This window comes from Rhizomonospora bruguierae, assembly GCF_018397995.1.
GTDB classification, from domain to species: domain Bacteria; phylum Actinomycetota; class Actinomycetes; order Mycobacteriales; family Micromonosporaceae; genus Rhizomonospora; species Rhizomonospora bruguierae.
The window spans coordinates 1-57383 of record NZ_BBQH01000078.1; the positions used below are offsets into that span (position 1 = coordinate 1).

Below are 57383 nucleotides of genomic sequence, written 5' to 3' on the forward strand. Positions count from 1 at the left end.
GCATTCGGTTGGTGAGATCGCCGCCGCGCATGTTGCTGGTGTTCTATCGCTGCCGGACGCGGTCCGGTTGGTGGCTGCGCGGGGCAGGTTGATGCAGGCGTTGCCGGCTGGCGGGGCGATGGTCGCCTTGCGCGCCCGGGAGGAAGAGATCCAGGGTGTCGACATCGCCGCGGTCAACGGCCCCGACTCGTTCGTGATTTCCGGGGCCGAGGCGGACGTGTTGGCGGTCGCGGCCCAATTCGAGCGGTCCACCCGGTTGCGGGTCTCGCATGCGTTCCATTCGGTGTTGATGGAGCCGATGCTCGACGACTTCGCCACCGTGGTCGAGGGATTGACGTTCAACCCACCAACCATTCCGATCGTGTCAACGGTCGGTACCGACACGGCGATGGACACCCCCGAGTACTGGGTGCGGCAAGTCCGGGCCACCGTCCGGTACGCCGACGCCATCGACACCGCCCGCAGCGAGGGTGTCACCCGCATCCTGGAGGTCGGTCCCGACGCGATCCTCACCCCACTGACCGAAGGGGCGGTGCCGGCCGCCCGCCGGGAGCAGAGCGAGACCGAGACGCTGATCGGTGCTGTCGCTCAGTTGCACACCACCGGCCAACGGGTCGACTGGGCGGCGGTGCTACCTAAGGCCAACGTGGTCGACCTGCCCACGTACCCGTTCCAGCACCAGCGGTATTGGCTCGACGCCTCGCCCTCCGGCGGCGACCCCAAGTCGGCCGGCCTCCTCGGCGCCGACCACCCGCTGCTGGCCGCCGCGATTCCCGCCCCGGACAGCGACGCGGTCACGTTCACCGGCCGGCTGACGGCGGCGGCCCACGGCTGGATCCTCGACCACGAGGTCCACGGCAGCGTGCTGCTGCCCGGCACCGGCTTCGTCGAGCTGGCCCTCTGGGCCGGCCGGCGGGCCGGCTGCCCGGCCGTGGCCGAGCTGACCCTGCGGGTGCCCCTGCTCCTGCCCGAGAACGGTGCCGTGGCCCTGCAGGTGGTCCTCGACGCCGCCGGCGGCGACGAGCGGCGCCGGCTGCGGATCTACTCCCGGCCCGAGGGCGGCGAGCACGAGGCGTGGACCCTGCACGCCGACGGTGTGCTGACCGCCGATGCGCCCGCCGCGGGCACGGCCGGCCCCGCGCAGTGGCCGCCGGCCGACGCGACGCCCGTGGCGGTCGACGGCGTCTACGACACGCTGGCCGACTACGGGTTCGGGTACGGGCCGGCGTTCCAGGGCCTGCGGGCCGCCTGGCGCCGGGGCGAGGAGTTGTTCGCCGAGGTCGAGCTGCCCCACGAAGCGGCCGCCGACGCCGCCCGCTACGGGCTGCACCCGGCGTTGCTGGACGCGGCGATGCACGCGCTGGGCCTGGGCGGCCCGGGCACCGCCGACGCGGATGGCACGCAGACCCGGGTGCCGTTCTCCTGGGGCGGGGTCGTCCTGCACGCCCCGGGTGCGCCAGCCGTGCGGGTCTGGCTGTCGCCGGCCGCGGGGCACCGGGACGCGATCCGCCTCGAGCTCACCGACGGCGCCGGCGCCCCGGTCGCCTCGGTCGCCGAACTGCTGCTGCGCCCGATCTCCGCCGCCCAGCTCAACGGGGCCGGCCAGGACGACCTGTTCCGCATCGAGTGGCGGCCGCTGCCGGCGGGATCGGCCAAGGCGGTCGACTGGGTCGCCTGGGCGGACCTGCCCGCCGACGGGCCGGTGCCGGCCGCGGTGGTGCTGCGCTGCGCCCCGGCCGGTGGGCAGGACCCGCTCGGCGCCGCCCACGCGGTGACCGGCGAGGTACTGGGCCGGCTGCAGGAGTGGCTGGCCGATGCGCGGTACGCGGGTTCCCGGCTGGTGCTCGCCGCGCGCGCCGTGCCCGCCGTGTGGGGCCTGGTCCGCGCGGCCGAGGCGGAGAACCCGGGCCGGTTCGTGCTGGTCGACATCGACGAGGAGGAGACGTCGTGGGCGGTCCTGGGGCGGGCCCTCGCCTCCGGTGAGCCCGAACTCGCGGTCCGCGACGGCGACGTCACCGTGCCGCGGCTGGTCCGGGCGCCCGCCCCGACCGGCGAGGAGGTCTCGCCGTGGGCCGGGGACGGCACGGTCCTGGTGACCGGCGGCACCGGTGGCCTGGGCGCCCTGCTGGCCCGGCACCTGGTGGCCGTACACGGCGTGCGGAGCCTGGTGCTGACCAGCCGGCGCGGCCTGTCCGCCCCCGGGGCGGCCGACCTGCGGGACGAGCTGACCGAGCTGGGCGCCGTGGTGCGGGTGGAGGCGTGCGACGTGTCGCGGCGACCCGCCGTGGCCGCGCTGCTCGCCGGCATCGCGGATCTGGTCGGCGTCGTGCACGCGGCCGGGGTCGGGGGCAGCGGGCTGATCGGTGCGCTGACGCCCGAGCGGCTGGCCGCCGCGTACGGACCGAAGGCCGACGGCGCGTGGCACCTGCACGAACTCACCAGGGACCGCGGGCTGCGGGCGTTCGTGCTGCTGTCCTCGGCCGGCGGCCTGGTGATGCCGGGCGGGCAGGGCGGTTACGCGGCGGCCAACGTGTTCCTCGACGGCCTGGCGGAGCTGCGCCGGGCGCAGGGCCTGCCGGCGGTGTCGCTCGCCTACGGGCTGTGGGGCGTGCCGACCGGCCTGTCGGGCATGCTCAGCGAGGCCGATATCCAGCGGATGGCCCACTCCGGGCTGCCCGTGCTCTCCGGCGCGGACGGGCTGCGACTGTTCGACGCGGGCGTGCTCGCCGGCGACGGCCTGCGGGTGCCGCTCAAGGTCGACGTGGCCGCGCTGCGGGCCGCCGGCGGCGACCTGCCGGCGCTCCTGCGGGGCCTGGTGCCGCGCATCCGCCGGCGCGCCGCCGCGGGTGGCGGTGCCGGGGCGTTGCGGCAGCGGCTCGCCGGGCTGAGCGACGACGAGCGCGCCGAGCTGATCCTCGGCACCGTGCTCACCTGCGCCGCCCAGGTCCTCGGCCACGAGGACGCCGCGGCCGTCAACGCCGACCACGGCTTCCTCGAGTCCGGCTTCGACTCCCTCACCGCCCTGGAGCTGCGCAACCTGTTGAACACCGCGACCGGCCTGAACCTCGGGGCGATGGTCGTGTTCGACAGCAAGAACCCGTCCGAGCTGGCCCGGCTGATCGCGGCCGAGTTGGCCGCGCGACCGGCCGGCGGCACGGTCGACGTGCTGTCGGCCGCGCCCGCCGCCCCGGTTGCCCCGGCGGCCGAGCGGCGCGAGGAGAGCCTCTATGAGCTGTTCATCGGGGCGATCAACGCCGGTACCACGATGAAGGGGATGGCGCTGCTGCAGGCCGTCGCCCAGCTACGGCCCACCTTCGCGTCCCCGGCCGACCTGCCGGCCCTGCCGGAGCCGGTGCGGTTCAAGACCCGCCCGGAGCGGCAGGACGGCGTGCGGCGGCCGCGGCTGATCTGCCTGAGCACCCCGACGGTCGCCGGCGGCGTGCACCAGCACGCCCGGCTCGCCGCGGTGCTGGCGGCGCCGGTCACCGCGCTGCCGACCCCCGGCTTCGCCCGCGGCGAGCAGCTGCCGGTGTCGTTCGACTCGGTTGTGCACGTGCTGGCCGACGCCGTGCTCGCGGCGGCGCAGGGCGAGCCATTCGTGCTCTACGGTTTCTCCTCCGGCGGGCTGCTCGCCCACGCCGTCACCACGTATCTCGGCCGCGAGCGCGGCGTCCGGCCGGCCGGGCTGATCATGGTGGACACCTACCGCATCGACAGCCCGATCAATCAGGCGATCTTCGACTCGATGGCGTTCGCGGTCGAGGAGAAGGCCGCGACGATGGGGGAGTTCAGCAACGCCGAGCTGTCGGCCATGGGCCGTTACGTCGATCTGCTGCCGACGTTCCAGGCCGCCGAGATCGACGTGCCGCTGCTGTTCGTGCAGGCGCGCGACCTTTTCACCATCGACGGCCGGCCCGCGATCGAGGGCGACGCGTGGCGGGCCACCTGGGCCGCCGCCGACGCCGTACGGGTCGTGCCGGGCACCCATTTCACGATTGCCGAGCAGGACGCCGCCACGACGGCGCGAGCCGTCGACGACTGGCTGGCGACCCTGCCCGCCTGAGGAGGGAGACTCCCGGTGATACCGAACGAGACGCCCGCCGCCGAGCGCGGCACCACCCAGTTCATGCACGAGTTCCTGCTCGGGGAGGGGAGGCGGACGCCGGACCGGCCGGCCGTCGTCCAGGCCGACGCGCACGGCGCGTTCCACACGCTGACCTACCGGCAGCTTGAGGACCGGATGCGGCGCTACGCCGCCACGGTGAACACGCTCGGCCTGAACATCGCCGACCGGGTGATCCTGGAGACCGACAACTCCGCGTCGGCGATCGCGATGCTGCTCGCCTGCTCCTCGCTCGGGCTGACGTTCATCCCGGTCAGCCCCGAGGTGCCGGATGCCCGGCTGGAGGCGGTCATCGCCGCCGCCGACCCGGCACTGCATCTGTGCACGGTGGACGGGCGCCGCCGTACCATCCCGGACCACGTCGGCACGGCGCGGTTCGGCCCGGACGGGGTGACGGTGGAGCGCGCGCCGCTGCCCCGGCCCGGTGGGCGCCGGGTGCCGGTGGGTACCGATGCGGCGTACATCATCTTCACGTCGGGGACCACCGGCCGGCCCAAGGGCGTCGTGATGAGCCACCGCGGGGTGCTGTCCTTCTACCGCGGGATGCTGGAGCGCGGCATCGTCGCGCGCACCGACCGGGTGGCCACCACCTCACCGCTGCAGTTCGACTTCGCGCTGCTGGACATCGGCCTGACCCTCGGCAGCGGGGCGACGCTGCTGCCGGTGCCGCGCGGCCTGCTGCACTTCCCGCGGCGGTTGCTGCGCTTCCTCGCCGAGTCCGGGGCGACCCAGGTCAACGGCGTGCCGTCGATCTGGCGGCCGGTACTCAAGCACGAGGCCGAGGGCCTGGCCCGGCTCGGCGGGCAGATTCGCGGGGTGCTCTACTCCGGGGAGGCGTTCCCCGTCCCGGAGCTGCGCCGGCTCCAGGCCCTGCTGCCGGACGCCCGGATGGTGAACTGTTTCGGGCCCACCGAGGTGATGGCCTTCTCGCTCACCGACGTGCCCAACCCGCTCCCGGCCGGGCAGGACCGGCTCTCCATCGCCGACGCGTACCCGGGCGCGGAGATCCTGCTGCTCGACGACGACGGCATCGCGATCGAGAAGACCGGCGTGACCGGCGAGATCTACCTGCGCGGCCCATCGCTGTTCACCGGCTACTGGGACGACCGGGAGGCCACCCGGGAGGCGCTCGTGCCCGACCCGCTCGACCAGCGCTCCGGCCAGGCCGTCTATCGCTCCCGGGACCTGGCCTACTACGGCGAGGACGGCGAGCTGTACTTCGTCGGCCGGGCCGATCTACAGGTCAAGATCCGCGGCAACCGGGTCGAGCTGGGCGAGATCGAGCGCCGGCTGCTCGAGTACCCGGGGGTCGCGGCGGCGGCGGTCGTCGTGCGGCCCCGGCCGGGCGAGGATCCGCAGCTGTGCGCGTTCGTCGTGCCCGTTCCGGGCGCGGGCCTGACCGAGGGGACCGCGCTCAGCGCGTTCTGCATGCGTACCCTGCCGGCCTACATGGTGCCCAGGAGCGTCGAACTGCTCGACGCCCTGCCGGTGACCGCGAACGGCAAGACGGACCGCCGTGCACTGCAACAGATGTCGGCGGCGGCGCGGTGACACCGACGAGCTGTGGGGTCACGGGACCCGGTTGTGCGAGCAACCGGGTCCCGTGGCCCCGGCTGGAATCCAGTGATCATCGCGCCGCACGCTGCTGCTCCCGCAGGTGCGGCTCCGCGATCAGCAGGACGGCCTCGGCAAGCTCGCGCCCGCTCGGCGCGCTCCGGGCATCCGTGAGCACCTGCGCCATCAGCCCGGTCATCACGACCAGGCAGAACCTGGCCAGCAGCGTTGACTCGTCCCGGTTGAGCGACGGATCGACCTGCTTCAGCAGGGTCGCGAGCCCGTCGCGGGCCACCGCCTGTGCCTGGGTGGCGAACGGGTACTTCTCCGGCGCCAGGTGAATCTGCGTGAGCATCTCGAACTGAGCCGCCCACAGCCCCTTGTGTGAATGGATGAGGGTGATGATCCGATCCCAGATCATGGCGAGCCGGTCCAGCCGCCCCGCGGCGGGATCGACGTCGGTCGTCAGCGCCTTTTCCAGCTCCCGGCTCCACTCGCCGGTCGCCTGCATCAGCGCCTCGTTCATGAGCGCGTCCTTGGAGCCGAAGTGGTAGCCGATCGACCCCAGGTTGGCCCCGGAGGCGGCGACGATGTCGCGGGCTGTGGTGCGGGCATAACCCTTGGTGGTGAGGCACTGCCTCGCCCCCGCGAGAAGGGCGTCACGATGTCCCATGCGAGCAAGCATAGCAAGGATCTAGACGATCGTTCTATACAACTGTCTAGAACTACCGTATAGTTCTCGCCATGAATCAGATCCGCGCAGCCGAACCCATGGCCAAGGCGCGCGGCAAGGAGTGGATCGCGCTCGGCGTGCTCCTCCTGCCCGTCCTCCTGGTCTCCATGGATCTGACGGTGCTCTACTTCGCGGTGCCGTCCATCAGCAAGGACCTCAAGCCCAGCGGGATCGAACAGTTGTGGATCCTCGACATCTACAGCTTCGTGCTGGCCGGGCTGTTGCTCACCATGGGCGCGCTGGCCGACCGGGCCGGGCGGCGCCTGATGCTCCTGCTCGGGGCGGCGGCCTTCGGCGTCGGGTCGGCGCTGGCGTCCTACGCCACCAGCCCGCAGATGCTGATCGCCGCCCGGGCCCTGCAGGGCATCGGGGGTGGCACGCTGATGCCCTCCACGCTCGGCCTGATCCGCAACATCTTCCACGACCAGAAGCAGCGGCGCACCGCCATGGCCCTCTGGTCGGCCGGCATGGCCGCCGGCGCCGCGCTCGGCCCGGTGGTCAGCGGCGCGCTGCTCAACCAGTTCTGGTGGGGCTCGGTCTTCCTCATCAACGTGCCGGTCATGGCGGTACTGCTGCTGCTTGGCCCGGTGCTGCTGCCCGAGTTCCGGGTGCCGCTCGCCGGTCGGTTCGACGTGCTGGGCGCCGTGCTGTCGCTCGCCGCCGTGCTGCCGGTCATCTACGGCTTCAAGAAGATGGCGATCGACGGCGTCGACGCCCGGCACCTGGGGTCCGTCGCGGTGGGCCTGGTCTTCCTGGTGCTCTTCGTGATCCGCCAGCGGGTCGCCACCGCGCCAATGGTCGACCTGCACCTGTTCCGGACCCGCGTGTTCGGGCCGGCCGTGTTCGCCAACCTGCTGGCCTCGTTCAGCCTGGTCGGCTTCTCCCTGTTCACCACGCAGTACCTCCAGTCGGTGCTCGGGATGCGCCCGCTGGAGGCCGCGCTCTGGACCCTGCCCGGCACCGTGGCCGTGGGCATGGTCGTGCCGGTCGCCACGGTGCTCGTGCGCAAGATCCGTCCGGCGTACCTCATCAGCGTCAGCTTCCTCATCTCCGCGGCGGCGATGGGGCTGCTCACCCAGGTACCGGTCCAGGGTGGCCTGGCGATGCTGCTCGTCGGCGTGATCGCGCTGGCGGTCGGGCTCACCCCCGTGCTGACCCTCATCACCGAGATGGTGGTCGGCGCGGCACCGCCCGACAGGGCGGGGTCGGCCTCCGCGGTACTACAGACGGGCCAGGAGTTCGGCGGCGCGTTCGGGGTCGCGGTGCTCGGCACCGTAGGGGCCGCGGTCTACCGCCACAGCCACGAACTGACCGCCCCGGCCGGCGTATCGGCCGAGGCGCTGGAGCCGGCCCGGGAGACCCTCGGCGGGGCACTCGCCGTCGCCGCCCAGCTGCCCGAGCAGGCCGCGAACGCGGTGATCACGGCCGCCCGCGCCGCCTTCACGAGCGAGCTGCACGCCGCCGCGCTGACCGGCGCCGTCGTCATGTTGTTCGGCGCGTTCCTTTCCATCGCGACGTTGCGCTCGGTCAAGAGTGACGAGCAGCGGGCCGCGGAGGCCGCCGAGGCGCCGGTCGCGATCCCGGTGGAGACCCCGGAGCTGATATCGACCACCGGGTGACCGGAAGTCTTCGTAATACGAACGGAGGAATAACCAGATTCCTTATCCGAATCGCCGCTCGGTCCGTTTATCCGTGGCGGACCGGGCGGCGCCGTGCGGCCCGAAACAGCCAAACTCACATTGGTCTGCGTAAGGGTTGGGCTGGGGTCACCTGGGGGCCTTCATCCACTGTCTCGTGATTATCCTCGATCCCGGAGTGCCCATTTATTCCGGCGTTAGTCGAGATGGCACGAGATGGAGGAAACCGCATGTCGCTGGTGGAAACCATGCCCGAGACCGCACGATTCCGTGCGCTCGGCCCGAAGCAGTTCGACGATATCGCTCAACGGTACGGGCTGACCGAAGAAATCCGCCGAGCCGTTCGCCTCACCTCGTTGGTCCTGCCATTCAGGGTCAATGAATACGTGCTTTCGCACCTCATCGACTGGGATCGGATCCCCGACGATCCGATGTTTCAGATGGTCTTTCCGCAGCGGGGCATGCTGGCCGCGGAGGACCTGCGCAGGCTCGAGGAACTGTCCGAATCCCCGGCGGACGGCCGGGCGCTGCGGACCGCGATCCAGGGCATCCGGGGGCGGCTCAACCCACACCCGTCGGGGCAGAAGAAGTTCAACGTGCCCACGCTGGGCGGCGCCGAGCTTCCCGGCATGCAGCACAAGTATCTCGAGACCACGCTCTACTTCCCGAGCCAGGGCCAGAGCTGCCACTCCTACTGCACCTACTGCTTCCGCTGGGCGCAGTTCGTCGGCGACGTCGACCTGCGTTTCGCGGCGCAGACGCCGGAGCTGCTGATCAACTACCTGGGGCGCCACCCGGAGGTCACCGACGTGCTGGTGACCGGCGGCGACCCGATGGTGATGTCCACCGAGCGGCTGCGCAGCCATATCGAGCCGCTGCTGAGCGTGCCGACCGTGCGCAACATCCGTATCGGCACCAAGTCGGTCGCGTACTGGCCCTACCGGTACGTCACCGACTCCGACTCCGACGACCTGCTGCGCCTGTTCCAGCGGGTGGTCGCCGCCGGGCGCAATCTCGCCTTCATGGCGCACTTCAGTCACCCGCGCGAGATCCAGACCGACATCGCCCGGCAGGCGCTGTCGCGGATCCGGTCCACCGGCGCGCTGGTCTACTGCCAGGCCCCGCTGATCGCCCGGGTCAACGACGACCCGGCCGTCTGGAGCGAACTCTGGCGGGCCGAACTCGCCGCCGGCGCGGTGCCGTACTTCATGTTCGTCGAGCGGGACACCGGCCCGTACGATTACTTCAAGGTGCCGCTGGCCCGAGCCGTGGAGATCTTCCAGGGCGCCTACCGCACGCTGCCCGGCCTGGCCCGCACGGTCCGCGGGCCGGTCATGTCGGCCACGCCCGGCAAGGTCATGGTCGACGGCGTGATGGAGACGCCGCAGGGCCGCTTCTTCCAGATGCGGCTGCTGCAGGCGCGCGACCCGCGGCTCGTCGGTCGCCCGTTCCGGGCCCAGTTCGACGAGGACGCCGCCTGGCTCGACGAGCTCAAGCTCGACGACTCCACCCCGCGCGACCTGATGGCCGCGATCACCGGCTCCGTCTGGCCGGACGGTGCCGAAGACGGCGAATCGATCCCCGACCCGAGCTGAGAGGAGCGGCACCATGGCCGTCGTGGCCGACTGGAAGGTCTCGCCCAACCTGGGGCTCAACCAACTCGTGGCCGAGCGCCGGGCGACCGGTGAGTCCATTGTGCACCTTGCCTTCGGCGAGGCCCGGCTGCCCCCGTTCGCGCCGCTCGCCGAGCAGCTCGCCGCGGGCGCCGGACGCAACGCCTACGGGCCGGTCGATGGCCGGCTCGCCGTGCGCACGGAGGTGGCGGACTACTTCCGCCGTCGCCGCCTGCCCACCGATCCCGACCAGATCGTCGTTGCGCCGGGCAGCAAGCCGCTGCTGCTGGCGGTGCAGTACGTCGTCCCTGGCGACGTGCTGCTGCCGTGCCCGGCGTGGAACACCTACGCGCCGCAGGCGCGCCTGGCCGGCAAGGAGGCGATCGACGTGCCGATCCCGGCCGAGTGCGGCGGCGTCCCCGAGCCCGCCGCGCTCCGGGCGGCCATCGTCGCCGCCCGGGCCCGCGGGCGCGACCCCCGGATCGTCGTGCTGACCTTGCCGGACAACCCGACCGGGACGCTGACCCCGCCGGAGCTGGTGCGCGAGATCTGCGCCGTTGCGCGGGAGCACGACCTGCTCATCGTCTCCGACGAGATCTACCGTGACGTCCTGCACGACCCGGCGACGCCGATGCTCAGCCCGGCCGAGGTGGCCCCGGAGCGCACGGTGGTGACCACCGGGCTGAGCAAGAGCCTGGCGTTGGGCGGCTGGCGGATCGGCGCGGCGCGCTTCCCGCAGGGGCAGTGGGGCGAGCGGATCCGGGCTGGCGTCGTCTCGGTCGCCAGCGAGGTGTGGTCGGTCCTCGCCGGGCCGATGCAGCAGGTCGCCGAGTACGCCTTCGCCGAGCCCGCGGAGCTGCGGGCGCGGCTGGCGGCGAGCAACCGGCTGCACGGCGCGGTGGCTCGTGCGGTGCACCGCATCATGGTCGGGGCCGGCGCCTCCTGCCGCCCGCCGACCGGAGCGTTCTACGTCTACCCGGACTTCGAGCCCGTCCGCGACGCGCTCGCCACGCGCGGGGCGACGGATTCGGCGTCGCTGGCCCGGTTTCTGTTCGACGCGTTCGGCATCGTCGTGCTCGCCGGCCACCACCTGGGTGACGACCCGGGGGCGCTGCGATTCAAGGCCGCCACGAGCATGCTCTACGGCGACACCGTTCAGGAGCAATCCATGGCGCTGGAAAGCGGCGACCCGACGGCGCTGCCGCACATCAGCCGCCTGCTGGAACGCATCGAGGACGGCTTCGCCAAGCTGTCCTCGTAGGCGCCGTTCCCACCCACCAGACGGAGAAATGCCCGGCTCGACGGCTTCACGCGTCGAGCCGGGCCGGAAGAATCGTTCATACGGACGGCAGAAGCATGCGGTTCAGGGTGCTCCACAGCACCCCGGGGCTCGCGAAGTTCTGCAGGTTCAGGGCGTCGTCCCGGAATCGCGTCTGATAGGTGCTCTCCAGGTTGGCCAGCAGCTCGACGGCGCCCATGGAATCCAGGCCCAGATCGCGCAGCTGAGTGTCCCCGGACAGCGCCTCTCCGGGCGACAGGAAGGGTAGGAACTGACGGAGGAGTGCCTCGAACTGGTCGTCCCAGACGGGCGCTTCGGCAATATTCTCAGGCATGACCCAATAATGTTCGCAAAGCCCGGCGACTGTCAATAGCAAGCCGATTGTGAATTCGGAAAAGGCGAATTCGCGACCGGTCATAAATGCGTGGAAACGTTCCATGTCAGTAACCGTGAGAGGGGTATGAAAATGAACCAAATGGCGGACGGTGTGCTGACCGCGCGATTCCTGCGCGGCCTGGCGACCTCCCCCGAGGGGGTCGCGATCCGGGTCGAGGACGAGACGGTGACCTACGCGCGGGCGCATGCCGTGGCGCTGGAGTGGGCGGGCGCGTTGCTGGCCCTGCCGGGCGGCCCGCCGCGCGCCGTCAGCGTGCTGGCGGGGCGGACCGTGGAGTCGTACCTGGGCATCCTCGCCTGCCTCTACGCGGGCGTGCCGGTCGTGCCGCTGCTGGCCGACTTCCCGCCCGAGCGCATCGGGCAGATGCTCGAGGCGGCCGACGTGTCCGCGCTGATCGTCGACGCGCAGGGCGCCGCGGTACTGCCGGAATTGTCCCCGCTCCCGGTCGGCGACGGCAAGGTGACCGTCCTCGCGCCGTGGGTCGGCAAGGCGGTCGAGGGCCCGTTCGACGTCGTCCCGGTCGACCCGCGCGACGCGCTGGCCGAGCCGCGGGCCACCGCCGAGCCGGGTGACGTGGCCTACGTGCTGTTCACCTCCGGTTCGACCGGCCGGCCGAAGGGCGTGCGCCTGACCCACGGCAACCTGCACCACTACTTCACGTTGATGGACGAGTGGTACGACTTCACCGCCGCGGACGTCTTCTCCCAGGCGGCGAACCTCAACTGGGACTCCGCGGTGTCGGACCTGTGGTGCGCGTGGGGCGCCGGGGCGACCCTCGTCTCGGTCCCGCCGCCCGCATACCGCGACATCCCCGGGTTCGTGGCCCGGCACGGCATCACCGTGTGGTTCTCGGCGCCCAGCGTGATCGCTCTGGTGCGCAAGACCGGCCGCCTGGTGCCGGACAGCATGCCCACGCTGCGCTGGACGTACTTCGGCGGCGAGGCCCTGCAATGCCGCGACACGGACGACTGGCAGCGCGCCGCCCCCGGCTCCGCTGTGATCAACGTCTACGGCCCGACCGAGATGACCATCACCACCCACCGGCACACCTGGTCGCCGGAGCTGTCGCCGCGCCGCGGCATCAACGGGGTGGTGCCGCTGGGCCGCCTGCACGACGGGCACGCCGAGTTGCTGCTCGACGAGCGGGGTGAGCCGGACGAGGTCGAGGGTGAGCTGTGGCTGGCCGGTCCGCAGCTGTCCGACGGGTACCTCGACCCCGCCGACGGCGCCGGCAAGTACCTGCGGCGCGACGGCCGCACCTGGTACCGCACCGGCGACCGCGTCCGCCGCATCGACGGCGGCGAGCTCATTTACCTGGGCAGGGTCGACTCCCAGGTGCAGGTGCAGGGGTACCGGGTGGAGTTGGCGGAGATCGAGCACGCGCTGCGATCCTGCGCCCCGGTGCAGGACGCGGTCGTGGTCGGCGTCCCGGTCGCCGGCACCACCGAGCTGTTCGCGTTCTACCTCGGCGAGGAGGTGGCGGCCCGCGAGCTGGCCGCGCAGCTCGCCCGGAAGCTGCCGCAGCAGATGATCCCGCGGCACTACCAGCCGCTGCGCCAGTTTCCGCTCAACGTCAACAAGAAGATCGACCGGCTGGCGCTCGCGGCGCGCGCAGCCGAGTCGCGGGCCGCCGCATGACCCACCGGTGGCGCTCGGGAAGCCGGCAACGGCCCTGGCGCTAGGGGCTCTTAGGGGCTGTAGAGACGGATTCCCCGCCGTTAGCTTCACGCCGGGCAATCAATCATCACGGATCGAAGGGACGATCGATATGTTAAATCGGATCCGCAACCACCCCGGTTGGGTCCGCGCCCTGGTGCTGCCGTGCGCGCTGGTACTTGCTGCCGCGCTGTCCGCGGAAGCGCCGGCGTCCGCCACCAGTAGCTCCAGCTGGCCGAGCCACGGCCACGACATCGCCAACACCCGCTCCAACCCGGCCGAGTCGAAGATCAACACGTCCACCGCGGGCCGCCTCAAGGTCAAGTGGACGTACCGCACCCACGGCGACGTCTCGGCAACCCCGGCCGTCGTCAACGGGGCCGTCTACTTCCCGGACTGGGGCGGCTACCTGAACAAGGTCAACGCCCAGAGCGGCGTCGGGATCTGGTCCCGTCCGATCTCGGACTACACCGGTCGATCGGACTCGGTCTCCCGCTCCAGCCCGGCCGTGGTCGGCAACACCGTCTACATCGCCGACTATGCGGGCGCCACGCTGATCGCGGTGAACGCGGCCAACGGTTCCCTGCTCTGGAAGACCGTCCTGGACACCCACCCGTTCGCCGTGCTGACCCAGTCCCCGCAGGTCTACGACGGCGTGGTCTACCAGGGCGTCTCCTCCCGCGAGTCGGAGCTGGCCGCGGCCGACCCGACCTACCCCTGCTGCTCGTTCCGGGGCAGCGCGAACGCCGTCGACGCCCACACCGGCCGCGTGCTGTGGAAGACCTACACGGTGCCGGACAACGGCGGCCAGGCCGGCGGGTACAGCGGCGCCGCGGTATGGGGCGCGCCGGCCATCGACCCGAGCGGCGGCATTGTGTACGTCACCACCGGTAACAACTACCACGTGCCGGCGAGCGTCAGCGACTGCCAGACCGCCGGCGGTACCCCGGCGCAGTGCATGTCCCCGGACAACCACGTCGACTCGGTGCTCGCGCTCAACATGCGCACCGGTCGGGTGATCTGGGCCTCCGGTGCGCGGCTCTTCGACGCCTGGAACCTCAGCTGTTTCCCCGGGTTCCCGCCGAACAACTGCCCGGTCCACGTGGGCCCGGACTACGACTTCGGTGACGGCGCGCACCTGCTGACCATCCGCGACTCGTCCGGGCGTTCCCGCAAGGTCGTCGGCGGCGGCCAGAAGAGCGGACAGTACTGGCTGCTCGACGCCGCCACCGGCGCGGTCCTGTGGAGCGCGGCGACCGGCCCCGGCGGCAAGGTCGGTGGCATCCTCTGGGGTACCGCGACCGACGGACACCGCATCTACCTGGCGCAGGCGAACTTCGACAAGCTGCCCTACCAGCTGCCCGACGGAACGATCACGACCGGCAGCTCGTTCGCCGCGCTCGACGCGCAGACCGGCGCGGTCGTCTGGCAGGTCGCCGACGTGGCCGACGGCTACGCCTGGGCGCCGGTGAGCGTCGCTAACGGCGTGGTGTTCGCCAGCTCCACCAACGGGCACATGTACGCCATCAACGCGGCGACCGGCCGGTACCTGTGGGACTTCAAGGCTCCGTACTCCTCCAACGCGGGCGCCGCGGTGGTCGACGGCATCGTCTACTGGGGCAACGGCTACGTGAAGTTCGAGTCCGCCGGAACCACGGGCAGCACGACGACGGGGACCTTCTACGCGTTCTCCGTCGACGGCCGCTGACCCGATCGACGGAACCGAAGCGGCCGTGCCACCGAAGGGTGGCACGGCCGCACCGCGCTGCAAGGCGCCTGCCCGACTGCCCTCGTGGCGGCGGGCCGCGGCCGCGCAGCACCAGATCGCCTCGCGGCAGACGAAAGGTCTCCGGTAGCCGGTTCGTCCTGGGTCGACAAACCAGCTACCGGAGACCTCGTCAGCTATCGAGCAACGACGCGCCGACACGCCGGAACCGAGGTGACCGTCGATACGGACACTAGGCGACGGCAGGCATCTTCCGGCGCACCGGCCGGGTGGCGCCCGCAGGGGTGAGGGGCACGACCTCGAAGTGGCGCGTCGCGGCGGGGACCCGGCCGAACATGCCGTCCTGGCCGGAGACGTACAACCGGCCGACGCCGAGGTCCTTGAAGGTGTTCAGTACGGCGGGCCAGCGCACCGTCCGCACGAAACCGTCCAGCAGCATGTCCCGCACGCCGGCGCCGGTCTCGCGCACCGTGCCGTCCTGGTCGGCGACGACCGGTATCGCGGGATCGGCGAACGTCAGGCCGTGGAACAGCTCCCGCTCGACCTGCGCGCGCAGCGGCGCGAACGGGCTGGCGTGCATCGGCGGCTTCATGGTGTACAGCGACATGCCGCCGAGCGCGGTGATGCGCGGCTTGAGCCGCTCCAGCGTGGCCTCATCCAGGGTGACCATGATGAAGTCGTGGTCCAGCTCGCACGAGATCTCGTACCAGTCGCCGCGCTCGTCCAGCTCGGCAAGCAGTTGCGCCCGCACCTCGGCGGGCACCCGGATGATGGAGTGGGTCACCAGGTCGGGGTGCTCGCGGGCGAAGTACTCGTCCATGCACCGCGCGAGGCGCGCGGTCAGCAGGATGGCGTCCGGGAGGCTCAGTACCCCGGAGAAGACCGCCGCCGCCCGGCCGCCAAAGCTGGGCCCGGCGACGTAGGACGGTTCGGTCTCCATGCGGTCCCGCGCCCAGTCGGCCAGCGCGAGGCAGTTGACCACGAAGGCGACCTGGGCGGCCTCGGAGTAGTCCCCCTCGGCCCGCTGGTACCGGTCGAACAACGGGTAGCCGAGGACCTCGTCGGTGGTGTCCAGCAGCCGGCGGGCGTACGGGTTCACCAGCATGAAGCGGGCCGTTTGGGCGAAGTCGGCGGGTCCCATGCCGGGGAACACGATCGCGCAGCCGGATCGCGGTGGGGTTTCCATGTTCGGCGCTCCTCCAGATCCGGGCGCCCGCCGGTCAGGCGGGCTCGTACAGGCTGACTACCAGGTCGTTGCGGTTGTTGACGCCGAGCTTGCGGAAGACGCGGGTGAGGTGCTGTTCCACCGTGCTCACCGTGATGTAGAGCCGGCGGCTGATCTCCTGGTTGGAGTGGCCGAGCGCGGCAAGTTCGGCGACCCGTCGCTGCGCGTGGCTGAGCACGGAGAGTTCCGCGGCACCGATGCGGCGTTGCGGGACGGGCGCGGTCGCGGCGGCGGCCGGCGCGGGCTCCGCCTCGTGGCCCGGGCCACCGGTCGGCGCCGGGCGGGCCGCGGTGGCGACGCCGCCGGCCCTGCTCTCCTGGGTCGCGCGCCGGGTGAGCTGCCGGGCCTGGTCGAACTCGCCCAGCTGCTGGTGTACCCGGCCGAGGTCCTCCAGGGTGCGCACCAGTTCGATGCGGTCGCCCGCGGTCTCCAGGGTCTTCACCGCCTGCGTCAGCAGCGTCCGCCGCTGGGTCAGGTCGCTGGTCGCGGCGAGGATGCGCAGCGCGGCGCCCCTGGTGCGGTCATCCATGACCTTGACCTGCTCGAGCTGGTGGCGCACCAGCTCGCGCGCCGCCCGGACGCGGCCGAGCCGCAGGTTGGCCTCCGCCAGGCTGCACCGCCACGGGGGCAGCGGGACGGCGAACGTGAACTGCTCGGCCATCCGGCCGCAGGACTGGAAGTCGCTGACCGCCGCGAGTACCCGGTCGCTGGCCAGCTGGTACTGGCCGCGGGCGTGCAGGTACCGCAGCCCGTGCGCGGTGCTGTACATCGCCTCGGGCACCTTGTGCCGCAGCGCCTCCGCGGCGTTGTCGAAGCGCCCGGCCGCGGTGCACGCCGACACCAGCGTCGAGAGTGGATAGCCGACCAAGACCCCCCAGCGCTCCGGGGGCAGCAGGGTCAACGCCTCCTGTGCCTGAGCGATGGCGCCCAGGACGTCGCCCGAGCGCAACGCGACAGCGGCCCGTACGGCGCGCAGCAGGGCTTGCCATACCACGGCCTTGCGCCGCTGGGCCTCCTCGATCAGCTGGTCGCACCACCACGCCGCGCGCTCGAGCCTGTTGCACGACGCGAGCGCCAGTACCGCCGACACGACCACCTCGACCGTCGAGTCCTGCAGCTGGCAGCTCTGCAGGATCCGGTTGGCGCAGTCGGTGGCGGTCGCGCTCTCCTTCGGGTTGCCGACGGTGGCCAACTGGTCGACGGCGTGGCTCCACGGCTCGGCCGGCGAGGAGTTCGGCTTCGAGGTCCGCAGGTGCTTGTGGTCGACGCCGACGTACCACCGGAAGGCCAGCCGCATCTCGACCAGCAACCGCGGGTCGTTCAGCGGCGCACCGGACGTCAGGCCCTCCAGCGCGGCGACGGCGCCGTCGGTGTAGCCGTTCCACAGTAGGTACCGCACCACGCTCATCGCGTCCCGGCTGCGCAGCGACCCGTCCAGGATCGCGGCGCGCAGCGCCGGAATGTAGGGTGCCGCGGCGGACGGGTTGACCATCCAGACCGTCCGGGCCAGTGCGGCGGTGATCGCCAGCTGGTCGCCCGGGTCCTCGGCCGCGCGCCGCGCCAGCTCCAGGCAACGCAGTGCGACCTGGACGTCGTCGGCGGCCTGCTCTGCCGCGGCGCGCAGGACCGGCACCATCCACGGCTGCGCCGGTGCGTCGGCGGTGAGCAACTGCCGCGCCACCTCGATAGCGGGGGCGCCACGGCGGTAGAGCAACTCGGCCGCGCGGATGTGGGCCGCGGCGCGCTCCTCCGCCGACAACGTGTCGAGCACCGCGGCGTCGGCCTTGGGGTGCCGGAAGTGGCCGCCCACCAGCAGGCCGGCGACGCTGAGCATGCGTAACAGCCGCTCGACCGCGTCGACCCGCAGGTCCATCAGCCGGCCGAGCAGCTCCGGGGTGCTCTGGCTACCCAGGACCGCCATGCCCTGCGCCACCCGCAGCAGCCGGTCCTCCCCGCGGAGCAGCACCTCCAGCACGGCGCGGCCGTAGGCGCGGCCGACGGCGGGGGAGTGGTCGACCCGGGTGCGGTCCGGGTCCGGATCGCCCTTGATGTGGTCCTCGATGAGGGCCCGCAGCAGGACCGGGTTGCCGCCGGTCAGGTCGTGGAAGGCTGCCACGAGCCGGGGGCCGACCTGTTCCCCGAGCGAGCGACCGACCAGTTCGGCGGTTGCCTCCCGGGACAGCGGGGCGAGCCGGATGAGGTGGCGTGGCCGGCGGGTCAGCTCGACGCGGAACAGCGGCATCGTCCGCTGTGGCCACTCCCACTCGGTGAGCACGATGAGGATGCGCGCGGAGCGCAGCCGGCGTACCAGGTGTAGCAGCAGCAGCAGCGAGGTGCGGTCGGCGAGCTGGACGTCCTCGATCGCGATGACGACCGGCCGGATCTGGGCGAACTCCAGCAGGACGCCACAGATCTCCTGAACGATTGTGGAAACCTCGTGGTGGTTGGCCGTCTTCGGGTGAACGCCGGCCCCGGTGAGCAGCTCCGACGTGACCAGCCGCTCCAGCCGTTCGACGATCTCCGCGGGAATCCCCGCGCAGCGGATCAACTGATCGATCAGGCCGGCCTGCAGATCGTTTTCTGTCCATGACCCGGTCGCGGTGAGCAGCAGGGCCCCCGAGGCCGCGGCGCACTGTGCGAACTCCTGGAGCAATTCGGTCTGGCCGCAGGCCAGTTCGCCTTGGATCAGCACAAGCTGACCGGAACTGCGGGAACTCTCGTCCAGCAGCCGGGTGAGAGCCTCAAGTTCCTGAGCGTGGTCAGTCGTCACCCTAAGCCTCCCGTCTCGAAGGATGACTTCCGGTATGGCGGTGCCGGCCAGGTCGAGGGCCGCGGATCTGCCTACGCAGGGGACGGCGGCGCTCATAGCAAGGCATGGCAGGCTACCGGTTTGTTACTTGGAGTAGCTAAATCTCGATGCGGGCGGGGACATTCACACCGGATACCGTTCAGGTGGGCGAAGGTCCATCTGCGTGCAGCAGCGTAGCGCTCGTCTGAGATTCGCTCCAGAATTGCCGATCGTGCAACTCGCCCGACGCCCTCCAAGGCGAAGATTCGCCCTGCGAGTGGGAGTCGCGTCGTTCCTATTCAGACGTATGTCTAACACGAGTTGCCGCGAAAAGCAGGGCCATTTGATCGAGCAATACGCGCCCTGAGTCCGCTTTACGGCATATGCTGTGACGAAAGAATGAAGCTCTCCCGAACGGTAATCGCCGGGGACGGGGCGAAGATCGGATGGTGGCTGCCCGCCGGTCTGAAAGCGGGCAGCCCGGCGGGCGTGCGGTGAACGGCGGCCGGCAGCGGCGCCGGCTCGACCTCGCGCGCGGAGGCCGCCAGGTTTCCCGGACAGCCCCGCGGTCAGGCCGACTTGGGATACCCGAACTGGAGGCGGGTCAGGTTGTCGAACGTGCGGTCGGGGAGCATCGTCGCCATCGCCACCGCGACGTTGGCGCCCTTGCCGACGCGGTAGCGAGTCTTCGGCTTGGCGTCCAGCGCGGCCTTCACCGTCACCTTCGCCACCTCGTCGACGGTGCACATCTGCTTGGCCGCCTTGCCGCCGGTGAAGAAGGCCCGCATGGCCTCGGCCATTTTCGCGTAGGGCCCCTGGCCGGACGTCTCGATCAGGCGGGTCATCGCCGTCTCGTGCCAGTCCGTGGCGACGTAGCTGGGCTGCACCAGCGCCACGTCGATGCCGAACTGGGCCACCTCGCCGCGCAGCGCGTCGGACAGGGCCTCGAGCGCGAACTTCGAGGCGTGGTACCACCCGCCCAGCGGCGCGGCGAACTCCCCCGCCAGGGACGACATGTTCACGATGCGCCCGGCGCGCTGTTCGCGCATGCCCGGCAGCACCGCCTGGATGAGCTGGACCGCGCCGAAGACGTTGATCTCCATCTCGGTGCGGGCGTCCTCGACCGACGTCTCCTCCACGGAGCCGAACTCGCCGTACCCGGCGCAGTTGATGAGGATGTCGACGGGGCCCGCGGCCTCGGCGACCGCCCGCACCGCCGCGGCCGGCCCCGCCTTGTCGTTGAGGTCCAGCGCGACCGCGGTGACGCCGGAGATGGCCTCGATGGCCGTGGTCCGGCGAGCGGCGCCGAAGACGCGCAGGTCACCCCTGGCGGCGAGGAGTTCGGCGGTGCGGGCCCCGATGCCGGAGGACGCACCGGTGATGAGGACTGTGCGACTGGTCATCTCAAATCCCAACTGTTACTGTGAATCACGTATACAGAGGTTAAGCTTGTCGGCGGAACTAAGTCAACCGGGAGGGGGCGACAGTCCGTGGGAGAGGATCCTGGAGCAGGCGGCTCGGCGGGGGAACCCGCGCACAGCCATCCGGGTGACCGGGCGTTACGCCTGCTGTGGGGGGTGGACCCGCCGCCGGCTCGCGGCCCCAAGGCGCGGTGGAGCCTGAACGATGTGGCGCTGCGGGCGTTGGCCCTGGCCGACAAGGGCGGCCTGGAGAACGTGTCCTTAGCCAAGGTGGCTGCGGAACTCGGCGTCACGACCACCGCCATCTATCGGTATGTGGACTCGAAGGACGTCCTGGTCGCGCTCATGGTCGACGCCGCGATCGGCGATCCGCCGACGCTGACCGAAGACAGCCTAGAGGATCGATGCCGCGCGTGGGTCCGGGCGCTCCGCGAGCGGTACCGCCTGCACCCGTGGCTCGCCGACGTCCAGCCGACCGGCATCCCCCGGCAGCCGCGGCCGTTCGGCTGGATCGAGGCGATGGTCACCGCCACCGCCGAGTACCGTGGCGTCGACGGCCTGCGCCTGTCGCTGCTCTTCGAGGGACTCGTGCGCGCCTACTCCACCATCGCCAGGGGAGTGGTGGCCGACACCGCGCCGGCGGCCTGGATGAGCACGGCGTTGGCCGAGCGCTTCCCGGCTCTGGCCCGGGTCGCCCAGCGCGACTGGTCCAATGTCGACGCGGAACTCGACTACTCCCTCGAGATCGTTCTGCGCGGCCTCGCCCGCCCCTGACGGGCACCCGCCGGGACGGTGCCCGCGCGGGCGGACCCGGCGACGACCGCCCGACCATCGGGGACTACTTGATCTCGACGATGACGGCGCCGGCCTGGACGACCTCGCCGACCTCGGCTCTCAGCCCGGTCACGACGCCGGCTTTGTGGGCGTTGAGCGGCTGCTCCATCTTCATCGCCTCCAGGACGACGATGAGGTCGCCCTCGGCCACGGTGTCGCCCTCGGCGACGGCAATCTTGACGATGGTGCCCTGCATCGGGCTGGTCAGTGCGCCGCCGCCGGCCGCGCTGGCTTGCTTCCTCGCGCTGGAACGCCTGGCCGGCGCGGACTGGGTCGGGCCGCCCGTGCCGTCGCTGATGCCGGCAAGCCCCGCGGGCAGGGACACCTCGAGGCGTTTGCCACCAACCTCGACGGCGATCGTGTCACGGGCGGGGAGTGCCGCGGCCGCGGTCGCGGGAGTGGGGAAGGCGGGCACGTCGTTGACCCACTCGGTTTCGATCCACCGGGTATGCACCCGGAACGGCTCGTCGGTGAACGCCGGGTCGCGCAGGACCCTGCGGTGGAACGGCAGCGCGGTGGCCATCCCGTCGACAACCATCTCGTCCAGCGCCCGGCGGGCCCGTTCGATGGCCTGCGCGCGGGTCTCACCCACGACGATGACCTTGGCCAGCAGCGAGTCGAAGTTGCCGCCGATGACACTGCCCGACTCGATGCCGGTATCCACCCGCACGCCGGGACCGGTGGGCAGGGTCAGCGTGCCGACCGTGCCCGGGGCGGGCAGGAAGCTGCGGCCCGGGTCCTCGCCGTTGATGCGGAACTCGATGGCGTGCCCGCGCGGGACCGGGTCGGCGTCGAAGCGCAGCTTCTCCCCGGCGGCGACGCGGAACTGCTCACGAACCAGGTCGATACCGGTGGTCTCCTCGCTGACCGGATGCTCGACCTGCAGCCGGGTGTTGACCTCCAGGAACGAGACGGTCCCATCGGCACCCACGAGATACTCCACGGTGCCGGCGCCGTGGTAGCCGGCCTCCCGGCAGATGGCCTTGGCCGACTCGTGGATCTGAGCCCGCTGAGCATCGGTGAGAAACGGCGCGGGCGCCTCCTCGACCAGCTTCTGATGCCGCCGCTGCAACGAACAGTCCCGGGTACCGACCACGATCACATTGCCGTGCTGGTCGGCCAGCACCTGCGCCTCCACGTGCCGAGGCCGGTCCAGATAGCGCTCCACAAAGCACTCTCCGCGGCCGAACGCGGCCACCGCCTCCCGGGTCGCCGAGTCGAACAGCGCCGGAATCTCGTCCAGGGTGCGGGCCACCTTCAGGCCCCGCCCACCACCACCAAACGCGGCCTTTATCGCCACCGGCAGCCCATACGTCCGGGCGAACGCTACGATCTGCCCCGCGTCGGCCACCGGCTCCGCCGTACCGGGCACCAGCGGCGCACCGGCCCGCCGGGCGATATGCCGAGCCGTGACCTTGTCGCCCAGATCCCGGATCGCCTGTGGACTCGGCCCGACCCAGATCAGACCCGCATCAATCACCGCTTGTGCGAACTCGGCATTCTCGGATAAGAACCCGTACCCGGGGTGCACCGCGTCGGCGCCGGACCTGCCCGCCACGTCGACCAGCTTGTCGATCCGCAGGTACGACTCCGCGGCCGTGTCGCCGCCCAGCGCGTACGCCTCATCGGCCAGCCGCGCGTGCAGCGCGTCACGGTCGGAATCCGCGTACACCGCCACACTGTCCAGCCCGGCATCGCGGCAGGCGCGGATGACGCGGACCGCGATCTCACCACGGTTGGCAACGAGTACCTTGCGCACTGAACGCTCCCTCGGGTCGATCCGCCGGCGTGGTCGCAGTCATTGTCGATGGACGAATGCCCCGGGTCAGCGCCCTGACGTGGACACGGTAATGCCCTCTGAACCGGCCGGAATGGGCACCGTCGAGTGAGGTTAGCGCATGGTGCCGGCGCGGCGCATGCATCGTTGTTGATCTCCATGAGCGGCCGTGGGTACCACCCTGAGGGCCGTGCGGCGGCGCCGAGAATGCGTCCGGAAAGCGGCCCGGCCGCTTCGATCGCCCTGTTCAACTGCTGACGATGCGCGGTTGAACGGGCGCCGGGCCGGCCGGTCTGCGGCCGATGCGAGGCCGTCCAGCGGGTTCGAGTACCAGGTGGCCGGCACACCGTGATATTCGAGAACTGGGTACGCTCCAGCCATGGCGCGCCACCCGGGCTTTCCCTTCGAGCCGAGGTCGACCGCCTACGTGTCACCCGGCGATTTCTGGGCCATCCCCACTCGCAGGGGCGGATGGTACTGCTGCGGGATCGTGCTCGCGATCAACGTTTCCGAGGTCGCGCCGTCGCGATCTCTGATTGTTGGCCTCCTTGACTGGTGCGGACCGCGGCCCCCAGCCGTCGACACCATGACCGGTGCCACAGTTCTGGCTCACGGCGAGGCGCATGTCAAGACCATCCGTGCGACCGGCGCCATCCTACTTGGACACATGTTGCTCGATGCCGGCGGTCTCGACGCGTTGCTCAACGGTCGTGTGGTGCGCGACTGCCCGGTATGGGGGTACAAGAGCATCGAAGATCTCGCGCACGAGCACTTCGGCCGGCATTTCCCGGAGCGCCCGACCAGGGCGACCCGGTTGCCTGCCCCGCTTCGGTACCTCGCGCGGGATGCCTGACCAGCGGTCGCCCGGCGTCCACCGCGACGCGGCGACCGGCTCCACCCGGCCCGCACTCAACGACCGGCACTGGCGCGCGATCACCACATCGGGGATCTGCGCGCCCGTGCGTTGGCGGCTCAGGAGCCGTCGCGGAGTTCGGCCAGGCGGTGCGAGGCGAACCGAATGTCGTCGAAGGTCACGGTGCAGCCCTCGCCGGTCGGCGACTGGACCTCGAAACCGATCCGGTGGTCGCCCAGCCGGTCGCCCAGGGTGAACACCCGGATCAGCTGCCATGTCGTGCCGTCGGTCGAGGCGTGGTACGCGTACACCCGGTCGATGCGGGAGACCCGCAGCCAGATGGACCGGTCGGGGACGGTGAAGGAGTTGGCGTCGTCGGAGACGCCGCGGGTGACGACGGAGACGACCATCGGCTCCGCGGCGGGGGAGAACTCGAAGCAGAACTTGCTCCAGTTCCGCTCGTCGATCCACAGCAGCAGCACCCCGGCGTCGTACTGGGACCGGAAATCGACCGTGAGCCGGGCGCTGAACTGGAAGTCACCCGCCGGCGGCAGGCCGAGCAGGGTCGCCGCGTTGAGCAGGCTCTCGGCGTCGGCGGAGTCCGTGCCGGCCGGATTCACGTAGAGGTCGGTGTGGGCGGGGGCCGTGCCGACCACCCCCGCGCCCCGGTCGTCGCGCCGAAAGACATCGACGTGTGATGCGCTGAGCGGAAACGGCAACTCGGGAAGTTCACACTTGTCGGCCATCAGGCGCCGTCCCTTCGAGACTGTCCGGTTCCGTCACGCCTGGCATCCTCCCACAGACCGTCACCGATGCTCACTTCCTGCCTGCCCGTCGCCGCCGGTCGCCGCGCTCGGCGCAAAATCGGCATCAGACCGTGGCGCGGCGGATGGTGGCGTGGCCGCCGACCAGCAGCAGGACCGCCAGCGCGGCGATGACGCCGGTCAGACCCAAGGCGGTCAGACCGGCGAAGGACCCGCCGGCAGCGGACCAGACGTGCCAGTGCTCGAAGTGGACGACGACGACCCCGGCGACCACCACGAGCGCCTGCACCGCGATGAATGCCAGCGTGCCGAGCAGGCCCCACCGGTTGTACCCGATTCCGTACCACATCCCGTATACGAACAGCGCAAACAGGCCCACCACCGAGGTCAGCCAGGTGGCGTACCACGGGCCGTTCAGCAGGTACGGCACCCGGAAGAACCGCATGGACAGTCCCCAGCCGTCGGTGGCCCGCTCGATCGCCTGCAGCGCGGTCAACACCAGGCCGGACACCAGGGCCAGCGCCATCCCGAGCAGCGCGGTGCCGAAGTAGAACGACCGGCGGCTGGCGCCGAGCGTGAGGCCGAACGGCAGTGACCGGCCGATAGTCTGCATACCCAGCATGGCGAAGTAGATGACGAAGCTGAGCAGGTATCCGGCCGCGTTATGGCCGCTGCGGCCGACGGTAACGGCGCCGACGGCGAAGGAGAACGGGAGGATCAACGGCAGCACGAGATAGTTGGCCGACATCATCAGGTTGTAACGGGCCACCTTGACCCAGGTATTCATGCGCTGGTCCGTTCGGTCTCGGAGCTGGCCTCGTCGGCGGGGGCGAGCACGCCAGTGGACGCCTGCACCACGATCTGCTGGAGGGACAGCGGGGTCAGGTCCAGTCCGGACGATCGGGCCTGCTCACGGTCGTCCGCAGACAGTGGCCCAACCATCACGATGGACGCCTGGGAGCCGAGCCGCCGACGTTCCCACACCGGCCGGCCGGCGGCGAGCGCCTCCACGGCGAGGCAGGGACCGCTCACCCGGGTGGCGGCGCCGCGCAGGTCGTCGGCCGCCGCGTCCAGGACGACCCGGCCTCGGTCAAGGACGATGACGCCCTCGAACATCGCGGCCGCCTCGTCGATGAGGTGCGTGGACAGCAGTACCGTGCGGGGGAACTCGGCGAAGTCCGCGAGCAGCCGGTCGTAGAACACCTGCCGCGCCACCGCGTCCAGGCCCGCGTAGGGCTCGTCGAACAGCGTCACCTCGGCGCGGGCGGCCAGCCCGATCGTGATCCCGAGCGCCGAGCGCTGCCCGCGCGACAGCTTCTTGACCGCCTTGTGCGCCCGCAGACCGAAGTCGTCCAGCAGCGCGGACGCCAGCGCGCGGTCCCAGTTCGGGTAGAACCAGGAGGCGGCGCGCAGCGCCTGGCCGACCTTGAGGTCCGGGTACGCCTGGTCCTCGCGGACGAACACCAGGCGGCGCAGCACGGCCTCGTTCTCGGCCGGCGGCGCGCCGAGGACCCGCACCGATCCGGCCGTCGGGAACTCCTGGCCGGCCATGATCCGCAGCAGCGTGGTCTTGCCGGCGCCGTTGCGGCCGAGCAGGCCGGTGATGGTCCCACCGCTGATCGCGACGTTGATGTCGTCGAGAGCTGTGTGATCGCGGTATCGCCGGGTCAAGCCGGCGCACGATATCGCCGGTGTCACAGCGAGGCGCCTTCCCGCTCGTGGCCGGCTTCCTTGATCAGGGTGAACAGCTCGTCGGTGTCGATCCCGAGGCGGGCCGCCTCGCTCAGCAGCGGATCGACGTACCGCTGGGTGAATTCCGCCCGGCGCCGGGCCAGCAGCCGCTGCCGCGCCCCGGTCGCGACGAACATCCCGATGCCCCGCCGCTTCTCCAGCAGCCCGTCATCGGCCAGCACGTTGACCCCCTTGGCCGCGGTCGCCGGGTTGATCCGGTAGAACGCGGCCAACTCGTTGGTGGACGGGACCCGCTCGCCCTCGGCCAGGCCGCCGTCCGCGATCTCCCTCGCGAGTCTGTCGGCGACCTGGACGAACAGGGGGGTTCCCTCGTCCAGTCCAGCCAGCTCCGGCATCGTCTCCACTCCCGCTTCGGCGGTTAACTACTCAAGTAACGTACTGCTCAACCAGGGCGCCCGTCAACCAAGCGACGAGAGGATCCGGCGGTGTGGGGTGAACAAGAGTAGGCATCGACGATGGTGCGCGAGTCGTGCTACCGAATGTTCGTGGACCAGGTGGATGGTCAGCGAATGGGTGCACCGTGGCTGTTGGCGGCGCGGTCTGCGCGGTCGTTGGTGTACCTGCCGATGCGGTGCTACCCCGTGCCCCCGGCCGGGCGGGAGACGGTTGACGACGGAACGAATCAAGGTCGACGGGTCTCGAAGAGCACTTCCGGATACTGATTGGCCGGACCGTCCAGCAGCGCCGCCGGTTGGCCCTTCAGCTCGCGGTCGAAGAATGCCCGTGAGTAGGCATTGATGATGTCGTGCCCCCGGCTTCCGTCGATCGGTCCGGTGATGCCCAGCGACGGCAGGAGCGGCGAAACCACCGGGTAATCGGTGAAGTTCACGTGGAACATGCCCGGCACCTGGACGAAGTACCCGTCACCCGGCAGGCTCTCGTACGTCGCCCGCATGCTGTCGTGGTGCTCGTCGATCTCGCTTTGCGGCCAGCCTTCCCGCCGCATCGTGTCGGCGTCCCGGGTGATCCACATCGATGGCTGCCGCAGCCCCTCCCGGACCACGTCGGTCGGCACGGGAGCGTCCAGCATCAGGCAGGCGCGCAGGCGTGGGTCCATCCGGCAGGCTTCGGGGCCGATGACGCCGCCCAGGGAGACGCCCAGCACGCCGGCGCGTTGCAGATCCAACCGCCCGGCCAGGATCGGGTCGGCCCGGTTCAGGGTGGTCAGCTGGTCCAGCGCGAAGCTGACGTCCTGGGCGAGATACCGCGCGATGCCGTCCTCGTATATCTGGCCGTTCAGTGTCGGGGCCGGGTCGACCCGGGCCCAGCTCGCCCGGATCAGGGGAAACATCTCGTCGCGCGACCGCCCGACCGCCTGGCGGCCATCCGGGAAGACCACCGACGCGGCGGCGTACGGCATGTCGAAGCCCACCACGATGTAGCCGTGCGACACGAGTTCCTCGACCTGGAAGGTGTTGTGGCTCCGGTAGCCGCCCAGCCCGTGCAGGAAGACGAGCACCGGGTAGCTGGGCGCGCCGTCCGCCACGGGCGCGGACGGGACCGCGTTCGTGGTGATGTACCTGAGGTGGTCAAAAATGAAACTGGGCTGTTGGAGCATCCGCGCCAGCGCCTTCCCCACCTTGTCGGCATCCTGCACGTAGGGGGCGTGCTTCGCTGATGGGACCTTCGTGGCCGGGTACCAGACCTGCGCCATCAACTCACGATGATCGGTCGAATCGGCGGTGAAGATCTCCGGACGGTTCCCGTCCACCCAGTGGTAGGTCACCGTGCCGATTCCATATGGCCCGCTCGGAGTCCGGAAGTGGAACACCGGGAAGAGGATCGGCAACGCGGCCGAGATCGCCAGGCCGAGTACCGCCAGGCTGACGCCCACGGTGGTGGCGAGCCGTCTGGTCCAGTGCCGTGCACCGGGCGTATCCGCCGGTTTCCCGGCCGGCACCAGCCAGCGCAGGAGAAACAGCCCGGCCAGCGCGTACGCCGGAACCATCTGCCAGCGCGAACCCTCGATGAGAAGCTGCGCGCCGGCCACCGGGATTGTGATGAGCGCCGAATGGCGCAGCCACCGCGCCCTGCCGGGCGCCGGGATCGCCAACAAGAGCAGTGCCACCACGTTGGCGACGATCAACGTAATTTCCAGGGGTCTCATCTTTCCCGCTCCTCCATCGGCCTCCGCGTACGTGCACCCAGGGCGTGGGCAACCCGCCGGGCTCGCTACCTACGCCGTAGGTAAAACCTACGGCGTAGAAGTTAGACCTACGATGTAGGTTCGACCAAGACGAGGAGGTGAGGAGTGACCAAGCGCACACGGGCAAGCGGCCGGGCTGATCCGCCCAGCACGCCTTACCGGTGGCCGGGCGCGGGATCGGACGCGGGCTTCAGGACGAGCGCGGCCGCGATCACGCACGCGATCGCCGGCAGCAGGAAGATCCCGATTGACAGGAGCCCGAGCAGCGCTGCCAGCCCGAGCAGGATGGCACTCGCGGCCAACGCCGGCCGGGACAACCGCCCGGCAAGGACCGCGACCAACGGGGCCAGGCCGATCACGATGAGCCCGGCGTACCACCAGGCGGGTGACCCCCCGTCCTGGCTCACCAGTACCAGGTACCCCACGAGGTAGGCACCCGCCCAGATCGTCGCCGTCAACGCCAGCAACCGCGTCCACATAGTGCCCATTGTCGAAGCCTAGGCCGCCGGGCGCGCTGTCGATCCATCGGTGAACCCCGGCGCACCCGAAACCGCAGGTGCGTCGCGGCCGGGGTCACCGGCTCACCTGGGGGAGCTTCTGTGCACTGGGCCAGCAGGCGGGGCGGTTGCTGAGCCGGCGCTCAGCACTCTGCCGGCGCGGTGACGGACGAAGGCGCGTCAGTGGTGGTGGCCGTGCCGGCCGAGGGTCGCCACGCGGGTCGCGCCGGGGCGGGTCCACTGCGGGACGGGGCGGCTGGTCGGGCCCCAGGTGGGGTTCCCGTCCGCGTCCGAGCGCCAATACCAGCACGGGCCGCGCCCCTCGGGCCAGCCCTCGGGGTTGTCCTCCCACGCCTCGCCGCGGCCGTAGGGCGTCATGTCGAGCAGGCCGAAGGACCCGTTGACCGGCCCGTGGTCAGGATGGCGAACGAGACGCCGCGGGCATTGAGGTAGACGGCGTCCCTCAGGTGCCAGGCCGTGGTGGTGCAGCCCTCGCACTGCCCCTGGTGCGGCGTGCCGTCGTGCCACATGTGCTTGTAGACCACGAGCTCGTCGCGGCCCTGGAACAGGTGCAGGAACGGGACCGGGCCGTCGGGTCCGACGACCTCGACCGTCCCGTCGAACTCCACCATCGGCAGCCGGCGGCGGGCCGCGGCGAGGGCGTCGCCCTCGCGGGTGTGGGCCTTCTCGCGGATCAGGAGCTCGTCGCGGGCGGCCTGCCAGGTGGCCAGGTCAACGACGGGCGGGCGGCCGGGCGGCGCGGTGGTCGGGTCACTCGGTGTGGTCGTCATGGTGTCCTCCGTGATGTCTCGTGCCGGGCATGCACCACCGGTACAGACTCGCGACCCGGCCGAAACTCATCGCGGCGAGGAGAAGATTTGTAGCCGTCGCGCTGTGACTCGCCGGCGCACCTGACATCGAGTGTCCCTGTAGGACATCATCGGAGCCGGGTGCCCGGCCCATCGGGGATGGGACGGGCACCCGGGTCAGCTACGGGCGAGCGGAGAACGAGATGGTGAAGCCCTCGCGAATCAGCCCGGGCGTGGGTACCCGAATCGGCGTGAGCTCGCCGATCCACGGTTGGGGGAACGGCCCCTTCGGCCATTCCCAGCGCCACCACCACCAGATTTCGTTGCCGCACCATCCCGTGTAGAGATCATTCCCCGAGACGGCGAGCGAGACGGGGGATCCGGCACGGGTGACACCGGTAGGGGTGATCGTGACCGGCGCCAGCCAGCTGCCGGTCAGGTCGGTTGTCGCAATCCGGACCGCGCCATCGTTCCCCGTGAAGGACACGGCCAGCGCACCGTTGGGAAGCTGCGCCGCGGTCAGGGACGCCCCGGACGGCACCACGCCGGCCGCCGTGACCGCGACCGGCGCCCACGGGTCCGGCAGTGGTCCTCCCGTGATATGAGTCGTCCACAGGCGCCCGTCGAGCCCGGTGAAGAACGCCTGCATGCCGACCGTGGTGGACACCAACGCCACGCCGCCACCCGGTTGCGCCGTACCGGGGGGACTGTGCAGGATCGTTGCCGACGAGCCGGAACCGGTCTCCCAGACCGAATACAGCCCGCCGTTGTTCCCCACGAACACCACTACCGGGGCGGACGTGGGCAACAGGGCCGCCGCGACGATCCCTCCGCGCGGTGCGCCCGCCCCGCCCCAGGGTTGCGGTCCAGGTCCCGGCCGTGCCGGCCAGCGATAGCTGGCGCGATAGACCGTGCCACTACCTCCCACGAAGAAGATATGGTCCCAGCCTTGCGCCCGCACCCCGCTCAACGGAGCACCCGGCGGTGCCAGACCGCTCGGTCCGTCCTGGATGATGGTGTTGCCGGGACGATTGACGGTGGGCGCCGTCATCACCAGCCCACCCTGCAAACCAATAGCATAGGCGGACACGCGGCCATCGTTTTCCATGAATGCCGCCAAACCGGCTCCCGGCGGGGCCATCGCGGCACTGTCGACCAGTACCGGCGGCCCGAGCGACGATCCGTAGAGGCGAGCGTCACTACCAATCGCGAACCCGATCGGCGGGCCCAGCGCCGCATGGGCCGCTGGCGACCCGAGTGGTGCGACCACAAGGGCAGCGGTGGCGCCCACCCCCACGATAAGGCGCCGGAATCTGCTACTGGCTCTGCTCATGGAGACTCCTCTCGATCACCGTACCGCTGACGATAGGACCCCCGCCCTCCGCATCCATCATCAACCATCGATATATGTTGCGATGTGAGAATTCGCGCGACGCCGCCTGACGGAAAGCCGACACGATTGCGGGACCCGCTCGGCCTGATCCGCCAGGATGCCGGTACCGCCGCGGATTCGCAGCCCGAGGATGGCCGGAACTTCCGTCGTGTCGCTCGGGCCGGGCCCACTCGTTCGTGGGCTCGCCGAGCAAGGACCATTGTGGACAGCATCGTGTCGTCGGGGTCCCGCGTCTCCTCGGACGGTGACGAGGTCGCTTTTGTCGCTTCGGCATTGATCGGCAGACGCCACGACACCGGAGTCAACATCCTATGTGGAGTCGACGCCCCGGCTCATCCCTTTCTTCGGTACCGGGGCAGGTAGACGAGTTTGTCCGAGGTTGTCCACCAGGGCCGGTTCGGAGGATGGTCAGGTGGTGCGGCGCAGCTCGGCGAGCAGCTTCTCGACCCGGGCGCGGATCTCGTCGCGGATCGGGCGGGCAGCCTCGACGCCCTTACCCGCGGGGTCTTCGAGCTGCCAGTCCTCGTAGCGCTTGCCCGGGAAGACGGGGCAGGCGTCGCCGCAGCCCATGGTGACGATGACGTCGGATGACTTTGCGGTGGCGTATTCGAGGAGCTTGGGGGTCTGGTCGGTGATGTCGATGCCGACCTCCCGCATGGCCTCGACGGCGGCGGGGTTGATCCGGTCGGCGGGGGCGGAGCCGGCGGAGCGGACCTCGACGGTGTCGCCGGCGAGGTGGCGCAGCCAGCCGGCGGCCATCTGGGAGCGGCCGGCGTTGTGGACGCAGACGAACAGGACGCTGGGTCTGTCGCTCATGGCTACCTTCCGTGCGATGGTTGACGAACCCGAGATCGGGCCGGGGTACGGCGTTGTCATGAGCGGTTACCGGCTGCGGCCTCGTCGGTGGGGATGACAACCTGGCCGGCGGCGGCTCCGGCGTCGGGGTAGAGCGCGGCGAGCAGGCCGATGCCGACGGCGAGGCCGACGACCTGGGCGAGGACGAACCCGGGTACCGAGCCGGGGGCGATGCCGGCGAAGGTGTCGGTGAACGCGCGGCCGACGGTGACCGCCGGGTTGGCGAACGAGGTCGACGAGGTGAACCAGTACGCCGCGCCGATGTATACGCCCACCGCGGCGGGGGTGACGGCGGCGCGGCCGGAGCGGGCGAGCGCGAAGATCAGCAGGATCAGCCCGGCCGTGGCGACGACCTCGCCCAGCCACCGGTGGCCCCCGGCGCGGTCCCTGCCGGAGAAGTCGACGGCGGCCAGGTCGAACATCAGGTTCGCCAGCACCGACCCGGCGATCGCGCCGAGAACCTGGGCCGCGAGGTAGCCGCCCAGGTCGCGGGCGGTCAGGCCGGTGCCGGTGCGACGGCCGAGGAACCAGTCCGCAGTGGACACCACCGGGTTGAGATGGGCTCCCGAGACCGGTCCGAACATGAGGATCAGCGCGGCGAGGGCGAACGCGGTGGCGGTGGAGTTCTCCAGCAGTTGCAGGCCCACGTCGCCGGGGGAGAGGGTGGCGGCCATGACGCCGGAGCCGACCACGGCGGTGACCAGCAGGGTGGTGCCGAGGAACTCGGCCAGCAGGCGCCGCCGAAGTGCGATGGTCATCAGTTCTTTCGCTCCACGATCTGAGGGGCCCCGGCTTGTCGGCGGCGGTGGTTACCGGCGCCGGTCATCGGACGCCGCTGGGCAGGACGGCGGGGGCGAGCCGGTCGACCCGGTCGGCGAGGTCGGCGTAGGCGGTTTCGAACGCCTCGTCGGTGTCCACCCGCACGGGGTCGGGCACGGACCAGTGCAGGCGGGGGTGCAGCGGGCCGGTCAGTTCCTCGTGGGCGTTGTCGCACACGGCGATGACCAGGTCGTCCCCGCGCACGATGTCTCTGATGTGGGCGGTGCCGGTCGGGTCGAGGTCGAGGCGGTGGCGGTGGGCCACGGCCACCGCGCGGGGATGGACCCGGGTGGCGGGTTTCGTGCCGGCGGAGGCGGCGGCGCTGCGGGTGCGCCGCTTCCACAGGGCGGCGGCGAGCTGGGAGCGGGCCGAGTTGTGGGTGCACACGAACACCACCCGGCCGACACCGGTCAGCCGTGGGGCGGCGAGGGCGGCCAGCGCCCGCGGGCGTAGCCGAAGGTAGGTGCGGCGGCGGTCGCCCTCGGAACGGCCCTTGGTGACCAGGCCGGCGTCGGTGAGGACCCTGACGTGGTGGGCGACGAGGTTGGTCGGCAGGCCGAGGGTGTGGGCGATCTCGCCGGGAGAGGCGTCGCCCAGGGTGAGCGCGTCCACGATTGCCAGCCGCGCCGGGTCGCCGAGGGCGGCGTGGATCCGGGCTCGCCCCGCGAGGAAAGAAGGCTCAACAGTCATTGACTCAACTATTGCTGACAGTTTCGGGTGGAGTCAAGCCGGCCGGCCAACCGCCCGACTTCGTGATCGGGCGGTCGCTCGCGTCGAACGGTGCTACTCGCAGAACACCTGGACCTTGGCGTCGGGCTGGTCGACGTCGACGGTGATGTCGTCGAGCTGCTCGATGAGTTCCTCGATGTGCTGCGGCTTGAGCTGGGTGAGGTCGATCGGTACCCCTGACTTGTTCAGCTCCGTGTTGACCTGGGTGAGTGCCTGCGGAGGGATCAGGCTGGCGAGTCGGACCCCGGCGCGCAGCAGTTGCAGCGGGACCCGGACGTTGACCCGGCCCGGCCCGTCGCCGCCGAAGTTGTCCGCCGAGCTCACCACCACCCGCAGGTACTTGGGTCGGGACTTCGGTCGGGGTGCGGCTCCCGGCGCCGGCTCGGGCAGCTCTCGGTCAAGGGCGTCGATCAGCCGCTCGGCCTCGTCTGCGGTGATCTTGCCCTCGGCCAGCATCTGCAGGATCTGGCGGCGCTGCTCGTTCATGTGGTGCTCCTCCCCCTCTGACTCATCTGACGCTCACCAACACGGCCATTCGGCCCTGCTCGATCTCGATCCGGGTGCCGGGCAGCGCCCCCAGCAACCGCCCGGTGCCACGCAGCGCGCCCACCGGGCTCACCCGGGTGGCGAGGCAGGCGATCAGTCCGACCACCATGGCGAGCAGCAGTACCGGTGACAGCACCAGCAGCACCGGCAGGACCGGGATGTACAGCCGCAGCCAGCGGCCGTTGGTGCGGCGATGACGGACCGTCACCAGCTGCGGGATCATCGGGTCTTCTCCAGCTCGGTCAGCGCCTCCTGGACGCTGATCTCCCCCCGCCGCAGGCGGTCGACGACATCGGCGCCGCTGGGCGCCGGATCGGTGTCGACGAAGTCGAGGCGCTCGGCGATCCGGTTCAGCCGGGACTTGATCGTCGGGTAGCTCACCCCGAAGATCCGCTCCATCTCCTTGATCGAACCGTGTGACCGGACGAACGCGGCAACGAACACCTGGTCGTCGACGCTGAGCTGAGCCAGCTGCGGCGGCTCGAACTGCCCCTCGATCACGACGCCGTTGCCGGCGAGGCGGACCCGCTCGACCACGAACGGCTGTCCGTGCGTCAGGTCCGTGAGTTCCTGCCAGTCCACCCTCGGCTCCCTTCCCTCGACGACGCGCTGATGACTCATTTCTATCTTGAGATTCTTAAGCTGTCAACGGAGAAACCTTGATTTTCTTGAACCTGACCTTCGAGGGCTTGCTCTCGCCCTGCCTCCCGCGAACCGCTGCTTCGTCCCGCGCACCGCGGCAACCCCGGTGCCGGGCTGGCCGGCGCCGGTCCAGGTCGGCGGCGGATACCCGTGGCCGGCGCCGTACCTGATCTGCCCCGACCCCTCGGCCCACTTCCCGGCCGCCGCCGTACCGCCAGCCACCACCCCACCGCCCTGCGCACCTCCGTCCGCGGTGGACGACGCGTAGGCACTCGGTGGCCCCGCATCGATCGCACAACTCGCGTCGACTTGAGGATGTCGGCTCAGGCTGATGGGATTCGTTCGATGAGAAGGGTGGCGGTTCGTCGCGACGGTGTCGTCCTGTCCTGCCTTGCGGGTGGGCTGGGCGACGAGGTGATCGTCCTGCTGCACGGCCTGGCCGGCAGCGGGCAGGAAATGCTGCCAACGGCGGAGGCGCTCCTGCCCGGTCGCCGCGTCGTCGCGGTAGATCAGCGCGGGCACGGTCATTCGACGCGCCGGCCACGGGACCTCTCTCGCCGGGCGTACGTCGAGGACGTGGTCGCCGTCGTCGAGGAACTCGCGGGCGGCGGGCCGGTGACGCTCGTGGGTCAGTCGATGGGCGGGCACACGGCGATGCTGGTCGCCGCCTGGCATCCCCACCTGGTGCACCGGCTGGTGTTGCTGGAGGCCGGGGTCGGGGGTGGTGGCGCTCAGGACGACTATCCGGACAAGCTCGGCGACTGGTTCGCGTCGTGGCCGGTGCCGTTCGCCGATCTTCGCAGCGCGACCGAATTCCTGGGCGACACCCCGATCGCCCGGGCCTGGCTGCGGGACCTGGACCGACGCGCGGACGGGTTGTGGCCACGGTTCGAGCCCGGTGTCATGCGGGCCGCCATCGCGGCGGTGGTGGACGGAGCGCGATGGGAGGAATGGCGGCAGGTGACGGCCCCCACCCTGCTGGTGCAGGGCCAGAACGGCACGATCGCGGCCGCTGAGGTGCAGCGGATGGTGTCGTTACGCCCCGACGTCATGCATGTCGTCATTCCGGACGCCGGCCATGACGTCCACCTGGAACAGCCCGACGCATGGGTCCACACTCTACGGACGTTCCTCGACCGCTAGCGAGGCGTAGGCGCCGCGGGTGCGTCAGGTGCGGGCGTAGTGCGGCACGTACTCCTGGGCGGTGAGCGACTGGATGGTGGCCATCAGGGTGTCGGTGAGCCGGCGGACGTCGGCCGGTGCCTGTATGTGTACCGGGATGGCGGGCCCGAAGGTGATGCTGATCGGGTGGCGCCGGGGAAAGCGGGCTCCGCGCGGGCGTACCCGGTCCGTGCCGCGGATACCCACCGGGATGATGGGGACGCCGGCCTGGTTGGCGAGGCGGACCGTGCCGGAACGGCCGCGATAGAGGCGGCCGTCGGGGGAGCGGGTGCCTTCGGGGAAGATGGCCACCAGCCCGCCGCGGCGGAGTACGGGCACGGCGGCGTCGAACGCCGCGAGGGCGGCCCGGCCGTTGCCGCGCTCGACCGGGATGGCGCCCATGCCGCTGGTGATCAGGCGGGTGAGGCGACCGCGCGGCCCCGGCGACCGGAAGTATTCGGCCTTGGCCCAGAAGGCGACGTGGCGGGGCGTCACGATGCCGAGGAACAGCTGGTCGGCGACCGACAGGTGGTTGGCGGCCAGGATCGCTCCCCCGGTTTCCGGCAGGTGGTCGAGGCCGGTGACGGTGGGATGCCAGAACTGGTTCAGGTACCGGCCGACGGTGTGCTGGGCCAGCGCGTAAAGGGGTGGGGTGGAGGTCATGCCGTCCGTCCGAGGTGGGCGGTCAGGGTCGCGTCGAGCAGCGCGGCCGGGTCGGTCGCGCCGGTCGCGAGGGGGAGGCTGCCCCAGTACCACAGTTGGGCGATGCCGTGCAGGCTGGCCCAGAGGGCTCCCGCGACGACCCGGGCCGGCGGCTCGGGCTCGGGCCGGATCCGCGCCACGAGGTCGGTGAGGAGCTGGAAGAGGGGCAGGCTGACGTCGCGGAGCCCCAGGTGGCCGCTTTCCAGCAGGTCGTGGCGGAACATCAGCTCGTACCGGCCGCGATGGGCGGCTGCGAAGTCCAGGTAGACCCGGGCCAGCGTGGCGAGCCGGGCGCGTGGGTCGCCGGGCGCCTCGACCAGTGCGGCGCTCACCTGGGCGGTGAGGTGGGTGAATCCGTCGCGGGCGATCGCCGACAGCAGTTCGAGGTGGGTGGGGAAGTAGCGGCGCGGTGCGCCATGCGAGACGCCGGCGGATCGGGCGATCTCGCGCAGCGACGCCGCGGACGGGCCGCCGCGCTCGATCAGTTCGCCGCCGACCCGGATGAGGCGCGCGCGCAGATCCTCGTCAGCTTGCATAGACAGTGTCTACCAGGGTTGGTAGACACTGTCTACGTGCGGCCCTCCGTGACGGCGACGGCTGGTTCCGGCCCGGCGTGTGCGGCGAAGGGCGGTGGCCGCGGGCGGTCGGTACCCGGAGGAATTGATACCCCGGGGGGTATGTTGCTATGGTCGTACGTGGCAACCGGGCAAGCGGGCGCGGGGGTCTGGTGACCAGGAGGTGGCGAGATGAAGCTGCGGCCGGAGATGACGGGCGACGCGCTGACCCGGCTCAAGCGGGCGCGCGGGCAGCTCAACGCCGTGATCGAGATGATCGAGGGCGGCGAGGACTGCCGCGCCGCGCTGACCCAGCTCGCCGCCGTGTCCAAGGCGATCGACCGAGCCGGCTACAAGATCATCGCGTCGGGGATGCGGCACTGCTCGGCCGCGCGCGACCGCGGTGAGCAGCCGGAGATGACCGAAGAGGAACTGGAGAAGCTGTTCCTGGCCCTGTCGTGACCCGCGACGCCTGATGTTCGCGCCCGGGCCGTGATGTGCGGCCTGGGCGGGCAAGTCGCACATGAGTTCGACCAAGAGACGAGACTGTCCGCTGCATACCCCCCGGGGTATGTGGCGAAGGAGAGGAGCAGGGGAGTGGCAGTGCAGGTATCGGTCATCGCGACCTCGTCCCTGGGCGACCGCAGCTACCTGGCCACGGACGGCCGGGTGGCGGTGGTGGTGGACCCGCAGCGGGACATCGACCGGATCGTGTACCTCGCCGGCGAGCGGGGCGTGCGGATCAGCCACGTGGTCGAGACCCACATCCACAACGATTACGTCTCCGGTGGCCTCGAACTGGCCCGGGTGACCGGTGCCCGGTACCTGGTGGCCGCGGCCGACGAGGTCGGGTTCGACCGGGTGCCGGTCGCCGACGGCGACGTGGTCGACGTGTCGGACGGGCTGCGCATCCGGGTGGTGGCCACGCCCGGGCACACGTTCCACCACCTGTCGTACGTGCTCGACGAGGCCGGCGACGACGGCTGGTCGGCGGCCGGCGTGTTCACCGGCGGGTCGCTGCTGTTCGGCACCACCGGGCGCACCGACCTGCTCGGTCAGCAGTACGCCCACGAACTGGCCCACCACCAGCACGCCTCCGCGCGACGGCTGGCCGACCTGCTGCCCGACGGCGCGCGGGTCTGGCCCACCCACGGGTTCGGCAGCTTCTGCTCCGCGAGCCAGGCCGACGCACCGGAGTCGACCATCGGCGGGGAGAAGCGGAGCAACCCGGTGTTCCGGCTGGCCGCCGACCGGTTCGTCACCGAGACCCTCGCCGGCCTCGACGCCTACCCGGCGTACTACGCGCACATGGGCGTGGCCAACGCCGCCGGTCCGGCACCGGTGGACCTCACCCCGGTCACCCGGGCCGACGCCGGCGAACTGCGCGCCCGGATCGCGGCCGGGGAATGGGTGGTCGACCTGCGCCACCGCAAGGCGTACGCCACCTCGCATCTGGCCGGCACGGTCAGCCTCGGCCTCGACGGGCCGATGTCGACCTGGCTCGGCTGGCTGATCGACTGGGGCGTCCCGATCACCCTCCTGGCCGAGACGCCGGAGCAGGTCGCCGACGCCCAGCGGGAACTGGTGCGGATCGGCATCGACCGGCCCGCCGCCCAGGCCACCGGGCAGCCCGAGCAGTGGGCGACCGACCGGGCCGACCTGCGCCGGCTGACCGTCGCCGACTTCCCGGCCCTCGCGGCCGCGCGGGCCGGCGACACCCCCCACGGGCTGCCCGCCCCGCAGGTCGTCCTCGACGTGCGGATGACCGACGAGTGGAACGCCGGCCACATCGACGGCGCGGTACACGTCCCGCTTCCCGATCTGCCGAAGCGGCTGGCCGACGTGCCCGCCGGGGCGGTGTGGGTGCACTGCGGCTCCGGCTACCGCGCCACCGCCGCCGCCTCCCTGCTGGCCAACGCCGGCCGCGAGGTCGTCCTGATCGACGACATGTTCGACCGGGCCGACCAGGCCGGTGTACGGATGGCCGCAGCCTGACCGGCCGGCTCACTTCTTTGGGAGACAGACCGATGACCACGCCCACCCCCTCGACCCTCGACGCGGCGACCCTGCGCGAGCTGATCGCCACGGGCCGGCCGCCGCGGCTGCTCGACGTGCGCACCCCCGGTGAATTCGAGACCGCCCACATCCCCGGCGCCTATAACGTCCCACTGGAGCTGCTCAGGGAACACCGCGCGGAGCTGCGTAACCACCTCGACGAGGACGTCGTGCTGATCTGCCGCTCCGGCGTCCGCGCCACCCAGGCCGGGCAGACCCTCGCCGCCGTCGGCCTGCCCAACCTCAAGGTCCTCGACGGCGGCATGCTCGCCTGGCAGGCCGCCAACGCGCCCACCAGGCAGGGCCGGCGGCGCTGGGACCTGGAACGGCAGGTCCGGCTCGTCGCCGGCGCCATCGTCCTGGCCGGCGTCGTGGGCTCGGTGTTCGTGCCGGGCCTGGTCTGGGTCGCCGGGTTCGTCGGCGCCGGACTGGCCTTCGCCGGGATCACCAACACCTGCGCGATGGGCATGCTACTCAGCCGGCTGCCGTACAACCGGGGCGCCAGCTGCGATCTGGACACCATCGTCGGCCACCTGCGCGGCAGCGCCGGGAAACCGTCGTGACCACCCTCGCCCTCGTGCTCACCGTCGCCGGAGCGGTGCTGATCGGCGTCAGCCTCGGCCTGCTCGGCGGCGGCGGTTCGATCCTCGCCGTGCCGCTACTGGTCTACGTCGCCGGCCTGCCGGCCAAGGAGGCCATCGCCACCTCGCTGCTCGTCGTCGGCGCCACCAGCGCCGTCGGTGTCCTGCCGCACGCCCGCGCCCACCGCGTGCGGTGGCGTACCGGGCTGGTCTTCGGCCTGGCCGGCATGGCCGGCGCCTACGCCGGCGGCCGGGTCGCCGCGATCATCCCGGCGGCGTTCCTGCTCACCGGCTTCGCGATCATGATGTTGGCCACCGCGGTCGCGATGATCCGTGCACGGCGTACCGCCGAGGGGCGGCCGGTGCCGCGCGAGTTGCCGGTGGTGCGGGTGGTCCTCGACGGGGTGGTGGTCGGCCTGGTCACCGGGCTGGTCGGCGCCGGCGGCGGCTTCCTCGTGGTGCCCGCCCTCGCCCTGCTCGGCGGCCTGCCGATGCCGGTCGCGGTCGGCACCTCGCTGGTCGTCATCGCCATGAAATCCTTCGCCGGCCTGGCCGGTTACCTCGCCAGCGTGCCCATCAACCGGGGGCTGGCCGCCGCGGTCACCGCCGCCGCCATCGCCGGCAGCCTGCTCGGCGGGCGGCTCGCCGGACGGGTGCCGGCCGACCTGCTCCGCAAGACGTTCGGCTGGTTCGTCGTGCTGATGGGCGTCTTCGTCCTCGCCCAGCAGCTTCCCGCGGAACTGCGGTCGAACCCGTTTCTCTGGACGGCCCTGCCGGTGGTCGCCGCCGTGGTGGTCGCCACTCTCCTGCGGCTACCGCAGGCCCGGAGGGGTCCCCACGGCGGGTGAATCGGCGACGGCCGTGGCGCGGGGCCGCAGCAGGGGTCGCAGCCGGGTGCCGTCCAGCCGATCCAGGGCGGCGATGAGCGGCCGGCGGGCGATCAGGTAGCCGAGCAGGGTCACGCTGGCGCCGACCGCGAAACCGGCCAGCACGTCGGCCGGGTAGTGCGCCCCGATGTAGATCCGGGCGAAGCCCATCCCCGCGGCGGCGACCGTGGCCAGCAGTCCAACCTGCCAGCTGACCAGCAGCAGACCGGCCGCGACGGCACCGGCCATGGTGGCGTGGTCCGACGGGAACGACGGGTCGGTGGTCCGGTCGGCCAGGACCAGGATGCCGGGCAGGGTGGAGTACGGGCGCGGCTCGTGCACGGCGGACACGATCGGCTGGTTCACCACCACCGCGAGCAGCATGCCCACGGGTGCCCACACCGCCGCCGGCAGTCCCGCGCCCCGCCGGCGGGCAACCCACCAGCCGGCGAGCAGCAGAACGGCGAACAGCACCACACCGTACTTCGCGTAGCCGGCCAGCGGGGCGTGCAACCATGGCGTGGCCCGGGCCAGTTCGTTGATCTCCATGAAGAGCCGGGTGTCCATGCTGTCCCTCCGCCGTCCGGGTCGACGTGCCGACCGTAGGCAGCCGGACATGAAGGCCAGATGAAGACCACCGGCGGTGTGCTGCACTGGTGGCGGGGTTGACCGGTGGACAAGGGGGCGGCGTGCGGGTCCTGGTGGTGGAGGACGAACAGCGGCTGGCCGGCATGCTCGCCCGAGGGCTGCGCGAAGCCGGACACACCGCCGATGTCCGGTACACCGGCTCGGAAGGGCTGCTCGCCGCCGCGGTCGGCACCTACGACGCGGTGGTGCTGGATGTCATGCTGCCCGGCCTCGACGGCACGCGGGTCTGCCGCACCCTGCGCCGGCAGGGCCACCGGGTGCCGGTGCTGATGCTGACCGCCCGCGGTGACGTCCCCGACCGGGTCGCCGGCCTCGACGCCGGCGCCGACGACTACCTGGCCAAGCCGTTCTCCTTCGATGAACTCCTGGCCCGGCTCCGCGCCCTGCACCGCCGCTCCGCCGGCCCGCCCGCCGCCGAGGTCCGCGCCGGTGACCTGCTGCTCGACCCCGCCCGCCGGCGGGTGTTCCGCGGCGACACGGAGATCGACCTGTCCGCCCGGGAGTTCGACATCCTCGCCCTGCTGCTGACCCGCGCGGGGGAGTGCCTGACCCGGTACCAGATCCTCGACGAGGTGTGGGACGGCGAGACGGACATCCGCTCCAACGTCATCGACGTGCACGTCGCCACCCTCCGCACCAAGGTCGACAAGCCGTTCGGCCGGCACGCCATCGAAACCCTTCGCGGCGTCGGCTACCGGCTCCGCCCCGACGGCGGCTGACATGCCGCGGCGTCGCCGATGGGCTACGCGGTGGGGCCGGCTGCCGCTGCGCGTCCGGCTGGTCGCCGGCTTCGCCGCCGCGATGCTGGTGGTCCTCACCGGCGCCGGGGCCTTCGTCTACCTGCGCGTCCGCTACGCGCTCGACCTGCGCCTCGACGACGACCTGGCGGCCCAGTCCGCGCAGCTCACCGACGCCGTCCGCACCGGCGCGCCCCTGCACACGGCCGTCCGAAGCGAACCGGGGGAGTACTGGCAGCTTCTCGACTCCGGCAACCACGTCCTCGCCACCAGCCCCGACCTACCCGCCGGGTCCCTGCTCACCCACGGGCAACTCGACCGGGCGCTGCGCGAGCCGCTCCGGGCCGACCGGGGCACCCTGCTCCCCATCAGCCCGCGCCCGCTGCGCCTGTACGCGGTGCCCATCCAGCCCGGTGCCGGGCCGGCGGCGGGGCAACCCGCGGTCACCGTCGCCGCGGTCCGCCGCGACCAGCGCGACGAGGCCCTGCGGGAACTCATCGGCCAACTGGTCCTGGCCAACCTCGCCGCCCTCGCCATCGCGTCCCTGGTCGGCTACCGCCTCGCCCGCGCCGCCCTCATCCCCGTCGAGCGCTACCGCGGCGAGGCCGCCCGCATCGCCGCCGGCGCCACCGGTGTACGCCTCGCCGTCCCCGCCACCGACGACGAGGTCGCCCGGCTCGGCCGCACCCTCAACGACATGCTCACCGCCCTGGAGACCGCGCTGGACCGGGAACGGCAGTTCATCAACGACGCCAGCCACGAACTGCGCACCCCGCTGACCCTGCTGGCCACCGAACTCGAACTCGCGCTCCGCCGCCCCCGCACCACCGCCGAACTGGAACGGGCCCTGCGCGGCGCCGCCGCCGACACCGCCGACCTCATCGCCCTCGCCGACGACCTGCTCACCGTCGGCACCCAACCCGCCCAGGACGGCACCGCCCCGACCGTCGACCTCACCGCCCTGCTCACCGACCTGGTCGACCGCTACCGGACCAGCACCGGCGCCGACCCCGACACGCTGCGCTGCCACGCCGAGCCGGGCCTGACCGTGCGCGGGGACGCCACCCGCCTCGGCCGGGCCGTCACCAACCTGATCGACAACGCCACCCGTTACGGCACACCCCCGATCACCGTCACCGCCGAGCCCGTCGACGCTCTGGTGCGGATCACCGTCCAGGACACCGGACCCGGCATGAGTCCGGCATTCCTGCCGCGCGCCGCCGAACGCTTCCGCCGCGCCGATACCGCCCGCACCTCGGCCGGTACCGGCCTCGGCCTGTCCATCGTGGCGGCGATCGTCCGCGCCCACCACGGCGAACTGCGCATCTGCTCCGCGGGCGCCCACCACCGAATCGACGCCCGGACCGACGTGCCATGCGGGCACCCTGCCGTGGGCACCACGGTCACCCTGGTACTGCCTGGGCTGGTACAGGGGGAGAGGCGGAGCCCGCCCGGATGACGCCGGGCATACCGTTCCCTGCTCGGGGCAGGCGATCAGGAGCGGGGCGCGTACATGATGATCGCGACGCCGACGAGACAGATGCCCGCGCCGAGCACGTCGTAGCGGTCGGGGCGGAACCTGTCCACGATGATGCCCCAGGCCAGGGAGCCGGCGACGAACACCCCGCCGTAGGCGGCCAGAATCCGGCCGAAGTTGGGGTCGGGCTGGAAGGTGGCGACGAAGCCGTACAGGCCGAGGGCGATGACCCCGGCGGCGATCCACCACAGGCCGCGGTGCTCGCGCCAGCCCTGCCAGACCAGCCAGGCTCCGCCGATCTCGAACAGCGCCGCCACGATGAACAGCACGATGGACCGGGCGATCACCATGGCGGCAGCCTACCGACGCCGGGCTCAGGACCGGATGAGCGATCTTGCGCGAGATAACCTGTCCGCGATGATTCAGGCTCTCGGATTGACCAAGCGCTACGGGCGGGTACCGGCGGTGAACGGCGTGAGCTTCACCGCCCGGCCGGGCCGGGTGACGGGGTTTCTCGGGCTCAACGGGTCCGGCAAGACGACGACCCTGCGGATGCTGCTCGGACTGGTCCGGCCGACGGCCGGCGAGGCGCGGATCAACAACCGGCGCTTGCGCGACCTGAAACATCCGGTGCGGGAGGTTGGCGCGGTCCTCGAACAGGGAATCAGCCACCCCGGCCAGTCCGGCCGGGCGCACCTGGTGTCCCAGGCGATCCTGGCCGGTGTGGGCGGGTCCCGTGTCGACGCCCTGCTCGACCACGTCGGACTGACCCACGCGGCCGAGAAGCGCAGCGGCGACTACTCGTTGGGCATGCGGCAGCGGCTCGCGGTGGCCACCGCCCTGCTGGGCGACCCGCCGACGCTCGTCCTCGACGAGCCGGCGAACGGCCTCGACCCCGAGGGCGTCGCCTGGCTGCGCGGGTTGCTGCGCGACCACGCCGACCGGGGCGGAACCGTACTCATCTCCAGTCACCTGCTCGCCGAACTGGCGCAGCTCATCGACGACGTCGTGATCATCGTGACGGGGCTGGTGACCTGCGAGGCGCCGCTCACCAGCCTCTACGGCGCCGCGGCCGGCCGGCTGCGGGTCCGCAGCCGCGACCAACGGCGGCTGTGGCAGGTGTTCGAAAGCGCCGGCGGGCGGGTCACGAGAAACGGGGACGCCCTGGAGGTGGTGGGCCTCACCGCGGAACACGCCGGCGAGATCGCCTTCCACGCACGCGTGCCGCTCCATGAGCTGGCCGTCGAGGCTCCGGACCTCGAACAGATCTTCCTCAACCTGGCGGGAAGCTGATGCTCTCGATCGTCCGCAGCGACCTCTACCGGATGGCGACCATCCGATCCAGCCGGATCTCGCTCGCCATCTTCACCGTTCTGAGCCTGCTCATCGGATGGGTCAACATCGACGGGTGGGGGCTGCTGGCGACCATGGGCGCTTTCGGACTCGCCGCCGTGCTTGTGGCCCAGCACCACCAGCACCGGACGGCGGTCCTGCTCTACCTGGCCACACCGAGGCGGGTGGCGGTGCTCACCGGCCAGGTGATCGCCGCGGCGGTCGTGGCCACGGGCTTCGTGGCGGTCAGCGGTCTCACCGTGCTCGCCAAGGGTGAGGTCGACCGGTACCAGCAGCTCCTGACCGTCGCGCCCGTCATCGCGACCTTCGGGGCCGCCGGCGCGGCCGTCGTACGCCGGTCCACCTGGCTCTTCCTCGGTTGCGCGGGTTGGTTCATCGTCGTCGAGGGCCTGATCGCCAGGTTGGCGGCGCCGCTGCCGTTCTCCACGTTCCTCAGCGCCGGCTCCGGCGATCCGCGCAGCCTGCTGATCGCCTCGGTGTGGGCCGCCCTGGCGTTCGTCGCCGCGGCCGTCGCCGTCGGCCGCGATCTGACGGGCGATTAGGAGCTACGGCGGCGGTGCGGGCAGATCCACGATCTCGCGGCGCTCATTGCCGGGTCGCCGCAGCGATCAGAACGACGGCCGCGAATGCACTAACTCGTTCGGGCGTATGCGCAGGTCGACGGCCTCCTGCCGGATACGCCGGCCGGCCGCCAGGTCGCCGGCCGCGTCGTGGGCGTCGGCGAGGGTGTCGATGCCGGTCGCCAGCCAGTGCGGCGAGCCGATCCGCCGCCACATGGCAACCGCCTGCGCGGCCCGCCGCTGGGCCGCCACCGCCCGCCCCGCGGCCAGTTGGGCCACCGCCAGTCCCCAGAGCGCGCCGGCCTCCCCCCAGGCGTTGCCGAAGTCGCGGTGCACCCACAGGCAGCGGGCCAGCAACAGCCGCCCCTCGGCCGGCCGGCCCTGCCGCACGCGCATCTCACCGAGCCAACACGCCGCGTGCGCCGCGCCCACCCGGTCGCCGAGGCCGTCGCTGATCCGCTTGGCGCGCAGGAAGTACCGGGCGGCGCGTTCGTGCCGGGTCCGGGCCCGCTCCACCTGACCCAGGCAGCGCAGGGCCTGCGCCTCGCCGGGCAGGTAGCCGGCGGTCCGGCTCAACCGCAGGCACTCGGTGAAACACGCGGCGGCGTCGGCCAGCCGGCCCCGCTCCAGGTGGACCACGCCGAGTCCGCTCGTCGCGTACACCAGCCCGTTGACGTTGCTGGTCACCTCGGTCAGCGCCCGGGCGCGGGTGAACTCCGCCCGGGCGGCCTCGTACTCGCCGCGCAGCCGGTGCAGGTACCCCAGGCCGGCGGCGATGGCCGCCTCGTACTCCGGGTCCTTGACGGTGCCCGCCGCCCGCGCCGCGAGGAAGTGCCGCATCGCCTCGGCGTAGCGGTCCTGGATGGTGTCCAGTTCCCCGAGGCCGCGGTGCAGCCACATCGCGGCCCGCCGGTCACCCGCCCGCTCGGCGGCGGCCAGCGCCCGGGTCTGCATCCACCGCCATTCCGGGAAGTGGTTGCCGACCTGGAAGAAGGCGGTCAGCGACGCGGCCAGGCAGCAGGTCAGGCGCAGCGCACCGACGGCGAGGCCGTGCTCCACCGCGGCGACCAGAAAGGACCGTGCCCGCTCGAACCAGGCCAGCGGGTCGGCGGTGATCCGGTCGGCCTCCGCCCGGGGCAGGCTCCAGCGGGCCTGCCGGTGCCGCGACACGCCGAGGAAGTCGGCGGCGAGCCGGCCGTCGGCGCGCTCGCTCAGACTCAGGCAGGCGCCGAGGAGTCGGTGGACGGCGGCGACGCGGATGTGCTCCGGTTCCGTCCCCGCCTGCTCCTGGGCGTACAGCCGGACGAGGTCGTGGAACCGGTACCGCGTGCCGTCGGGTGCCGGGCTGTCGGGCTCGCTGACCGGCTCCACCAGGTGGGCGGTCAGCAACTGCTCCAGCAGCCGTTCCGCGGTCAGCAGCGGGGCGTCCAGCAGCGCCGCGAGTGCCCAGCACGGAAAGTCCCGGCCGCGCAGCAGGCCGAGCCGGTGGAACGCCAACCGGGCCGGCGGGGGAAGGCCGCGGTAGGTCAGCTCGATGCTGGACCGGACGGCGAGGTCCCCGGCGGCCAGTTCGTCCAACCGCTGCCGGGCGGTCGCCAGCCGGTCCGCCAGCGCGGCCAGCGGCCACTGTGGCCGGGCCGCCAGCCGGGCGCCGGCGATGCGCAGGGCGAGGGGCAGGTGGCCGCAGAGGGCGGCGACGCGGCCCGCCGCGACCGGGTCGGCGGCTATGCGGGCCGGGCCGGCCAGCCGGGCGAGCATGGCCACGGCGTCGGTCCCGGGCAGCACGCCGAGCGGGATCCGGTGCGCGTCGATCGCGCCGCCGAGTACCTGCCGGCTGGTGATGAGGGCGGCGCAGCCCGGCCCGGCCGGCAGCAGCGGCCGGACCTGGTCCGCCGACGCGGCGTCGTCCAGCAGCAGCAGGATCCGTCGCTGAGCCACCAGGGACCGGAACAGCGCCGCCGCCTCGGCCTCGTCGCCCGGCACCGCGCCCGGGCGGACGCCGAGCGTGCGCAGCAGCCGGCCGAGCACGTCGACCGGGCGCAGCGGCTCCAGACCGGGCGAGGCGCCCTGCAGGTTGACGTACAACTGCCCGTCGGGGAAGCGGGCGGCGCCCGCTCGCGCCGCCGCCAGCGCCAGGACCGACTTGCCGACGCCGGCCACCCCGTCCACGGCGACCACCACCGGCCCCGGTGACCGGTCGGCGAGCAGCCGTCGCAGCCGGGTCAGCTCGGCCGAGCGGCCGTAGCAGTGCGCGGGTCCGGCGGGCAGCTGGCGCGGCGGGGTGCCGGCCGCCGGGCCGATGGAGGTCGCCGGCGCGTCGCCGTCCAGGATCCGCTCGTGCAGCCGGCGCAGTTCCGGCGCCGGCTGCACACCCAGCTCACCGGTGAGCATCGCGCGCAGCTCCTCGTAGGCGGCCAGGGCCTCGCTGACCCGGCCCGCGCCGCACAGCGCCCGCATTAGCAGCTCCCACAGGTGTTCCCGCAACGGGTTCTCCCGGGCGAGGCTGCCCAGCTCCGTGATCGTGCTCTCCGGCTGGCCCAGGGCCAGCCGGGCCCGCGCCCAGTGTTCGACGACCGTGAGCCGGCGCTCCTCCAGCCGCGTCGCCTCCGCCCGCAGGGCCGGCCCGCAGGTCACTCCGTCCAGGGCCCGGCCGTGCCACAGGCGTACCGCCTGTTCCAGCCGGTCGGCGCCGAGCGGTAGCCACCCCGCCCGCAGGGCCTGCTCGCCCTGCTCGACCAGGCCGTCGAACCGGTCCAGGTCCAGTTCGCCGGGCAGCACGCTGAGCTGGTAGCCGCCGGCGCGCATGGTACGCACCCGGGTGCCGGACTCGTCCGGCGCCGTCAGTACCCGGCGCAGGTTGGCCAGGTAGAGCCGCAGGTTGGAGCCGGCCGCCCGGGGTGGTTCCCACCAGACCGAATCCACCAGGCGGTCGACGGTCAGCGCCTGGTTGCGGTGCAGCAGCAGCGCGGTGAGCACGGCGCGCTGTTTCGGCGCGCCCACGTCCAGGCGCTCGCCATCGTGGTAGACGTCCGGCCGGCCCAGGATCCGGAACTCCACGTCCATCGCCCCCGTGCTGTCGGGTTAACCGGCCGGGGGAATGAGGCCGTCGTTCGCGGTCCGGTCGGGGCGCAGGCCCACAAGCTGCTGGGGCGGTCGGATCCAGAACTCGGAGGGATGGCCGTCGGCCATCGAGTGCATCGCCCTGAGCGCGCGGATCACGGTCTGCTCCGCCTGGCTGATGTCGGTGTGCACCCGGCTGAGGGCCGCGGCCATGTTGCTGAGCACCTCATCGACGGTGTGCCCGCCGAGGCTGGCCGGCTCCTTGCCCGGCTTGACCAGGCTGGACGCCAGGTATCCGGCGTCCCCGGCCGCCGCGAGGATGCCCAGGAGGACGCCGCCGGTTCCGCCGGAGGCGACGAAGCCGACCGCGGTGGCCACCACCCCGGCGGCGATGGTCAGGCCCTCCTTGAACTCCTTGCCGCCGCTGTGGTCGAGCGACTGGAGGCTGGCGATCGTCTTGTCGGCGATGACGTTCACGTTCTGGTCGACCGCCTCGTACATCGACCGCATGTCCTTGGCGGCGCGGGCCAGCACGCCGGCGATCGACGCCTGGTGCTTGGTGACCTGGTCCCACCCCTCGGAGTACTTGCGGAACGCGTACGCGGCGTCGCCGGTCCACTTCTCCACGGTGCCGCGGACGGTGTTGATCTTCCCGATCGTGCGCGAGCCGAGGTTGGTCTCGATGCCGGTCAGGTCGGTTTCGAGGGTGGTGAGTTTGCTCGGATCCGGCTGCGTGAACGGCTGGAACGACTGCGGGATCCAGTCGAGACTGGTCGAGAAGCTGTTCCAGATCGGGTCACCGGTCTGCACGAAGTCCGGCCAGTTGCTGTGCGCCGACGACTTGGCGTTGCGCTCCTGGGACTTCGTGGCATTGATCCACTGCTCGTACTCGCGGACCTTCTTCTCCAGCGCGAGCTCCTGTATCTTCGCGGCTTTCCCCATGAGAGTGGCCATGAGCGGTGTACCCCCGAGTGTTGACGCGTCAGCTGAAGCGGGTCGGCGGCCGGTTCGTCGGCACCGTGGGGTCGGGCGTGGTCGGCGGCTGATCCGGCCCGTGATGGGTGTACGGGTCCTTCGTCAGCCGCGGATCGGTCTCGTCGGACAGCAACACGGCCAGTTCCCGGGCGGCTTCGGCGTCCTCGATCCGGTAGGCGTTGACGATGTAGCCCAGCGCCCGGCCGGCGTCGTCCAGACCGTTGGAGGTGCGTCCCAACACCCCTTCCAGTTCCTGGCACAGCGCCGCCCAGTAGCGGTGCACGGGGGACCGGTTCCCGTCCCCGGTGGTGAACGCGTCGGCCGACCCGTCGGCGCAGCCGCCCGCCGTCTTGTTCTGGTCGCGGTAGTAGGTGGCCAGGTCGGGCAGGTCGACCCTGGCCGCCTTCAGCAGTTCCTCCAGGTGCACGGCGAGGGTCATCGGTGCGCTCCCATCGCCGGTCGACCGGGCACGTGCGGGCCGACGATCCGCGCGAAGTCCGTGCCGAAGCAGTCCTGCTTCAACGCCGCCATGCCGCGCGCGTAGGCGCCGACGAAGTCGGCCACGGCGCCTCGCAGTTCCACCGCGAACTCGGGTTCCGGCGTGGTCGCGATCGCGCCGGTGGCGACGGTGACCGTCCACTCCCGCAGCCCGGTAGCGGTGATGCGCACCAGCCCGCCGGGCGAGGTTCCTTCGACGTACATCGCGGCGCGGAGCTGGCGGAAGCGGCGCGAGCGCTCGCCCTCGCCGCCGTCGTCCGGTGCCGGCGCGCCGGTGGTGGCGGCCCAGACCTCCCGCGACAGCCGTTCCCGGCCGACGATGAGCAGCATCGCGACCGCCACCAGTTGCCGTTCGAGGTCCGGCTCGCGGTAGCGACGGTAGGCACCGGTGGCGAACCGGATCGTGATCGTGGAGCCGCCGACCAGCTCACCGGTGATCCGCTGATCCGGCGACGTCACCCGGACCACGCTGGCGGCGATGCGGTCGGCGTAGCCGGTCATCCGCGGCCCCCGGCGGGCGGCTTCCCACTTTCCGGCCCCCGACCTGCCCGGTCGGGTACGCGCGCAGTCAAACCGTTCCTCCTCGCTTGCCTGACCTTGGCGAGGTTAGGGCTGTTGGGCGAAATGCGTCATCAGACCTGCGCGTCATTCGCGGTACAACTTCCGCGGTATGCCTGCAACCGGTGTGGTAGCCGCGCCGGGCGTATTCGGCATTTTGTCGTTAATCGATACACTCGGTGCCCGACGGAGGGGGCGGTCGCGTGTCGGACGGGGTGGCGGTGCGGGCGATCCGGGTGCTCGTGGCCGACGACCAGTTGCTCATCCGCGCGGGCCTCGCCGCGCTGTTGCGGGCGGCGCCGGGCATCGAGGTCGTCGGCGAGGCGGCCAGCGGAGAGGAGGCGGTCCGCCTGGCGTGGAGCACCACGCCGGACGTGGTGCTGATGGACATCCGCATGCCCGGCCTCGGCGGTATCGGCGCGACCGAGCGGATTCTCGGCACACCCAGGCCACCGCGGGTGCTGATCCTGACGACGTTCGACCTGGACGAGTACGTCTACGACGCGTTGCGCGCCGGCGCGCACGGATTCCTGCTCAAGGACACCCCGCCGGACCGGTTGCTCGCGGCGGTCGCCACCGTCGCGGCCGGCGACATGCTCTTCGCGCCCAGCATCACCCGGCGGCTGATCGAGTCCTACGCCGGCCGGGCCGGTCGCGCGGGCACCGGACCCGCGGCGGACCTGGGCGGACTGACCACCCGGGAGTGCGAGGTGGTCCGGCTGGTCGGAACGGGACTGTTCAACGGCGACATCGCCGACCGGCTGCAGATCTCCGAGGCCACGGTGAAGACGCATCTCAACCGGGCGATGAGCAAGCTGGGCCTGACCAGTCGGGCGCAGGTGGTGGTGCTGGCCTACGAGACCGGTCTGGTCGTGCCCGGACACGCGGAATGAGCGACCGGTCCGCGCGGGTGCCGGGGGAGCGCGGCCGTCTCCTGCGCGGTGTGGGGCGACGCGGAGGGGATCTTCGCCGCCTGGTCGGCGAGGCCCGGCCGATGGTGGCCGACACCGTCCTGGCCGTCTCCCTGGCCACGGTCAACTGCGTCGCGGGCAGCGACTTCCAAGCGGCCGGATACCGGCCGTTCGACGCGGTCGCGTACCTGCTGAGCTTCGCGGTGGCGCTGCCGCTGGCGGTCCGCCGCCGGTTCGCCATGTCCGCGCTGCTGGTATCCAGCGTCGCCTTCACCGGCTACCTGGCGGCGGGCTACCAGCCCTCACTCAACTGGTTCGCCGCGCCGCTGGCGCTCTACACCGTGGTGGCGTTGCGACCGCGCCGGGTTGCCGTCGCGGGAGCGGTCGTCGTGGCACTGGTGACCCTCTACAGCGGTTGGCAGGCGCGGGTGTTGCCGCTCAGCGTCGTCCTCGCCCAGGGTCCGGTGGTCGTCGGCATCGCCTGGCTGTTCGGCAACAGCGCCCGCACGCTCGCCCGGCGCAACGAGCAGTTGGCGGCGCTGACCGCACGGCTGCGCCGGGAGCAACGGGAGCGGGCCCAACGCGCGGTCACCGAGGAACGCCTGCGCATCGCCCGGGAACTGCACGACGACGTCGCCCACCACATGTCGGTGGTCTCGGTCCAGGCGGCGCTGGCCCAGTACGTCTTCACCTCCGATCCGGCCACCGCGCAGGCCGCTGTGGGCGCGGTGGCCGAGGCCGGCCGGCAGGCGCAGGCGGACCTGCGGCACCTGCTGGCCGCGCTGCGCCTCGGATCGGAGGGGCCCGAGGCCCGTGCGCCGACGCCGGGCCTGGACCGGCTCGACGAACTGGTCGAGCGCATTCGCGCCGCCGGGCTGCCGGTCGACCTGGTGATCGCCGGCCGGGCGCGGCGGCTGCCGAACCACCTGGACCTGTGCGTGTACCGGATGATCCAGGAAGCGCTGACCAACGTCCTGCGCCACGCCGGGCCGGCCCGCGCCACCGTGACCCTGGAGTACGAACCCGCGCGGATCCTCGTCCGGGTGACGGACGACGGCCGCGGCTGCCCCGCGGACCAGGCGGACCCGGTCGGGCACGGGCTGATCGGCATGCGGGAACGGGCGAGGCTGTTCGGCGGGACGGTCGTCAGCGGGCCCCGACCCGGCGGCGGTTTCGAGGCCGCCATGACGCTCCCTGTGCCGGCGTGACCGGGTGGCGAGCCGCCCCCGGGCGGGATGTGCGGATTCTGTGCACCGCGGCGGAATACTCTGCCGCGCCGGTGCGCGACGCCGGCATCGAGCCCAGGGGAGGCGCTCGTGGACGCTCCGAGAACCCGGTGGACCGTCGGTCTGATCGTCACGCTGGCGCTGGTTGTCGGCGAGTTGGTGGTGATTCCCGCCGCCCAACGGCCGGCCGCCGCGGCACCCGTACCGGTGAACCAGGAGGCGTCGGTGCCGGCGCGGGCGCTGCCCGAGGCCCGGCCCGCCGCGGACCCGGAGAACGGCGCACCCGCCGCGCTGCCGGCGGCGGCGTGGCCGGCGGCGGCGTCGGCCGACGTGGCGTTGACGGCGGACGACCCGGTCCGCGCCGGCCGGTCACCGCTGACCCTGACCCGCGCGCACCGGTCAGCCCCGGAGCGGGTGCATGTGGACGTGCTCGACCGGTCCGCCGCTGAGCGGTCCGGCGGCGTCGGCATGGCCTTCCGGGTGTCCTCCGGGCCGGTCCGGGTCGACATCGACTACTCCGGCTTCCGGTACGCCGCGGGCGGCAACTTCGCCGACCGGCTGCGCCTGGTCCGGGTCGACGGCGACGGGTCCCGGGTGCCGGTGGCGGCCACCAACGACCTGGCGACCGGTCACCTGTCCGCGGAGGTGACCGGCGGGGACCTCTACACGCTGGTCGCGGCCGCGTCCGGCACCGGCACCGGCACCGGCGACTACCGCGCGACCGACCTCAACCCGTCCGGCACGTGGCGGGTGAGCGCGCAGTCCGGCAGCTTCACCGACTCCTACCCGCTGGTGCTGCCGCCATCGGTCGGCGGCGAGGCGCTCGACCTCGCCCTGTCCTACGACTCCGGCTCGGTCGACGGCCGCACCTCGGCGACCAACAACCAGGCGTCCTGGGTGGGCCTGGGCTGGGACCTGGGCCTCGGCTTCATCGAGCGCCGGTACAACTCCTGTGTGGACGACGGGGACCCGTACCACGCCGACCTGTGCTGGTCCTCACCGTACGCGGCGGACGAGGGGGGCGCCGCGTACGTCATCTCGCTGGACGGGATCACCTCGGAGCTGATCCGCACGCCGGACGGCACCTACCGGATGCGCGACGACCAGGGCTGGAAGATCGAGCACCTGTACTCCGGGCCCAACGACGACAACACCGGCGAGTACTGGATGGTGTCCACACCGGACGGCGACCGGCACACGTTCGGCTACCGCGGGGACTCGAACTTCACCGTGCCGGTGGTCGGCGACGACGCCGGCGAGCCGTGCCACGGCACCGCGCCGAAGCCGTGCCGGCAGACCTGGCGGTGGGGGCTGGACAAGATCGTCGACGCGAACGAGAACGTCACGAGCGTGTACTGGACCAAGGAGATCAACAGTTACACCCAGGCCAACGGGGGGTCGACGTACGCGTACGACCGGGCCGGGTACCTGGACCGCGTCGAGTACGGCGGCGTGGACGGCGAGCACCCGGCCGCGCAGGTCGACTTCACCGCGACGCCGCGCTGCACCCAGCGGGTGACCAACCCGGCGACCGCGTGCCCCGCCGTCTCCGCCGCCAACGCCTCGTCCTACCCGGACGTTCCAACGGACCTGATCTGCACCGGCGGCACCTGCAAGCAGAACTCGCCGGCGTTCTTCCTCACCTCCCGCCTGGAGTCGATCTACACCCGGGTCTGGGACGCCGGCACCCAGAAGTGGCAGGACGTGGCCCGGTGGACGCCCACCTTCGCGTTCCCGGCCCCGCCGGACGGCACGACCGCGTCGCTGTGGCTCGACTCCATCCAGCAGGCCGGGCTGTGGGGGAACGAGCCGGTGACCCTGCCGCCCGTCGCGTACGACGGCCAGTTCCTCATGAACCGCGTCGACTGGTCCGAGACCGCGCAGCAACTTCAGATGCGCCGGCTGACCGTGGTGCGCAACGGCATGGGCGGCGAGACCCGGGTGACGTACGGCCACGGCTCGCCGGCGGTCACCTGCCCCAACGGGGCGAGCACCAGTTGGGCCGACGGCGTCCAGTGGGACCAGAACCCCTACGAGTGCTTCCGGGTCCGCTTCCGGCCGACCGGCTCCACCACCGAGGTCAAGGGCGTGTTCCACAAGTACGTGGTGACCAAGGTGGACGACGTCGACCTGATTGGCGGCTCGCCCACGATGACCACGGCATACGCCTACGGCGTCAACCAGCTGGCGCCCCGGCCGGCCTGGCACCGCGACGACGACCTGCTGACCCCCGCCGCGAAACAGGACTGGACCGAGTGGCGCGGCTACGACACGGTCCGCACCACCGAGGGCACCGGCGGCGCGGACCGGCAGACCATCACCGACACCCGGTTCTTCCGCGGCATGAACGGCGACCTGCTCGGCTCCGGCGACGCCAAGACGGTGACCGTGGTCGACTACGCGGGTAAGACCTGGCCCGACAACCCGCAACTGGCGGGGCGGGTGCTCCAGACCCAGAGCTACCGCAGGAACGGCGACGGCACGCTGACCGAGCTGGAGTCCCAGCGGAACACCTACTGGGACTCCGGCCTGATCGCCGACGGGCCGGGCAGCCACGACGTGCGGATGGTCCGGCCGGAGTACACCTACTCCCGGGACCGGCGCGGCGACGGCACCTGGCGGGAGACCTCCGAGCGCCTCGACGGCTACACCGTGGCCAACGGCGGCCTGGCCACCCGTGAGGTCGACTTCGGTGAGACCGGGGTCGACGACTCGACCTGCACACAGACCACGTACGCGCAGAACACCTCGGGCGGCAACTGGTTCCTGGTGACCGTGGAGAGCACCGAGACGCACTCCGGCGATCCCGACCCGGCGAGCACCCGATGCCCCGGCCCGATCGTCGAGCGCACCGTCGAGCTGTACGACGGCTCGCCCGGCCCTGGTTCCGGCGTCAACGTGCCGACCGACGGGAACGTCACCGAGGAGCGCACGTACACCAGCGCCAACACCTACAGCACCGTGCGGCGCACCTATGACAAGTACGGTCGCCAGACCGGCGAAACCACCGCCAACGGCACCTGGAGCACCGCCTACTCGCCGGCCACCGGCTTCCCCGGCCAGATCAGCCAGACCGACCCGGTCGGGCTGACCGTCAAGATGGTGCCGTCCCGGGCCTTCGACGAGGTGATCGAGGCCACCACCGACGCCAACGGCAACGTGACCACCACGACCTATGACGGGCTGGGCCGGCTGCGCAAGGTGTGGCTGCCGACGGAGCCGACCAATGGGCCGCCGTCGTCGGAGTTCACGTACCGGATCACTTTCACCGGCACCGGCCAGCCCACGAAGCCGACCGTGGTCACCGGCCGGCAGTTGCGGGCGATGTCCGGCGCCACCGGAACCACCGTGCCCAGCTACACCTACCTGGACGGGTTCGGCCGTACCAGGGAGGTGCAGGCGCCGTCGCCGGGCCCGTCCGGCGGGCGGATGGTGACCGTCACCCGCTACGACGACCGGGGCCTGACCCTCGGCGTCTCGGCCCCGCTGTGGAACTCGACCGCGCCCGGGGACGACCCCGACAAGCTGCTCAACCCGGCCACCTCGGCGCTGCCGTCGTGGACGGAGAAGCAGTACGACGCGCTGGAGAACGAGGCGGTGTCCACACTGTACGGGTTGGGTGCGGCGGTGGCCCGCACCACCACGACGACCTTCGGCAACGGCGCCGTGGTCACCCCGCCCGTGGGCACGCCGACGGGTACCTGGAACGACGGGCACGACCGGGTCGCCGTCATCCAGCGCGACCTGCCGCCCGGCGCGACGATGCCGCAGCCGGGCGCGCCCACCACCCGGTACACGTACGTTCCGGGCAGCGACGACCAGATCGCCACGGTCACGGACCCGGCCGGCAACGTCTCCCGGTACACCTACGACTGGGACGGGCACCGGCTGACCACCCAGGACCCGAACGCCGGCTCGTCCGTGCAGACCTACGACGAGTCCGGCCAACTGAAGACCATCACCGACCCCAAGGGCCAGAAGCTGACCTACACGTACGACCCGCTCGGCCGCCGGCGCGCGGTCTGGCTCGGCGCCGAGCAGTCCGGCACCCGGCTGGCCGAGTGGGCCTACGACACGGTGCCGGGCGGCAAGGGCGAACTGGCCGCCAGCACCCGGTACGTCGGCGGCGACGCGTACACCGTGCGGGTCACCGGCTACGACCGGCAGAACCGGGCGACCGGGCGGCAGTGGGTCATCCCGGCCGTGGAAACCGGGCTGGCTGGCACCTACACCTTCGGATACGCCTACGACCGCGCTGGGAACCTCACCGACATCACCTACCCGGCCGCGGGCGGGCTACCCGCCGAAACCGTGCACCAGAACTACAGCGACACCGGTGTGCCCACCACGCTTGGCAGCGAGCTTGCCAGCTACGTCAGTGCCACCGCCTACACCGGCACGGGCCGACCGGACACCCGCAGCCTGGGCGCGGCCGGCACGGTGCGGCGCACCTTCGGCTACGAGCCCGACGGCGCGCAGCGGCTGGCCGAGCTGACCACGACCACCGGAGCCGGCACCTCCGCCGCCAGCACGGTGCAGCACGACGTGTACAGCTACGACGCGGCCGACAACGTCCGGCGGATCCTGGACACCACCGTCGACCAGTCGCAGTGTTTCGACTACGACCCGCTCCAGCGGCTGTCGGCCTCCTGGACCACCGGCGCCGACGACTGCTCCGGTGGCGTCGCCGCCGCCGACGGGCGCGGCCCGGACCCGTTCAAGCAGCAGTACACCTACGACAGCATCGGCAACCTCACGTCGGTCACCACCGGGGCGACCAGCCGCGCCTACACGTACCCGGCGTCCGGCCCGGACTCCGTGCGCCCGCACGCGGTCACCGCCATCGGCGCCGACCGGTACACCTACGACGCGAGCGGCGTGCTCACCTCCCGC

At 71.7% G+C, this 57383-nt stretch carries 49 protein-coding genes and 1 pseudogene (1 of these 50 running past the window's edge); 21 read left to right on the top strand and 29 right to left on the bottom strand.

The genetic code is table 11. The features are described from left to right. Positions 1 to 4063 (top strand): KR domain-containing protein (locus KJS59_RS25255; RefSeq protein WP_213455460.1); only part of this gene is annotated, 4063 nt, incomplete at its 5' end. 18 nt (positions 4064 to 4081) lie between these two features. Continuing rightward, a complete protein-coding gene (locus KJS59_RS25260) occupies positions 4082 to 5674 on the top strand; it encodes an AMP-binding protein (RefSeq protein ID WP_376771268.1) in 1593 nt (530 codons plus the stop codon). Between the two features lie 76 nt (positions 5675 to 5750). On the opposite strand, the gene KJS59_RS25265 is transcribed toward KJS59_RS25260, so the two are convergent. Then, positions 5751 to 6350, bottom strand: coding sequence for a TetR/AcrR family transcriptional regulator (locus tag KJS59_RS25265; protein WP_213455461.1), 600 nt, complete (start codon positions 6348 to 6350; stop codon positions 5751 to 5753). Positions 6351 to 6421: 71 nt separating this feature from the next. On the opposite strand from KJS59_RS25265, the gene KJS59_RS25270 reads away from it, so the two are divergent. From KJS59_RS25270 to KJS59_RS25280, 3 genes are all read left to right on the top strand, one after another. Further along, positions 6422 to 8029, top strand: coding sequence for an MFS transporter (locus tag KJS59_RS25270; RefSeq protein WP_213455462.1), 1608 nt, complete (start codon positions 6422 to 6424; stop codon positions 8027 to 8029). Between the two features lie 248 nt (positions 8030 to 8277). Further along, positions 8278 to 9642, top strand: a complete 1365-nt coding sequence (locus tag KJS59_RS25275) for a KamA family radical SAM protein (protein WP_213455463.1) — start codon at positions 8278 to 8280, stop codon at positions 9640 to 9642. A gap of 13 nt (positions 9643 to 9655) precedes the next feature. Further along, the gene (locus KJS59_RS25280; protein ID WP_249714865.1) at positions 9656 to 10921 is read left to right on the top strand and encodes a pyridoxal phosphate-dependent aminotransferase; all 1266 of its coding nucleotides are present in this window, start codon (positions 9656 to 9658) and stop codon (positions 10919 to 10921) included. 76 nt (positions 10922 to 10997) lie between these two features. Here the strand turns inward: KJS59_RS25280 and KJS59_RS25285 are convergent, their stop codons facing one another. After that, positions 10998 to 11378: an acyl carrier protein gene (locus KJS59_RS25285; RefSeq protein WP_249714867.1), complete on the bottom strand. Its 381-nt coding sequence runs from the start codon at positions 11376 to 11378 to the stop codon at positions 10998 to 11000. A gap of 36 nt (positions 11379 to 11414) precedes the next feature. On the opposite strand from KJS59_RS25285, the gene KJS59_RS25290 reads away from it, so the two are divergent. Then, on the top strand, positions 11415 to 12974 hold the full coding sequence (locus KJS59_RS25290; protein ID WP_306345202.1) for an AMP-binding protein: 1560 nt from the start codon (positions 11415 to 11417) through the stop codon (positions 12972 to 12974). A gap of 130 nt (positions 12975 to 13104) precedes the next feature. Beyond that, the gene (locus KJS59_RS25295) at positions 13105 to 14700 is read left to right on the top strand and encodes an outer membrane protein assembly factor BamB family protein (RefSeq protein WP_213455465.1); all 1596 of its coding nucleotides are present in this window, start codon (positions 13105 to 13107) and stop codon (positions 14698 to 14700) included. A gap of 250 nt (positions 14701 to 14950) precedes the next feature. Here the strand turns inward: KJS59_RS25295 and KJS59_RS25300 are convergent, their stop codons facing one another. The 3 genes from KJS59_RS25300 to KJS59_RS25310 form a co-directional block, all read right to left on the bottom strand. Next, positions 14951 to 15904 (bottom strand): ACP S-malonyltransferase, encoded by a 954-nt coding sequence (locus tag KJS59_RS25300; protein WP_213455466.1) that lies wholly within the window; start codon positions 15902 to 15904, stop codon positions 14951 to 14953. A 34-nt stretch (positions 15905 to 15938) separates the two neighbouring features. Continuing rightward, the gene (locus KJS59_RS25305) at positions 15939 to 18713 is read right to left on the bottom strand and encodes a helix-turn-helix transcriptional regulator (RefSeq protein WP_213455467.1); all 2775 of its coding nucleotides are present in this window, start codon (positions 18711 to 18713) and stop codon (positions 15939 to 15941) included. 587 nt (positions 18714 to 19300) lie between these two features. Next, entirely contained in the window at positions 19301 to 20134 is an 834-nt protein-coding gene (locus tag KJS59_RS25310; RefSeq protein ID WP_213455468.1) for an SDR family NAD(P)-dependent oxidoreductase, read from the bottom strand. 87 nt (positions 20135 to 20221) lie between these two features. Here KJS59_RS25310 and KJS59_RS25315 point away from each other — a divergent pair, with 87 nt between their 5' ends. Beyond that, entirely contained in the window at positions 20222 to 20926 is a 705-nt protein-coding gene (locus KJS59_RS25315) for a TetR/AcrR family transcriptional regulator (RefSeq protein ID WP_213455469.1), read from the top strand. Positions 20927 to 20990: 64 nt separating this feature from the next. On the opposite strand, the gene KJS59_RS25320 is transcribed toward KJS59_RS25315, so the two are convergent. Beyond that, positions 20991 to 22745: an acetyl/propionyl/methylcrotonyl-CoA carboxylase subunit alpha gene (locus tag KJS59_RS25320; protein ID WP_213455470.1), complete on the bottom strand. Its 1755-nt coding sequence runs from the start codon at positions 22743 to 22745 to the stop codon at positions 20991 to 20993. 397 nt (positions 22746 to 23142) lie between these two features. On the opposite strand from KJS59_RS25320, the gene KJS59_RS25325 reads away from it, so the two are divergent. Beyond that, a complete protein-coding gene (locus KJS59_RS25325) occupies positions 23143 to 23616 on the top strand; it encodes a hypothetical protein (RefSeq protein WP_213455471.1) in 474 nt (157 codons plus the stop codon). Between the two features lie 119 nt (positions 23617 to 23735). Here KJS59_RS25325 and KJS59_RS25330 read toward each other — a convergent pair whose 3' ends face one another. The 15 genes and pseudogenes from KJS59_RS25330 to KJS59_RS25395 all read right to left on the bottom strand — a co-directional run bounded on the left by KJS59_RS25330 (position 23736) and on the right by KJS59_RS25395 (position 34508). Next, positions 23736 to 24362, bottom strand: coding sequence for a DUF1349 domain-containing protein (locus tag KJS59_RS25330; RefSeq protein WP_213455472.1), 627 nt, complete (start codon positions 24360 to 24362; stop codon positions 23736 to 23738). A 124-nt stretch (positions 24363 to 24486) separates the two neighbouring features. Further along, complete coding sequence (locus tag KJS59_RS25335; RefSeq protein WP_213455473.1) at positions 24487 to 25167, bottom strand: hypothetical protein; 681 nt, start codon at positions 25165 to 25167, stop codon at positions 24487 to 24489. Then, entirely contained in the window at positions 25164 to 26051 is an 888-nt protein-coding gene (locus tag KJS59_RS25340; protein ID WP_249714868.1) for an ABC transporter ATP-binding protein, read from the bottom strand. Before KJS59_RS25340 ends, KJS59_RS25335 begins: the two co-directional genes overlap by 4 nt. Positions 26052 to 26074: 23 nt before the next feature. Beyond that, positions 26075 to 26467, bottom strand: a complete 393-nt coding sequence (locus KJS59_RS25345) for a GntR family transcriptional regulator (RefSeq protein WP_249714870.1) — start codon at positions 26465 to 26467, stop codon at positions 26075 to 26077. 287 nt (positions 26468 to 26754) lie between these two features. Beyond that, entirely contained in the window at positions 26755 to 28239 is a 1485-nt protein-coding gene (locus tag KJS59_RS25350; protein ID WP_213455474.1) for an alpha/beta hydrolase family protein, read from the bottom strand. Positions 28240 to 28433: 194 nt separating this feature from the next. Continuing rightward, positions 28434 to 28766, bottom strand: coding sequence for a hypothetical protein (locus KJS59_RS25355; RefSeq protein ID WP_213455475.1), 333 nt, complete (start codon positions 28764 to 28766; stop codon positions 28434 to 28436). 189 nt (positions 28767 to 28955) lie between these two features. Next, complete coding sequence (locus KJS59_RS31455) at positions 28956 to 29153, bottom strand: hypothetical protein (RefSeq protein ID WP_249714872.1); 198 nt, start codon at positions 29151 to 29153, stop codon at positions 28956 to 28958. Continuing rightward, positions 29150 to 29566, bottom strand: coding sequence for a DUF899 family protein (locus tag KJS59_RS25360; RefSeq protein WP_249714874.1), 417 nt, complete (start codon positions 29564 to 29566; stop codon positions 29150 to 29152). Before KJS59_RS25360 ends, KJS59_RS31455 begins: the two co-directional genes overlap by 4 nt. Positions 29567 to 29765: 199 nt before the next feature. Then, the gene (locus tag KJS59_RS25365; RefSeq protein WP_213455476.1) at positions 29766 to 30875 is read right to left on the bottom strand and encodes a hypothetical protein; all 1110 of its coding nucleotides are present in this window, start codon (positions 30873 to 30875) and stop codon (positions 29766 to 29768) included. Positions 30876 to 31385: 510 nt separating this feature from the next. Further along, the gene (locus KJS59_RS25370) at positions 31386 to 31793 is read right to left on the bottom strand and encodes an arsenate reductase ArsC (protein WP_213455477.1); all 408 of its coding nucleotides are present in this window, start codon (positions 31791 to 31793) and stop codon (positions 31386 to 31388) included. Between the two features lie 85 nt (positions 31794 to 31878). Next, positions 31879 to 32590, bottom strand: a pseudogene (locus KJS59_RS25375) (aquaporin); the annotation flags it as partial. A 64-nt stretch (positions 32591 to 32654) separates the two neighbouring features. Next, a complete protein-coding gene (locus KJS59_RS25380; RefSeq protein ID WP_213455479.1) occupies positions 32655 to 33341 on the bottom strand; it encodes an arsenate reductase/protein-tyrosine-phosphatase family protein in 687 nt (228 codons plus the stop codon). A 93-nt stretch (positions 33342 to 33434) separates the two neighbouring features. Next, positions 33435 to 33866, bottom strand: coding sequence for an SHOCT-like domain-containing protein (locus KJS59_RS25385; protein ID WP_213455480.1), 432 nt, complete (start codon positions 33864 to 33866; stop codon positions 33435 to 33437). A 22-nt stretch (positions 33867 to 33888) separates the two neighbouring features. Then, positions 33889 to 34149, bottom strand: coding sequence for a hypothetical protein (locus tag KJS59_RS25390; RefSeq protein ID WP_213455481.1), 261 nt, complete (start codon positions 34147 to 34149; stop codon positions 33889 to 33891). Beyond that, a complete protein-coding gene (locus KJS59_RS25395; protein ID WP_213455482.1) occupies positions 34146 to 34508 on the bottom strand; it encodes a DUF2089 domain-containing protein in 363 nt (120 codons plus the stop codon). The genes KJS59_RS25390 and KJS59_RS25395 overlap by 4 nt, the downstream gene beginning before the upstream one ends. A gap of 405 nt (positions 34509 to 34913) precedes the next feature. Here KJS59_RS25395 and KJS59_RS25400 point away from each other — a divergent pair, with 405 nt between their 5' ends. Further along, positions 34914 to 35711: an alpha/beta fold hydrolase gene (locus KJS59_RS25400; protein WP_213455483.1), complete on the top strand. Its 798-nt coding sequence runs from the start codon at positions 34914 to 34916 to the stop codon at positions 35709 to 35711. A 24-nt stretch (positions 35712 to 35735) separates the two neighbouring features. Here KJS59_RS25400 and KJS59_RS25405 read toward each other — a convergent pair whose 3' ends face one another. Both KJS59_RS25405 and KJS59_RS25410 read right to left on the bottom strand, forming a co-directional pair. Then, positions 35736 to 36392: a lysophospholipid acyltransferase family protein gene (locus KJS59_RS25405; protein WP_213455484.1), complete on the bottom strand. Its 657-nt coding sequence runs from the start codon at positions 36390 to 36392 to the stop codon at positions 35736 to 35738. Then, positions 36389 to 36967 (bottom strand): TetR/AcrR family transcriptional regulator, encoded by a 579-nt coding sequence (locus tag KJS59_RS25410; RefSeq protein ID WP_213455485.1) that lies wholly within the window; start codon positions 36965 to 36967, stop codon positions 36389 to 36391. The genes KJS59_RS25405 and KJS59_RS25410 overlap by 4 nt, the downstream gene beginning before the upstream one ends. Positions 36968 to 37177: 210 nt before the next feature. Between KJS59_RS25410 and KJS59_RS25415 the strand changes: the two genes are divergently transcribed. The 4 genes from KJS59_RS25415 to KJS59_RS25430 all read left to right on the top strand — a co-directional run bounded on the left by KJS59_RS25415 (position 37178) and on the right by KJS59_RS25430 (position 40469). Further along, positions 37178 to 37447, top strand: a complete 270-nt coding sequence (locus KJS59_RS25415) for a metal-sensitive transcriptional regulator (protein WP_213455486.1) — start codon at positions 37178 to 37180, stop codon at positions 37445 to 37447. A 135-nt stretch (positions 37448 to 37582) separates the two neighbouring features. Beyond that, positions 37583 to 38980 carry an MBL fold metallo-hydrolase gene (locus tag KJS59_RS25420; protein ID WP_213455487.1) on the top strand — a complete coding sequence of 466 codons (1398 nt, stop codon included), beginning with the start codon at positions 37583 to 37585 and terminating at the stop codon, positions 38978 to 38980. 32 nt (positions 38981 to 39012) lie between these two features. Next, entirely contained in the window at positions 39013 to 39603 is a 591-nt protein-coding gene (locus tag KJS59_RS25425; RefSeq protein WP_213455488.1) for a rhodanese-like domain-containing protein, read from the top strand. Continuing rightward, positions 39600 to 40469 (top strand): sulfite exporter TauE/SafE family protein, encoded by an 870-nt coding sequence (locus tag KJS59_RS25430; RefSeq protein ID WP_213455490.1) that lies wholly within the window; start codon positions 39600 to 39602, stop codon positions 40467 to 40469. Before KJS59_RS25425 ends, KJS59_RS25430 begins: the two co-directional genes overlap by 4 nt. Here KJS59_RS25430 and KJS59_RS25435 read toward each other — a convergent pair. Next, positions 40434 to 41054, bottom strand: a complete 621-nt coding sequence (locus KJS59_RS25435; protein ID WP_213455491.1) for a phosphatase PAP2 family protein — start codon at positions 41052 to 41054, stop codon at positions 40434 to 40436. The genes KJS59_RS25430 and KJS59_RS25435 overlap by 36 nt on opposite strands. Positions 41055 to 41176: 122 nt before the next feature. Between KJS59_RS25435 and KJS59_RS25440 the strand changes: the two genes are divergently transcribed. Together KJS59_RS25440 and KJS59_RS25445 are read left to right on the top strand one after the other, a co-directional pair. Next, positions 41177 to 41854: a response regulator gene (locus tag KJS59_RS25440; protein WP_213455492.1), complete on the top strand. Its 678-nt coding sequence runs from the start codon at positions 41177 to 41179 to the stop codon at positions 41852 to 41854. Between the two features lies 1 nt (position 41855). Then, positions 41856 to 43331 (top strand): sensor histidine kinase, encoded by a 1476-nt coding sequence (locus tag KJS59_RS25445; RefSeq protein WP_213455493.1) that lies wholly within the window; start codon positions 41856 to 41858, stop codon positions 43329 to 43331. 35 nt (positions 43332 to 43366) lie between these two features. On the opposite strand, the gene KJS59_RS25450 is transcribed toward KJS59_RS25445, so the two are convergent. Next, positions 43367 to 43699, bottom strand: a complete 333-nt coding sequence (locus tag KJS59_RS25450) for a YnfA family protein (protein WP_213455494.1) — start codon at positions 43697 to 43699, stop codon at positions 43367 to 43369. Between the two features lie 67 nt (positions 43700 to 43766). On the opposite strand from KJS59_RS25450, the gene KJS59_RS25455 reads away from it, so the two are divergent. Both KJS59_RS25455 and KJS59_RS25460 read left to right on the top strand, forming a co-directional pair. Next, positions 43767 to 44642, top strand: coding sequence for an ABC transporter ATP-binding protein (locus KJS59_RS25455; protein ID WP_213455495.1), 876 nt, complete (start codon positions 43767 to 43769; stop codon positions 44640 to 44642). Further along, positions 44642 to 45244, top strand: a complete 603-nt coding sequence (locus tag KJS59_RS25460; protein WP_213455496.1) for a hypothetical protein — start codon at positions 44642 to 44644, stop codon at positions 45242 to 45244. Before KJS59_RS25455 ends, KJS59_RS25460 begins: the two co-directional genes overlap by 1 nt. Positions 45245 to 45310: 66 nt before the next feature. Here KJS59_RS25460 and KJS59_RS25465 read toward each other — a convergent pair whose 3' ends face one another. Genes KJS59_RS25465 through KJS59_RS25480 form a run of 4 tightly spaced genes read right to left on the bottom strand, consistent with a single transcriptional unit; the run spans position 45311 to position 50296 of the window. Further along, positions 45311 to 48325 (bottom strand): AfsR/SARP family transcriptional regulator, encoded by a 3015-nt coding sequence (locus tag KJS59_RS25465; RefSeq protein ID WP_213455497.1) that lies wholly within the window; start codon positions 48323 to 48325, stop codon positions 45311 to 45313. 18 nt (positions 48326 to 48343) lie between these two features. After that, the gene (locus KJS59_RS25470) at positions 48344 to 49276 is read right to left on the bottom strand and encodes a hypothetical protein (RefSeq protein WP_213455498.1); all 933 of its coding nucleotides are present in this window, start codon (positions 49274 to 49276) and stop codon (positions 48344 to 48346) included. Positions 49277 to 49304: 28 nt separating this feature from the next. Further along, positions 49305 to 49736, bottom strand: a complete 432-nt coding sequence (locus KJS59_RS25475; protein WP_213455499.1) for a hypothetical protein — start codon at positions 49734 to 49736, stop codon at positions 49305 to 49307. After that, positions 49733 to 50296 (bottom strand): YbaB/EbfC family nucleoid-associated protein, encoded by a 564-nt coding sequence (locus tag KJS59_RS25480; RefSeq protein WP_213455501.1) that lies wholly within the window; start codon positions 50294 to 50296, stop codon positions 49733 to 49735. The genes KJS59_RS25475 and KJS59_RS25480 overlap by 4 nt, the downstream gene beginning before the upstream one ends. Before the next feature lie 260 nt (positions 50297 to 50556). Between KJS59_RS25480 and KJS59_RS25485 the strand changes: the two genes are divergently transcribed. From KJS59_RS25485 to KJS59_RS25495, 3 genes are all read left to right on the top strand, one after another. Next, the gene (locus tag KJS59_RS25485) at positions 50557 to 51246 is read left to right on the top strand and encodes a response regulator transcription factor (protein ID WP_249714876.1); all 690 of its coding nucleotides are present in this window, start codon (positions 50557 to 50559) and stop codon (positions 51244 to 51246) included. Next, the gene (locus KJS59_RS25490; RefSeq protein ID WP_213455503.1) at positions 51243 to 52472 is read left to right on the top strand and encodes a sensor histidine kinase; all 1230 of its coding nucleotides are present in this window, start codon (positions 51243 to 51245) and stop codon (positions 52470 to 52472) included. The genes KJS59_RS25485 and KJS59_RS25490 overlap by 4 nt, the downstream gene beginning before the upstream one ends. 108 nt (positions 52473 to 52580) lie before the next feature. Next, positions 52581 to 57383, top strand: the 5' portion of a protein-coding gene (locus KJS59_RS25495) for an RHS repeat-associated core domain-containing protein (protein ID WP_213455504.1). The gene runs 1326 nt beyond the window's last position; 4803 of the gene's 6129 nt are visible here — the first part of the coding sequence; its start codon is at positions 52581 to 52583; its stop codon lies beyond the right edge, outside the window.

Bases quoted from the DNA above. Each gene is read 5' to 3' on its own strand.
- KJS59_RS25325 (WP_213455471.1), top strand. From the start codon at position 23,143: ATGGCGCGCCACCCGGGCTTTCCCTTCGAGCCGAGGTCGACCGCCTAC.
- KJS59_RS25295 (WP_213455465.1), top strand. From the start codon at position 13,105: ATGTTAAATCGGATCCGCAACCACCCCGGTTGGGTCCGCGCCCTGGTG.
- KJS59_RS25360 (WP_249714874.1), bottom strand. From the start codon at position 29,566: ATGACGACCACACCGAGTGACCCGACCACCGCGCCGCCCGGCCGCCCG.
- KJS59_RS25345 (WP_249714870.1), bottom strand. From the start codon at position 26,467: ATGCCGGAGCTGGCTGGACTGGACGAGGGAACCCCCCTGTTCGTCCAG.
- KJS59_RS25370 (WP_213455477.1), bottom strand. From the start codon at position 31,793: ATGAGCGACAGACCCAGCGTCCTGTTCGTCTGCGTCCACAACGCCGGC.
- KJS59_RS25435 (WP_213455491.1), bottom strand. From the start codon at position 41,054: ATGGACACCCGGCTCTTCATGGAGATCAACGAACTGGCCCGGGCCACG.
- KJS59_RS25415 (WP_213455486.1), top strand. From the start codon at position 37,178: ATGAAGCTGCGGCCGGAGATGACGGGCGACGCGCTGACCCGGCTCAAG.
- KJS59_RS25425 (WP_213455488.1), top strand. From the start codon at position 39,013: ATGACCACGCCCACCCCCTCGACCCTCGACGCGGCGACCCTGCGCGAG.
- KJS59_RS25270 (WP_213455462.1), top strand. From the start codon at position 6,422: ATGAATCAGATCCGCGCAGCCGAACCCATGGCCAAGGCGCGCGGCAAG.
- KJS59_RS25380 (WP_213455479.1), bottom strand. From the start codon at position 33,341: ATGACTGTTGAGCCTTCTTTCCTCGCGGGGCGAGCCCGGATCCACGCC.
- KJS59_RS25475 (WP_213455499.1), bottom strand. From the start codon at position 49,736: ATGACCCTCGCCGTGCACCTGGAGGAACTGCTGAAGGCGGCCAGGGTC.
- KJS59_RS25290 (WP_306345202.1), top strand. From the start codon at position 11,415: ATGGCGGACGGTGTGCTGACCGCGCGATTCCTGCGCGGCCTGGCGACC.
- KJS59_RS25285 (WP_249714867.1), bottom strand. From the start codon at position 11,378: ATGGAACGTTTCCACGCATTTATGACCGGTCGCGAATTCGCCTTTTCC.
- KJS59_RS25300 (WP_213455466.1), bottom strand. From the start codon at position 15,904: ATGGAAACCCCACCGCGATCCGGCTGCGCGATCGTGTTCCCCGGCATG.
- KJS59_RS25460 (WP_213455496.1), top strand. From the start codon at position 44,642: ATGCTCTCGATCGTCCGCAGCGACCTCTACCGGATGGCGACCATCCGA.
- KJS59_RS25470 (WP_213455498.1), bottom strand. From the start codon at position 49,276: ATGGCCACTCTCATGGGGAAAGCCGCGAAGATACAGGAGCTCGCGCTG.
- KJS59_RS25350 (WP_213455474.1), bottom strand. From the start codon at position 28,239: ATGAGACCCCTGGAAATTACGTTGATCGTCGCCAACGTGGTGGCACTG.
- KJS59_RS25490 (WP_213455503.1), top strand. From the start codon at position 51,243: ATGAGCGACCGGTCCGCGCGGGTGCCGGGGGAGCGCGGCCGTCTCCTG.
- KJS59_RS25265 (WP_213455461.1), bottom strand. From the start codon at position 6,350: ATGGGACATCGTGACGCCCTTCTCGCGGGGGCGAGGCAGTGCCTCACC.
- KJS59_RS25455 (WP_213455495.1), top strand. From the start codon at position 43,767: ATGATTCAGGCTCTCGGATTGACCAAGCGCTACGGGCGGGTACCGGCG.
- KJS59_RS25335 (WP_213455473.1), bottom strand. From the start codon at position 25,167: ATGAATACCTGGGTCAAGGTGGCCCGTTACAACCTGATGATGTCGGCC.
- KJS59_RS25330 (WP_213455472.1), bottom strand. From the start codon at position 24,362: ATGGCCGACAAGTGTGAACTTCCCGAGTTGCCGTTTCCGCTCAGCGCA.
- KJS59_RS25355 (WP_213455475.1), bottom strand. From the start codon at position 28,766: ATGGGCACTATGTGGACGCGGTTGCTGGCGTTGACGGCGACGATCTGG.
- KJS59_RS31455 (WP_249714872.1), bottom strand. From the start codon at position 29,153: ATGACGCCCTACGGCCGCGGCGAGGCGTGGGAGGACAACCCCGAGGGC.
- KJS59_RS25280 (WP_249714865.1), top strand. From the start codon at position 9,656: ATGGCCGTCGTGGCCGACTGGAAGGTCTCGCCCAACCTGGGGCTCAAC.
- KJS59_RS25450 (WP_213455494.1), bottom strand. From the start codon at position 43,699: ATGGTGATCGCCCGGTCCATCGTGCTGTTCATCGTGGCGGCGCTGTTC.
- KJS59_RS25390 (WP_213455481.1), bottom strand. From the start codon at position 34,149: ATGATCCCGCAGCTGGTGACGGTCCGTCATCGCCGCACCAACGGCCGC.
- KJS59_RS25480 (WP_213455501.1), bottom strand. From the start codon at position 50,296: ATGACCGGCTACGCCGACCGCATCGCCGCCAGCGTGGTCCGGGTGACG.
- KJS59_RS25445 (WP_213455493.1), top strand. From the start codon at position 41,856: ATGCCGCGGCGTCGCCGATGGGCTACGCGGTGGGGCCGGCTGCCGCTG.
- KJS59_RS25410 (WP_213455485.1), bottom strand. From the start codon at position 36,967: ATGCAAGCTGACGAGGATCTGCGCGCGCGCCTCATCCGGGTCGGCGGC.
- KJS59_RS25400 (WP_213455483.1), top strand. From the start codon at position 34,914: ATGAGAAGGGTGGCGGTTCGTCGCGACGGTGTCGTCCTGTCCTGCCTT.
- KJS59_RS25275 (WP_213455463.1), top strand. From the start codon at position 8,278: ATGTCGCTGGTGGAAACCATGCCCGAGACCGCACGATTCCGTGCGCTC.
- KJS59_RS25405 (WP_213455484.1), bottom strand. From the start codon at position 36,392: ATGACCTCCACCCCACCCCTTTACGCGCTGGCCCAGCACACCGTCGGC.
- KJS59_RS25465 (WP_213455497.1), bottom strand. From the start codon at position 48,325: ATGGACGTGGAGTTCCGGATCCTGGGCCGGCCGGACGTCTACCACGAT.
- KJS59_RS25310 (WP_213455468.1), bottom strand. From the start codon at position 20,134: ATGACCAGTCGCACAGTCCTCATCACCGGTGCGTCCTCCGGCATCGGG.
- KJS59_RS25385 (WP_213455480.1), bottom strand. From the start codon at position 33,866: ATGAACGAGCAGCGCCGCCAGATCCTGCAGATGCTGGCCGAGGGCAAG.